The 56634-nt window shown below is 70.5% G+C and carries 56 protein-coding genes; 22 read left to right on the top strand and 34 right to left on the bottom strand.

What is annotated here, in order from left to right:
* Position 1: 1 nt before the first annotated feature.
* Positions 2-457 carry a hypothetical protein gene (locus OG883_RS44595; protein WP_266554340.1) on the bottom strand — a complete coding sequence of 152 codons (456 nt, stop codon included), beginning with the start codon at positions 455-457 and terminating at the stop codon, positions 2-4.
* 341 nt (positions 458-798) lie between these two features.
* On the opposite strand from OG883_RS44595, the gene OG883_RS44590 reads away from it, so the two are divergent.
* From OG883_RS44590 to OG883_RS44575, 4 genes are all read left to right on the top strand, one after another.
* Entirely contained in the window at positions 799-1602 is an 804-nt protein-coding gene (locus OG883_RS44590; protein ID WP_266554338.1) for a restriction endonuclease, read from the top strand.
* A gap of 77 nt (positions 1603-1679) precedes the next feature.
* Positions 1680-2015, top strand: coding sequence for a hypothetical protein (locus OG883_RS44585; RefSeq protein WP_266554336.1), 336 nt, complete (start codon positions 1680-1682; stop codon positions 2013-2015).
* A 273-nt stretch (positions 2016-2288) separates the two neighbouring features.
* Positions 2289-4082, top strand: a complete 1794-nt coding sequence (locus OG883_RS44580) for a hypothetical protein (RefSeq protein ID WP_266554334.1) — start codon at positions 2289-2291, stop codon at positions 4080-4082.
* A 159-nt stretch (positions 4083-4241) separates the two neighbouring features.
* A complete protein-coding gene (locus OG883_RS44575) occupies positions 4242-6047 on the top strand; it encodes a hypothetical protein (RefSeq protein WP_266554332.1) in 1806 nt (601 codons plus the stop codon).
* Positions 6048-6051: 4 nt separating this feature from the next.
* On the opposite strand, the gene OG883_RS44570 is transcribed toward OG883_RS44575, so the two are convergent.
* Positions 6052-7329, bottom strand: a complete 1278-nt coding sequence (locus OG883_RS44570) for a helix-turn-helix transcriptional regulator (protein ID WP_266554330.1) — start codon at positions 7327-7329, stop codon at positions 6052-6054.
* Positions 7330-7553: 224 nt separating this feature from the next.
* On the opposite strand from OG883_RS44570, the gene OG883_RS44565 reads away from it, so the two are divergent.
* Positions 7554-8969: a UDP-N-acetylmuramate--L-alanine ligase gene (locus tag OG883_RS44565; protein WP_266554328.1), complete on the top strand. Its 1416-nt coding sequence runs from the start codon at positions 7554-7556 to the stop codon at positions 8967-8969.
* On the opposite strand, the gene murF is transcribed toward OG883_RS44565, so the two are convergent.
* On the bottom strand, positions 8966-10366 hold the full coding sequence (gene murF, locus OG883_RS44560; protein WP_266554326.1) for a UDP-N-acetylmuramoyl-tripeptide--D-alanyl-D-alanine ligase: 1401 nt from the start codon (positions 10364-10366) through the stop codon (positions 8966-8968). The two genes, OG883_RS44565 and murF, sit on opposite strands and share 4 nt — an antisense overlap.
* Before the next feature lie 141 nt (positions 10367-10507).
* On the opposite strand from murF, the gene OG883_RS44555 reads away from it, so the two are divergent.
* The 6 genes from OG883_RS44555 to OG883_RS44530 all read left to right on the top strand — a co-directional run bounded on the left by OG883_RS44555 (position 10508) and on the right by OG883_RS44530 (position 15433).
* Complete coding sequence (locus OG883_RS44555) at positions 10508-11458, top strand: D-alanine--D-alanine ligase (RefSeq protein ID WP_266554324.1); 951 nt, start codon at positions 10508-10510, stop codon at positions 11456-11458.
* Positions 11455-12447, top strand: coding sequence for a threonine/serine dehydratase (locus OG883_RS44550; protein WP_266554322.1), 993 nt, complete (start codon positions 11455-11457; stop codon positions 12445-12447). The genes OG883_RS44555 and OG883_RS44550 overlap by 4 nt, the downstream gene beginning before the upstream one ends.
* Positions 12440-13048: a peptidase gene (locus OG883_RS44545; protein WP_266554320.1), complete on the top strand. Its 609-nt coding sequence runs from the start codon at positions 12440-12442 to the stop codon at positions 13046-13048. The genes OG883_RS44550 and OG883_RS44545 overlap by 8 nt, the downstream gene beginning before the upstream one ends.
* A gap of 279 nt (positions 13049-13327) precedes the next feature.
* Positions 13328-14059, top strand: coding sequence for a hypothetical protein (locus tag OG883_RS44540; protein ID WP_266554318.1), 732 nt, complete (start codon positions 13328-13330; stop codon positions 14057-14059).
* A 151-nt stretch (positions 14060-14210) separates the two neighbouring features.
* Positions 14211-14396, top strand: a complete 186-nt coding sequence (locus OG883_RS44535; RefSeq protein ID WP_266554316.1) for a hypothetical protein — start codon at positions 14211-14213, stop codon at positions 14394-14396.
* Positions 14393-15433: a sporulation protein gene (locus OG883_RS44530; RefSeq protein ID WP_266554314.1), complete on the top strand. Its 1041-nt coding sequence runs from the start codon at positions 14393-14395 to the stop codon at positions 15431-15433. Before OG883_RS44535 ends, OG883_RS44530 begins: the two co-directional genes overlap by 4 nt.
* A gap of 120 nt (positions 15434-15553) precedes the next feature.
* Here the strand turns inward: OG883_RS44530 and OG883_RS44525 are convergent, their stop codons facing one another.
* The 5 genes from OG883_RS44525 to OG883_RS44505 all read right to left on the bottom strand — a co-directional run bounded on the left by OG883_RS44525 (position 15554) and on the right by OG883_RS44505 (position 20219).
* Complete coding sequence (locus tag OG883_RS44525; protein ID WP_266554312.1) at positions 15554-16378, bottom strand: glycosyltransferase; 825 nt, start codon at positions 16376-16378, stop codon at positions 15554-15556.
* Positions 16379-16413: 35 nt separating this feature from the next.
* A complete protein-coding gene (locus tag OG883_RS44520; RefSeq protein ID WP_266554310.1) occupies positions 16414-16788 on the bottom strand; it encodes a hypothetical protein in 375 nt (124 codons plus the stop codon).
* A gap of 264 nt (positions 16789-17052) precedes the next feature.
* Positions 17053-18315: an acetyl-CoA carboxylase biotin carboxylase subunit family protein gene (locus OG883_RS44515; protein WP_266554308.1), complete on the bottom strand. Its 1263-nt coding sequence runs from the start codon at positions 18313-18315 to the stop codon at positions 17053-17055.
* 15 nt (positions 18316-18330) lie between these two features.
* Positions 18331-19587 (bottom strand): MFS transporter, encoded by a 1257-nt coding sequence (locus OG883_RS44510; RefSeq protein WP_266554306.1) that lies wholly within the window; start codon positions 19585-19587, stop codon positions 18331-18333.
* Positions 19588-19841: 254 nt separating this feature from the next.
* Complete coding sequence (locus OG883_RS44505) at positions 19842-20219, bottom strand: SH3 domain-containing protein (RefSeq protein WP_266554304.1); 378 nt, start codon at positions 20217-20219, stop codon at positions 19842-19844.
* 599 nt (positions 20220-20818) lie between these two features.
* Between OG883_RS44505 and OG883_RS44500 the strand changes: the two genes are divergently transcribed.
* Positions 20819-21160 carry a hypothetical protein gene (locus tag OG883_RS44500; protein WP_266554302.1) on the top strand — a complete coding sequence of 114 codons (342 nt, stop codon included), beginning with the start codon at positions 20819-20821 and terminating at the stop codon, positions 21158-21160.
* A gap of 380 nt (positions 21161-21540) precedes the next feature.
* On the opposite strand, the gene OG883_RS44495 is transcribed toward OG883_RS44500, so the two are convergent.
* The 3 genes from OG883_RS44495 to lexA form a co-directional block, all read right to left on the bottom strand.
* Positions 21541-22152 (bottom strand): hypothetical protein, encoded by a 612-nt coding sequence (locus tag OG883_RS44495; RefSeq protein WP_266554300.1) that lies wholly within the window; start codon positions 22150-22152, stop codon positions 21541-21543.
* A 67-nt stretch (positions 22153-22219) separates the two neighbouring features.
* On the bottom strand, positions 22220-23161 hold the full coding sequence (locus OG883_RS44490) for a hypothetical protein (protein ID WP_266554298.1): 942 nt from the start codon (positions 23159-23161) through the stop codon (positions 22220-22222).
* Positions 23162-23318: 157 nt separating this feature from the next.
* Positions 23319-24005: a transcriptional repressor LexA gene (gene lexA, locus OG883_RS44485; RefSeq protein ID WP_266554296.1), complete on the bottom strand. Its 687-nt coding sequence runs from the start codon at positions 24003-24005 to the stop codon at positions 23319-23321.
* Positions 24006-24318: 313 nt separating this feature from the next.
* Here lexA and OG883_RS44480 point away from each other — a divergent pair, with 313 nt between their 5' ends.
* Complete coding sequence (locus OG883_RS44480; RefSeq protein WP_266554294.1) at positions 24319-25098, top strand: hypothetical protein; 780 nt, start codon at positions 24319-24321, stop codon at positions 25096-25098.
* Between the two features lie 43 nt (positions 25099-25141).
* On the opposite strand, the gene OG883_RS44475 is transcribed toward OG883_RS44480, so the two are convergent.
* From OG883_RS44475 to OG883_RS44460, 4 genes are all read right to left on the bottom strand, one after another.
* Positions 25142-25348: a hypothetical protein gene (locus OG883_RS44475; protein WP_266554292.1), complete on the bottom strand. Its 207-nt coding sequence runs from the start codon at positions 25346-25348 to the stop codon at positions 25142-25144.
* An 84-nt stretch (positions 25349-25432) separates the two neighbouring features.
* On the bottom strand, positions 25433-25918 hold the full coding sequence (locus tag OG883_RS44470; protein WP_266554290.1) for a hypothetical protein: 486 nt from the start codon (positions 25916-25918) through the stop codon (positions 25433-25435).
* 17 nt (positions 25919-25935) lie between these two features.
* Positions 25936-26961, bottom strand: a complete 1026-nt coding sequence (locus OG883_RS44465; RefSeq protein WP_266554288.1) for a hypothetical protein — start codon at positions 26959-26961, stop codon at positions 25936-25938.
* 5 nt (positions 26962-26966) lie between these two features.
* The gene (locus OG883_RS44460; protein WP_266554505.1) at positions 26967-30392 is read right to left on the bottom strand and encodes a DNA polymerase III subunit alpha; all 3426 of its coding nucleotides are present in this window, start codon (positions 30390-30392) and stop codon (positions 26967-26969) included.
* A gap of 227 nt (positions 30393-30619) precedes the next feature.
* Between OG883_RS44460 and OG883_RS44455 the strand changes: the two genes are divergently transcribed.
* Positions 30620-31276, top strand: a complete 657-nt coding sequence (locus OG883_RS44455; protein WP_266554286.1) for a hypothetical protein — start codon at positions 30620-30622, stop codon at positions 31274-31276.
* A gap of 3 nt (positions 31277-31279) precedes the next feature.
* Here OG883_RS44455 and OG883_RS44450 read toward each other — a convergent pair whose 3' ends face one another.
* The gene (locus tag OG883_RS44450) at positions 31280-31930 is read right to left on the bottom strand and encodes a lysophospholipid acyltransferase family protein (RefSeq protein WP_266554284.1); all 651 of its coding nucleotides are present in this window, start codon (positions 31928-31930) and stop codon (positions 31280-31282) included.
* 235 nt (positions 31931-32165) lie between these two features.
* Between OG883_RS44450 and OG883_RS44445 the strand changes: the two genes are divergently transcribed.
* The 3 genes from OG883_RS44445 (at position 32166) to OG883_RS44435 (ending at position 35748) form a co-directional block, all read left to right on the top strand.
* The gene (locus tag OG883_RS44445) at positions 32166-32837 is read left to right on the top strand and encodes a PolC-type DNA polymerase III (protein ID WP_266554282.1); all 672 of its coding nucleotides are present in this window, start codon (positions 32166-32168) and stop codon (positions 32835-32837) included.
* Positions 32838-32951: 114 nt separating this feature from the next.
* Positions 32952-33815, top strand: a complete 864-nt coding sequence (locus OG883_RS44440; RefSeq protein ID WP_266554280.1) for a DNA ligase — start codon at positions 32952-32954, stop codon at positions 33813-33815.
* Positions 33816-33942: 127 nt separating this feature from the next.
* A complete protein-coding gene (locus OG883_RS44435) occupies positions 33943-35748 on the top strand; it encodes a hypothetical protein (RefSeq protein WP_266554278.1) in 1806 nt (601 codons plus the stop codon).
* 18 nt (positions 35749-35766) lie between these two features.
* On the opposite strand, the gene OG883_RS44430 is transcribed toward OG883_RS44435, so the two are convergent.
* The 11 genes from OG883_RS44430 to OG883_RS44380 form a co-directional block, all read right to left on the bottom strand.
* Positions 35767-36390 (bottom strand): hypothetical protein, encoded by a 624-nt coding sequence (locus OG883_RS44430; RefSeq protein ID WP_266554276.1) that lies wholly within the window; start codon positions 36388-36390, stop codon positions 35767-35769.
* Positions 36391-36451: 61 nt separating this feature from the next.
* The gene (locus OG883_RS44425) at positions 36452-37378 is read right to left on the bottom strand and encodes an alpha/beta fold hydrolase (protein ID WP_266554273.1); all 927 of its coding nucleotides are present in this window, start codon (positions 37376-37378) and stop codon (positions 36452-36454) included.
* A gap of 2 nt (positions 37379-37380) precedes the next feature.
* Complete coding sequence (locus tag OG883_RS44420; protein ID WP_266554268.1) at positions 37381-37914, bottom strand: GNAT family N-acetyltransferase; 534 nt, start codon at positions 37912-37914, stop codon at positions 37381-37383.
* A 115-nt stretch (positions 37915-38029) separates the two neighbouring features.
* The gene (locus tag OG883_RS44415; protein WP_266554266.1) at positions 38030-38224 is read right to left on the bottom strand and encodes a hypothetical protein; all 195 of its coding nucleotides are present in this window, start codon (positions 38222-38224) and stop codon (positions 38030-38032) included.
* A 3-nt stretch (positions 38225-38227) separates the two neighbouring features.
* A complete protein-coding gene (locus OG883_RS44410) occupies positions 38228-38638 on the bottom strand; it encodes a WhiB family transcriptional regulator (protein ID WP_266554264.1) in 411 nt (136 codons plus the stop codon).
* Positions 38635-38808 carry a hypothetical protein gene (locus OG883_RS44405; RefSeq protein WP_266554262.1) on the bottom strand — a complete coding sequence of 58 codons (174 nt, stop codon included), beginning with the start codon at positions 38806-38808 and terminating at the stop codon, positions 38635-38637. Before OG883_RS44405 ends, OG883_RS44410 begins: the two co-directional genes overlap by 4 nt.
* A 62-nt stretch (positions 38809-38870) precedes the next feature.
* Positions 38871-39731, bottom strand: a complete 861-nt coding sequence (locus OG883_RS44400) for a DUF721 domain-containing protein (RefSeq protein WP_266554260.1) — start codon at positions 39729-39731, stop codon at positions 38871-38873.
* Positions 39728-41119, bottom strand: a complete 1392-nt coding sequence (locus tag OG883_RS44395; protein ID WP_266554258.1) for a helix-turn-helix domain-containing protein — start codon at positions 41117-41119, stop codon at positions 39728-39730. The genes OG883_RS44400 and OG883_RS44395 overlap by 4 nt, the downstream gene beginning before the upstream one ends.
* Before the next feature lie 89 nt (positions 41120-41208).
* Positions 41209-41604, bottom strand: a complete 396-nt coding sequence (locus OG883_RS44390) for a hypothetical protein (protein WP_266554256.1) — start codon at positions 41602-41604, stop codon at positions 41209-41211.
* Positions 41604-42431: a sortase gene (locus tag OG883_RS44385; protein ID WP_266554254.1), complete on the bottom strand. Its 828-nt coding sequence runs from the start codon at positions 42429-42431 to the stop codon at positions 41604-41606. The genes OG883_RS44390 and OG883_RS44385 overlap by 1 nt, the downstream gene beginning before the upstream one ends.
* A 116-nt stretch (positions 42432-42547) precedes the next feature.
* Positions 42548-43735 (bottom strand): collagen binding domain-containing protein, encoded by a 1188-nt coding sequence (locus OG883_RS44380; protein WP_266554248.1) that lies wholly within the window; start codon positions 43733-43735, stop codon positions 42548-42550.
* Between the two features lie 304 nt (positions 43736-44039).
* Here OG883_RS44380 and OG883_RS44375 point away from each other — a divergent pair, with 304 nt between their 5' ends.
* Positions 44040-44921, top strand: a complete 882-nt coding sequence (locus OG883_RS44375; protein WP_266554246.1) for a helix-turn-helix transcriptional regulator — start codon at positions 44040-44042, stop codon at positions 44919-44921.
* An 11-nt stretch (positions 44922-44932) separates the two neighbouring features.
* Here OG883_RS44375 and OG883_RS44370 read toward each other — a convergent pair whose 3' ends face one another.
* The 3 genes from OG883_RS44370 to OG883_RS44360 are packed head-to-tail and all read right to left on the bottom strand — an operon-like array spanning position 44933 to position 47314.
* Positions 44933-45382, bottom strand: a complete 450-nt coding sequence (locus tag OG883_RS44370; protein ID WP_266554244.1) for an NUDIX hydrolase — start codon at positions 45380-45382, stop codon at positions 44933-44935.
* A gap of 31 nt (positions 45383-45413) precedes the next feature.
* Positions 45414-46694 (bottom strand): MAB_1171c family putative transporter, encoded by a 1281-nt coding sequence (locus OG883_RS44365; protein WP_266554242.1) that lies wholly within the window; start codon positions 46692-46694, stop codon positions 45414-45416.
* Between the two features lie 17 nt (positions 46695-46711).
* Complete coding sequence (locus OG883_RS44360) at positions 46712-47314, bottom strand: hypothetical protein (RefSeq protein ID WP_266554240.1); 603 nt, start codon at positions 47312-47314, stop codon at positions 46712-46714.
* Between the two features lie 867 nt (positions 47315-48181).
* Here OG883_RS44360 and OG883_RS44355 point away from each other — a divergent pair.
* From OG883_RS44355 to OG883_RS44340, 4 genes are read left to right on the top strand one after another with little or no spacing between them, the layout of a single operon-like run.
* Complete coding sequence (locus OG883_RS44355) at positions 48182-48670, top strand: hypothetical protein (protein WP_266554238.1); 489 nt, start codon at positions 48182-48184, stop codon at positions 48668-48670.
* A 45-nt stretch (positions 48671-48715) separates the two neighbouring features.
* A complete protein-coding gene (locus OG883_RS44350) occupies positions 48716-49267 on the top strand; it encodes a hypothetical protein (protein WP_266554236.1) in 552 nt (183 codons plus the stop codon).
* A gap of 45 nt (positions 49268-49312) precedes the next feature.
* Entirely contained in the window at positions 49313-50500 is a 1188-nt protein-coding gene (locus tag OG883_RS44345; RefSeq protein WP_266554234.1) for an MAB_1171c family putative transporter, read from the top strand.
* Positions 50497-52071: an amidase family protein gene (locus tag OG883_RS44340; RefSeq protein WP_266554232.1), complete on the top strand. Its 1575-nt coding sequence runs from the start codon at positions 50497-50499 to the stop codon at positions 52069-52071. The genes OG883_RS44345 and OG883_RS44340 overlap by 4 nt, the downstream gene beginning before the upstream one ends.
* Positions 52072-52659: 588 nt before the next feature.
* On the opposite strand, the gene OG883_RS44335 is transcribed toward OG883_RS44340, so the two are convergent.
* The 4 genes from OG883_RS44335 to OG883_RS44320 form a co-directional block, all read right to left on the bottom strand.
* On the bottom strand, positions 52660-52881 hold the full coding sequence (locus OG883_RS44335; protein ID WP_266554230.1) for a DUF397 domain-containing protein: 222 nt from the start codon (positions 52879-52881) through the stop codon (positions 52660-52662).
* A 167-nt stretch (positions 52882-53048) separates the two neighbouring features.
* Positions 53049-53912, bottom strand: a complete 864-nt coding sequence (locus tag OG883_RS44330; protein WP_266554228.1) for a helix-turn-helix transcriptional regulator — start codon at positions 53910-53912, stop codon at positions 53049-53051.
* Positions 53913-54484: 572 nt separating this feature from the next.
* Positions 54485-54973 (bottom strand): TrmO family methyltransferase, encoded by a 489-nt coding sequence (locus OG883_RS44325; RefSeq protein ID WP_266554226.1) that lies wholly within the window; start codon positions 54971-54973, stop codon positions 54485-54487.
* Between the two features lie 66 nt (positions 54974-55039).
* Positions 55040-56422 (bottom strand): Tat pathway signal protein, encoded by a 1383-nt coding sequence (locus tag OG883_RS44320; RefSeq protein WP_266554224.1) that lies wholly within the window; start codon positions 56420-56422, stop codon positions 55040-55042.
* Positions 56423-56634 lie beyond the last annotated feature (212 nt).

Genomic DNA, 56634 nt, shown 5'->3' with positions numbered 1-56634 from the left:
GTCATTCCTCTTGCGCCGCCCCGGGGTGTCCAGCGGGTGCGGCAGGCAGGAAGAATCGGCCGTCATCTCCGTAGAGGGCCGCCAGCAGTACCGCCGCGGCGGCGGTGTCGCTGGGCTTGGCCCGGTCCGCATCGTGCGGGGCCAGGATCCATTCGTGCAGCTCGGCGGTCGCCCTCCCCCACGGGCCGTTCTCTCGGTCGTGGAACGCCACGGTCCGCAGCCCGGCGACCACCTGCGTGTGCCCGACCGCGACGAGACTGTCCCGCAACGGGGCATGGAGCTGGACCGACCACTCCTCCGGCTTCCACGGCTTACCCGCGGAGGGGTTCTTCCGGCCCTCCTCCTTCCACTGCTCCAGAAGGGCGTAGGTGACGAACTCGTTGCCGTCGTCGAGGAACGGCAGCAGCGGAAGAGCCTGCTCGACCAGCAAGCAGGTGTCCTGCTCATCAATGAACATCCGTACGCTCCTTCACCGGGCGCCGGGCGCGCCCGGCCGGTGGTCGATGGTCGGGAGGCCGACGTTCTGCTGGCGCATGCAGGTCCCTTGCTGTCGCGGGCACGGAAAGGATCAGTGTCACCTGCCCCGGTGCCGCTCACCGCAGGTTCGGCGAAGTTGGCTGATGCACTCCGCCATGGCTGGCCGGAGACGCTGCTGCGCCGATGCCCACCGCCCAGCCGTACGGGACCCGCGAGGCCGGGCCGGCACTGCCCTTCCGGCCGCGGTCATGACGGGTGTCAGTGCCGCATGGTGGACTGGGGCGCTCGCATCGGCATCATCAACTGCCCCGGGGAGACCGCATGGTTGGAGAGCTCGCATCGCACGGTGAGGGGGAGTCCTCCGAGGACGTGCCTTCCGTCTTATGGGACTCACTCGAAGGCGTCTGGGAGGATCTGGGGCTGCCCGAACGGCCGCTGTGGAACGTGGCCGGGGCCGGGCCGCGACCAGCTGCTGAGAAGGTGCGACTCGCTGCGCTGCCGATCGGAGTGCTTGCCGCGGTCGGCGGGTTCGTCTGGCTCGTGGTGTGGCTCGGGGCTTGGATGAACGACCACTGGGGCGTCTACGCCGTCGTGCCGCAGGCCGTGCTGATGCTCGTGGCCGTATGCGGGGCGGCCGTGGAGCGACGCCGCAGATGGGAGGAGCGCCGCTCACGCGGCCTGCGGATGACGCCGTCGCAGCTGGACACCGTGAGCCATCAGGAGTTCGAGTCCGTCGTCCGCGATCTGATGCGGCGAGACGGGTTCACTGCCGAGCGCGTCGGCCGCGGCGGCGACGACGCGTGCGACGTACGCGCGGTGGACTCCGATGGGCGGATCTGGGCGGTGCAGTGCAAGCATCGGCGCGACGGCTGGGCGGGGAAGGCCACCGGCGTCGAGGTGCTGCAGCAGGTCAACGGAACCGCTGGGCCGGTCCACGGCGCCCGGTTCGCGGTGATCGTGACCAACGGCCGGTTCAGCAAGCCCGCCGCGCCCTGGGCCGCGCGGCACGGGATCCGGTTGGTGGACCGGCACGCACTCCAGCAGTGGGCTGACGAGCGGCGGCCGCTGTGGGAGGTGCTGGGCGATGTCCGGCGGCCCCGGCGTCTGCCCGGCCGGGCGCGATGAACAGCAAACGATGACCACCGGTGGAGACGGTCACGGCGGGCGGCCCGCTGTCCGTCCCGGGCCGTACGCTGCCGGGCATGGGAATCATGGAACGTAAAGACGAGCAGCCGCAGTTCGGGTACGGGCGGGGTGAGCGGCCGTTGCCGAGGCTGGTGGACCGGGACGCCGAAGTGATCCGCGAAGTGCTCCGTAAGGCCGGGTGCCTGGAGTTCAGCGACTCCGAGGACGGATTCGTCGTCGAGAGCGGCGACGAGGGGGCGCCGTTCCTGGTGGCGTGCACAGTCGACGAGTGGGCGGAAGCGGAGCAGGAGCTGCAGCGGTACCGGGCGGCGCTGGCCGGTGCGAGCATGCGTGTCGAGCCGGACCCCGAAGACCGCAAGACCCTGTTGGTGTGGATGCCGCACACGGCGTAGCGGACTCGTTAACACCCGAGGTCATCAGGTGGGGACGGCGCAGCGGACGGGCAGGGGCTCCGCGGTGGTGACGACAACCTCGCCCAGGACACGATGCACAGGGCCGACGGAGGGGCCGGGCGGTGCCACCGCCCGGCCCCTCCACGCGCATCCGGGTAAGCATCCGTCGGCTTCCGGACATGATCACGCGTCCGTCAGCCCCTCTACGCCCAGACTGCCGTAACGCCAGCACCCCGCATCTATCGTGGTTCAGAAGGTGAAGGGGGCGGCGCAGTGCGCGATTCCAGGCTGGTGCAGACGGCGGTCATCGGCGACGAGCACTCCGATGTTCCCGTCGTCCTGCCGCCTGAACCGATCGAACTGGATGCCTTCCGCCACACCCATGAAGGCGACACGTTCTGGTGCGGCGTGCTGCTGGGCGGCTGTGGCGCCCAGCTCGCCACGAAGCTCTACGTCGATCGGCAGTGCCATTTCCAGCACTTCCCTCAGCCGAACGGCATGCCGAACACCTGCCGTCGCCCGGCCGTGGGCGAATCCAGCGCGGACCATCTGTATGTGAAGGCGGCGATGTCCCGGTCGCTGCTGGATCACGGCCGCGGCGCTCGCTTCGCCTTCCCGCCACCGATCGGTTCCCTGGTCGATGTGGACCTGGAGGACGGCACCTCCTTGCGCATCCACATGGACGGCTCCGTGCGGCCTGACTGGGACGGCACCGAGCGGACCGTGCTTCTCGGGCCCGGCGTGGTGCCGGATCCGGGCAGGCTGGCGGGCTGCCCGTACGTCTACCGGGTGCGGTGCGACAGCGACGGCGCAAACCGACGGGTCTGGATCGGGACTCAGAGCCTGGCCCACCCCACCGACTGGATCCCGCTCAGCGAGTGCACCTGGAACGATGAGGGTCTGCTCACGCCGACGGCGGCCCGTCTCCTGCGCACCCGTCCCGCCGGCCCGAGCCGCGCCGTTGCCGAGTCCGTAAGGCCGGGCGCGCCTACCGGGGCCCTGCCGGAGAGCGTGGTGACGTTCGTCCGCGGCCTGGAGGCCGCGCAGCGGACCGGAACGGTCGAACACGTACGTCGGCTCTGTGCAGGCGGCGACTCCTTGCTGCAGCGCCTGACCCCGCCGGTTCGAGCCGAGGCGGAGAAGGCCCTGGCGGAGGCACGCGCGTGGCTGGCCACGCATGAGGAGTACCAGCGCCGCCTGTTCGCCGAACTCGAGGCGGCTGTCAGCGAGCGTCGCGCCTGGGACGTGCGCTCCCGCCTGCAGCAGGCCGCCGCCCTGACCCGGCGCGGCGCCAGCGTCTCGGAGGAGCGTGTACTCGCTGCCGCACGCTCTTACCTGCGCGGGCAGGACCGTGTCGAAGAGCCTCGTGCCACAGCCGCGTACCGGCGGGAGGTGAGCTACAGGCCAGCGCCGCCGGCCCCGAAGAAGCCGAAGAAGCCGCGTCCGGCCGCTCAGAAGGCGAAGTCGCAGCGGCGCCAGGAGGCCGCCTCGGATGCGCGCAAGCTGCTCAAGTACCTGCGCCGGGAGGAGCGTTCCCTGTCCTCCGCCGAGATGAAGAGGCTGGTGGGCAACCTCGCGCGTGCGGCGCAAACCGCAGGTGATGTGCTTGAGCCCAAGGACCGTCTGGCGGTCGTGTCGTGGGAACGCAAGAGCGAGCGGCGACAACGGGCAGCGAGTGACCGTGCTCCATCGCGCAAGGACAGGAGCCGGGAGCGCCCCGAGCACACGCAGCTCGACCCGCTGGCGCACGCGGTCCGGGCGATCCTCCAGAAGGCCGCGTCTGCGGGAACCACCCTCACGTGGGGTCAGGTTCGGCAGCAGTTGCCATCAGGACTGCCGGCCCTGGAGCGCAGCGAGCAGACGCCGCTGCTGATACGCGTCGACCGCAGCCGCGACAGCAGCGCCCCGCTGCTTTCCGCGCTGGTCACCGATGCCGATCACGACATGCACCCGGCCTACCCCCGCATCGCAGATGCCCTGGGGCGGCCCCCGGCGAGCGGGCACCTGGCTGCTCTGGCCCAGTGGGCAGTGGAGGTGTCCCGGTTCCAGCGCAAGCCTGCAAAGTAGGGAGCCTGCGAGCGACGCCTCGTTCGAGAGCCGGCAACGCGGCCGTCCCGGGCAGGGTTCGGCCCCGCCCTGGTTCCGGCCTCCGGCCTCCGCGATCGACGTGATGAATGCTGAGCACAAGCCGCTACCAACGCTAAGCATTTCGTTTAATCTTGCGGAATGGCCCTTCCCTGGACGCGCACCAACCACCGCCTCGCTGACGCCTACTCCGGTGCCGACATCGCCCGGCTGACCGGACTCACCCGCGGGCGGGTATCCCAACTACGCAGCGCTGACGAGTCCGACGCCCTTCCTGAGCCGGATGCTCCGGGCAGCACCCCGACACGGCCGCTGTGGCGTGGTGACACCGTGGCCCGCTGGTGTGCGCGTACCGGCCGGCGCCTCCCGCCATGTACCGCGTCCTGGCTGATGCCGGGGCCGGATGGCCCGCATCTGCGACGTGAGAGTCAGCGGACGCTGCGGCTGCAGCAGGATGACCTCCCCGACAACCCCGATCTGCGGCGCCCGCCGATCGACGTCCACGTGGCCCGCTACACCGCCGCCGGCGACAGCGGCCCGTCCGTGTGGCTGGTGACCGTGCTCGCCCCGGGCGAGATGCGCCGCCTGCTCGGCTGGCCGCACGGGTGGCCTCACGGAAGCCCGCTGGACCATCTGGTCCGCGAGATCCTCGCCGATTTCGAGCCCGACCATCGCGCGGACACCGACCTGCTGGGCACGCTGGTCCTGCTCCCGACCATCGCCGAACCCGAGTACGGCTCCATGTCCGGGGACGTGCGCATGCTCCAGCTGCACAAGGACGACGTCGGCGACCGCGACGCAGACCGCCTCCACGGCCGCCTCCGCCAACTTCGTCCTTCCGCCGACGAACTGCGGGACTTGGCGCAGGCCCTGGGACACCGGCTGCCGTGGTGGCCGCCCGGCTGCGCCACCCCGGCGCTCGTATCCAGCTGGGCACCGGACGCCCTGCGGCCACCGGAGCACGTCCCCCCGCCGTTGGCCGGGGCTCAGGCGTTCCTCCGCCGCTGCGAGAGCGCCGCAGCCGAACTGCATGGCTCCTTGCGCGACTCCGTGCTCGAGCTGGGAAGGCACCGGTGGAACAGGGCCACTTCGGGCTGGCGCGGAGATGTCTTCCCCGACCACGGAGCGCTGCCCAAGGACTGCGACCCCGAAATATGGCAGGTCGCCGTCGAGTTCAACCTGCCGCCCGTCTCGGCGACGAGCGGTGACTTCGACGAGGGTCTCGAGTGGGTCATGGACCACGCCCCGTCCCAGCGCCTGGCACGCGACGCAGAGCGCACCTTCGGAGACCCCGGCAGCTCCGGGACCGTGCTCATCAACACGAACTCGCTGCCTTCCCAGCTGCGCTCCCTGTTCACCAACCACGTCACGTCCGCCGTCGCCTCCGGCAGCTACCGTGCACAACGCGTCCTCGATGCTCTCGACGCCCACCCCGGCGCGGCTGCTGGAGCCTTGCTGGGGACCTGGCCGGCGATCACCGGCCCGGCCTGGTGCGCCACCTCCCCCGGCACCGGGCTCGTTGCCCTCCACGTACCGAGGGTCATGCCCGCACACGCTTCCTCAGCCGGGGCACCGCTGGAAGTCGTGCTGCTGCGCACCGAACCTGTCGGCAGCTACGGGCAGCCGGCTCCTGCCATCGGGTTCGTCATCACCGAGCAGGACCAGGTTCTCCTCCTGCCGGCCCAAGGGCGGCCCGTGGATCTCGCGGCCGCGATCGAGCACGCCGTGTGGCACCCCGACGTGCCAACGCCGCTCCACGGTCTGGCGCCGAGCTCCAACGAATCCCTCGTCACCGCGGTGGACGCGCTGGTAGAGACGGGCCCACGGGTCACGCCGTGGGAGCAGCTGACGGCGCTGGTGGCGCCGCCGCCGCGCAACGGGAGCTACTTCTCCTGTTGCGGCGTCGCCGCCGGCCCGGCCGAAGGGAAGATCGAGAGCAGGGCCTGAGCCCTCATGCTCGGGCGGTGATGCGCTCGCCGAGTTCGGCGGCGGCCGGGCTGTCGGGGATGCCGGGTAGACGGGCGGCGATGTTGGTCAGGCCATCGTTGATGCGGACGGACTGTACGCCGTCGGCGCAGTCGAGGAACTCGCCCCAGGTCGCCAGGGCCTGGGCGATGTTGCCGCGCTTGAGCTGGACGTGGCCGAGGTCAGCGAGCACGATCGCCCGGGTGCGTCTGCGGTCGAGGCCGTGGATGTCGAGGGCCAGATGCAGGTGCTCCTCGGCGGCGGCGAGGCTGCCCATCTGCGCGTGGATCATGCCGGCCTCGTGCGCCCACCGGCCGTGGCTGTAGTGGCTGGCCCACGACTGGCCGGGCCGGGTGGGGGCGTGCTCGATGGCGGTCTGGGCGAAGGTCAGCAGCTTCGCGGCGGTGGCGCGGTCGCCGTCGGCGGCTGCCGCGCGGGCGAACGTGTTGCGGTAGTACGCCAGTGCCTTGGGGTTGCTCAGCTTCCGGCCGCGCTGTTCGCACGCCTCGGCGAGCCGTACGGCCGTGGGGATGTGGCCGAGGTCGATGGCCTGGTCCGCCAGTCCGCGCAGGGCGGTGGCAGCGAGTTCGTTCTCACCGGCCTCGGCGGCGAGCCGGTAGCTGTAGAGGTTGTACTGCTGGCTCAGACCCTGGTTGCCCTCGTCTCGGGCCATCCAGCCGATCAGGTGCACGAGCTCGCTGGTGGCGGCGAACAGCTCACGGCCGACCTTGTCGGCGTAGCGGCCGTCCAGCCAGCGCTTGACGTCGATGGTGAGGTAACGGACGGCCAGGTGGCGGGCGTGCCCGCCGCCGAGCTCGGAGGCGACGTCGCCCAGGGTGGTGGTCATGGTGCGGACGGCCGTCACCTCGCCCATGCCCACCGCGACGGGGCCGGGCCGGTTCGCGCGGCGGGTGACCGCCTCGGCGTCGGGCAGGTCGAGCGCGGCAAGGCCGACGGCAGCTGACGCTGTGAGGAACTGCCGTCGGTCCAACACGTCGCTGCCTCCCAAACCCATGACTGAGGCCACGGTATCGGCGAACGGAGCCTCATTCCCCCCGGATAGATCAAGCTGGAGGACCTGTTCGATGAACGGGAGCCATTCCGTGGGGACCCGTCGTCCGGTCTCCCAGCGGTAGACCTGCTGCCGGTCGAGGAACCCGGCCTTCCCCCAGCGCGCCACCGACAGCTCGTCTGCGAGCTTCGCCTGGCTGCATCTGGGCTGTCTGGCTTGGCGTGCCGCGCGGATGCGCTCCCCGAGAGTCATGTCCGGCCGATCGTCGGTCCTGGTTCACAACGGGCCTACAGCTGGCAGACATTCTGGCAGCTGTCCACGCTGCGCGTCTGCCTGTTGACTCATCGTCATGGGGGCTCAAGGCCACCGGCGGGGACCAACCGGGCCTCTCCAGTGCCCCGCAACTCCTTCTTCTCCCGCGGTCCGGCGGGAGGAGCGTCACATCAGGCACCACCTCGACTCGAGGAGACACTGCTGTGGTTGAAACCAGGTACGTGGAGATTCCGCCGCCCGCCGGTCCGCTGGATCTGAGCCGTCCTCACTTCGTGGGGATCTGCGGGGCGGGCATGTCCGCGCTGGCCCACCTGCTCGCCGGCCGCGGCGCGCAGGTCTCCGGCTCGGATCTGCGCATGGGCGAGGCTGCGGCCGCGCTGGAGGAGGCGGGCTGCCGGGTGCGGTCCGGGCACGACGCCGCGAACACCGTGGGGGCGTCGGTGGTCGTGTGGTCCAGCGTCATCGACGCCGCCAACCCGGAGATCATCGCGGCGCGGGCGGCGGGTGTGCCGGTGGCGCACCGCTCCCACGTCCTGGCGCAGCTCGTGGCCGAGGCGGACCGGTCGGTGGTCGTGGCCGGGACGCACGGGAAGTCGACGGCCACGATGATGCTGGCCGCCGCCGTGGGTCACCTGCACCCGTCGTGGGTGGCCGGTGCCGCACCCGCCGTCTCCGTCAACGGGCGCACCGGCTCGGGCCTGCTGATCGCCGAGGGCGATGAGTCCGACCGCAGCGTGGCGCTGTACCGGCCGGACGTCGCGGTCGTGCTGAACGCCGACGACGACCACCCCGAGACCTTCTCCGGCACCGGTGACGTGGTGGGGACGCTGACGGACTTCGCGGCCAGGGCCAAGACGCTGGTGGTGAGCGCCGACGACGCCGGGGCCCGTGAGGTGGCCAGCCGGGTCCGCGGCCACGGCGACACCCGGGTGGTGACCTTCGGCGCGAGCGCCGGCGCCGACGTGCGGCTGCTGTCGGCGGCGCCCTCGCAGGCCGGCAGCACGGTCACCGTCCTCGGCTTGGACGGCGAGCGGATGTCGTGGACGGTGCGTACGCCCGGCCGTCCGGCGGTGCTCGCGTCGCTCGCCGCGTATGCGGCGGGTCGGGTCCTGGGTGAGCGGCCCGAGGTGCTGGCGGCTGGGCTGTCCGGGTTCGCGGGTGTGCGGCGCCGGATGGAGCTGGTCGGCGAGCGGCGGGGCGTGCGGGTGGTGGACTCCTTCGCCCACCACCCCACCGCGATCGCCGCGGACATCACCACCGCGCGGGAGCTGGGCGGCGGGCGGGTGATCGTCGCGTTCGAGCCGTGCGGGTCGACGCGGGTGCGGGTCCTCGGGGCGCGGATGGGCGCGGCGCTCGGGGCCGCGGACGAGGTGGTGCTCCTGCCCGTCCGCGACGCGGTGCCCTCGTCGGCCGGACCGGCGGTCCCGGACGAGATCGAGGAAGCGGCCGTCGGGGCCGGCGCGCACGTGTGCCGGGTCGACGGCCTGGCCTCGGCCGCGGATGCGGTCGCCGCGCTCGCTGCGCCGGGTGACGTGGTCCTGACGATGGGCGTGGGCGAGGTGGCCGATCTGGGGGCGCTGCTGCTGGTGCCCGCGGACCGGCCCCTGACCGTCGTCTAGCGGTCGCCGGCCATGGTGTCGGGCTGGGCCAGGCGCACCGCCGTGTGCTCCAGCTCGACGCTGTGGGAGCCCTTGACCAGGACGATGTCCCCCGGCTGGATCAGGTCACGGGCCAGGGTCAGGGCGTGGTCCCGGTCGTCGGCGCCGACGACCTTCAGCTGCGGGTTGTCCTGCTGGGCAGCCTCGGCCATGGCCCGCGCGTCGTCGCCACCGACCGCGATCAGCACGTCGATGCCGGCGGTGGCGACGAGACGGCCGACCTGCCGGTGCTCCTCGGCGCCGTCGGCACCGAGCTCCTTCATCTCGCCCAGGACGGCGATGGTCCGGCGGCCGTCCTTCATGGCCGCAAGAGCCGTGAAGGCTGCCTTCATCGAATCGGGGTTGGCGTTGAACGCGTCGTTGATGATCCGGATCCCGTCGGGCCGGTCGGTGACCTCCATGCGCCCCGACGCGACGAGGACCGCGCGGGACAGCGCGGCGGCCGTCTTCTCCACGTCGACGCCCAGCCCGATCGCGACGGCGGCCGCGGCCAGCGCGTTCGACACGTGGTGCTCGCCGTGAAGGGACAGAGCGACCTTCACCTTGGTGCCGGAGGCGGCGAGGGTGAAGGAGGCCCGGCCGGAGGTGTCGACGGCGACATCCAGGGCCCGTACGTCGGCGTCGTTGTCGACACCGAAGGTCAGCACCCGGGCAGAGGTACGCGGCGCCATGGCGGCGACCAGCGGATCGTCGGCGTTGAGGATCGCCAGGCCGTCCGCGGGGAGCGCCTCGACGAGCTCGCCTTTGGCCTGGGCGATCTGCTCGCGTCCGCCGAACTCGCCGACGTGGGCGGTTCCCACGTTGAGGACCAGGCCGACCGACGGCGGGGCGATGCGGGTCAGGTGGGTGATGTGGCCGATGCCGCGGGCGCCCATCTCGAGCACGATGTAGCGCACGCTCTGGTCCAGGTGGGTCACGGCCAGCGGCATGCCGATCTCGCCGTTGAACGACTTGACCGTGGCGATCGTCGGGCCGAGCTCGGGAAGGACCTGCGCGATCAGGTCCTTGGTGCTGGTCTTGCCGGCCGAGCCGGTCAGCCCGATCACCGTCGCCTCGGGCACGGCGGCCAGCACGGTGCGGGCCAGGGCGGCGAGGGCGTCCAGCACGTCCTCGACGACCACGGCCGGGACGCCGACGGGCCGGGCGGCGAGGACCGCCACCGCCCCGGCTTTCACCGCGTTCGCCGCGAAGACGTGACCGTCGGTGTGCTCACCGGGAAGCGCAGCGAAGAGACCACCGGGCTCGACCGTGCGGGAGTCGACGACGGCGGGCGCGGTCATCAGCACGGACGGGTCCGGCACGTCGCACAGGCGTCCGCCGACGGCGGCCGCGAGGGCTTCGAGCGAAAGGGGGATCACGAAACGCACTCCGAATCAGCAGGGCTTGCCCGGCACGGCCACGTGCCCACCGGTTCAGTCCGTCCGACCGTAGCGCCTTCGCGTACCGGGGCAGCTGAGACCGGCCACAGCACCGACGAACAGGGGTACAACCTGATGACGATGCAGTCTCTTCAGCCCGGCCGGATCGCCGTCGTCTCCGGCGGCAGGTCCACCGAGCGTGAGCGGTCCTTGATGTCCGGCCGCGCCGCCCTGGAGTCCCTGGACCGGCAGGGCCACAGCACGGTGTTCCTCGACGCCGCCGACAAGGACTTCGCCGACCAGCTTCGTGGCGCGGATGTGGCGTTCCTGGCCATCGCCGGGCAGTACGCCGAGGACGGCAAGCTCCAGGGGTTACTGGAGTGCCTGAACATCCCCTACACCGGCTCCGGTGTGGCGGCCTCCGCCGTCGGCATGCACAAGATGCTCGCCAAGACCCTCGCGGCCGCTGCCGGGGTGGCGGTTCTGCCCGGCGTCATCCTCCCGGCCCGCGACGGCGAGGTGAGCACGCAGACCATCACCGGCACGATCTCGTTCCCGCTGATCCTCAAGCCGCTGTCCGAAGGCGGCTCGATCGGGATGACGGTCTGCCGCGACACCGACCAGCTCGCCGCCGCCCTGCCCAGGACCGACCCGGCCGAGGGCTGGTTCGCCGAGCCGTTCACCACCGGAATCCCGGTGAGCTGCGGAGTCCTGGAGATCGACGGCTTGCCCGTGGCCCTGCCGCAGCTGGCGACGATCCCCACCGACGCCGAGTTCTACGACTACGCCACCAAGCGGGACAAGTCCAAGTACCGCTACGAGTGCCCAGCCGACTTCCCCGGCCCCGTCCTCGAAGCGATCACTACCGCTTCGCTCACCGCGCACGACGCCCTGGGCTGCTCCGGATACTCCCGCTCCGACTTCATCGTCTCCCCGGACGGGCGCCCGGTCTGGCTGGAGATCAACACCCTGCCCGGTCTCTCCCACACCGGGAACCTCGCCACCATGGCGGCCGCGGCGGACATCGGCTACGACCGGCTCATCCACCTGATCCTCGCCACCGCACCGACCAGCGGGGGGTACCGGCCGTGACCGAGCTGAGCGCCCGCGACGTCCAGGACGCCGCTGCCAACCTCGAGCCGGTCGCCGCCCGCACCCCGGCCCTGACCGCGCTCTCCCTCGACCAGGCCGCGGGGTGGCCGGTTGTGTGCAAGGCCGAGAGCCTCCAGCGCACCGGATCCTTCAAGTTCCGCGGCGCCTACCACCACGCCTCCTCCCTTCCCGCCACGGAACGCGCCCGTGGCCTGGTCGGCGCCTCCTCCGGGAACCACGCCCAGGCCCTCGCGCTCGCCGGCAGACTCCTTGAAGTACCGGCCACCGTCGTCATTCCCGCCGATGCCCCGACCCCGAAGGTCGAAGGCATCCGCGCGCTGGGCGGCAGGGTCGTCACCTACCACCGGGACTCTGAGAACCGGGACGACCTCGTGGCCGAGATCTCCGCGCGTGACGGCCTGGCCATCGTCCCCTCGGCGAACTCCCGGCACATCATGGCCGGCGCCGGGACCGCCGCCCTGGAACTGCTCACCGACCACCCCGAGATCGAGACCCTCGTCGTGCCCGTCGGCGGCGGCGGACTCGCCGCCGGGACCGCCACGATCGCCAAGCACCTGAACCCCGGCATCAAGGTCATCGGCGTGGAACCGGAGGAAGGCGCCGACACGCTGCTGTCGATGCGCTGCGGCCAGCGCATCGCCCTGCCCGAGATTCCCGCCACCATCGCCGACGGCCTCGGGCACACCAGCCCCTCCCCGCTGACGTGGGCTGTGAACTCCCGGCTCCTCGACGCCGTCGTGACCGTGACCGACCGGGACATCACCACCGCCATGGCCTTCGCGTTTCGGCACCTGAAGGTCGTAGCCGAACCGAGTGGCGCCTGCGCCCTGGCCGCCGTCCTCGCCGGCCACGTCCCCCACGAGTCGGGAATGATCGGGGTGGTGATCTCTGGCGGCGGCGTGGACCTGCTCACCTTCCACCGGCTGATCAGCCAGGCCACCCATCGGAAGGAACCCCTACGTGTTTGACCACCCGTTCGACACCGTCACGCAGTACGCCAGCCCGGATCTGATCGCCGCCTTCGCCTACGAGGGCCGCGCTCACGACGACGATCCCCGCTGGGCCGAGTCGGGCGCCCCCGACCTGGAGACCTACGGCCGGTGGTCGGGCCACATGTGCGGCATCGCCTGTCTGCGCATGGCGCTCCTCGCCCGGACCGGCAACGCGCCCACTATGTTCGAGCTCCTCGACGGCGCCCGGAAGTACGGGGCGTACACCGAGGACGCGGACACCGGCGCGATCCGCGGCCTCATCTACGCCCCGTTCGTCCAGTACGTGCTCGATGTGCACCCCTTGGACGCCGAGGTGCACCGGACCCTGACCGTGCCCGGCCTTCTCTCCCTGCTCGACGGCGGGCGGCTGGTCATGGCTTCCGTGCACAAGGAGATTCGCCGCCCCGAGAACCCCGCCCCTGGCAAGGGCGGCCACCTCGTGCTCCTCACCGGTCGCCAGGGCGACACGGTGCACTTCCGTAACCCGTCCGGCCACACCGATCAGGCCCGTACTGCGAGCCTGCCAGTCGCCACGTTCGCCGAGTTCTTCGGCGGCCGCGGGGTGTCCCTGAGCTGAAGGCGATGCCGCGCGCTCGCCCCGGCGGCTTTCCGACGCGAACGGGGAGCCGCCCAGGCGGCCGTCGCCGGGGTCGAGCATCGCGCCCGCTGGAGGAAGGCAGTCCTCGCCTCCCGGGGGTCATGGCGGACCGGTGAAGCGGTCACACCTGGCAGGGCAGAGATCTGGCCGGATGCCGCGTTCGGGCGCGGGTGTCCGCACCGCTGGCTAGCGTTGTCGTCGCCTGTATGTCGGACAACGAGAGGACTCCTGGTGCCCGGTTTGCCCATCCCAACACGGTTGTCGCCCATCCGCGACGATCACGCTTGGCACTTCCCGGACATCAACGGCAACCGCGTACACGTGCGGCTACGGGTATGGCCGACGAACGAGGGTGGCCATCTGGTCATCGCGACTGACCTGGGGCTGGGTACCGGGCTGATCAACGCTGCGGAAAGCCTGGTGCGGGCCTGCCGGCGGGAGTTCGGTGAGCCGGTGACGGTGGTGCGTCACTACCCGCCGTACGGGCTGCCGGCACCTGATCACGACTCCTTCGAGGTGCTGCCGCTGGACGAGAAGGGCACCGCACGGCCGAAGGAGTGCACCGAGGAGATCTTGAAGCTGCTCGGTGCCAGCGTGGTCGGCTTCCCGGGTGATGCCCCGCCGGGCCCGGCCGACGCCGTCGCCCCTTTGGTGCCGCCCCAGAGTGTCCAGCTGGCCCGGCTGGTGGCCGCCTCGCTGCGGCTGACACAGACCCGGACGACCGAGCGGCGCCCCGATGGGTGGCCCACGAAGTCGGGGCCGGTGGCGGAGCGGGACCTCGATCCGATGAGCCAACTGCGAATGACCGGCCCTGTGCTGACTCACCTCTCTCACTTCATCGGCGAGATCGTCGTCGACCGGGATGGTTCGGCGGCCGGTGCGAAGCGCGAGAAAAGGCTGGCCAAGGTCGTCGAGGCGATTCAGGGGCAGGTGTGGACGCTGGCACAGCTGTGCGATGAGCTGGTGAGTGAGGAACGCGACCAGGGCTGATCGTGGTTCCAGTTGCCGGCGCTACACCGGTAGCTACTGCTCCTGATCGCCCGGATCGGCTCGGACAGTGCTCATGATCCGCCGATACTGCTCAGAGCATGTCTAGGGACCGCATCCTCGTGAGCACTTGGCGAACTGGTGCAAACGGGGGATGACGCCGAAATGGCCGGTCCCGAAGCTGTTGGCGCAGGCCATCGGCGAACGGCTCGGCCGTCCCGTCAACCTCGGCGAGATCGGTATGGGCGAGGCGGAGACAATCGATGCCTCGGTGGGGTTGGATTTCGCGCGAGACCCGCCGACGCCGTCCGCGTCGCCACTTCGTTCTGGAGCTCCGTGAACCGCCGCGACTTCCTCAACCGCACCGGATCCGGCTTCGCCGCCTCCGCCTTCACCGTCCCCGTCACCCGATGGCTCGTCACCCCCGCCGACGAGACAGCCGACCACGAAGGCGGCGGGCAGGTCGGCCGGGCCGACCTCGACGAACTGCGCGAGGCCGCCGACGACGCCCGCCGGTTGGACTCGAAATACGGCGGTGGGAACTGGAAGGCCAACTCCGTCACCGCCTGCCTCGACCACCGAACCGGCCCCCTGCTGCAGGGGAGCTTCTCTGACGAGATCGGACGCGAACTCTTCAGCGTGACCGCAGAGTTGTCGCGCCTTGCCGGGTGGACGGCCTTCGACGTCGGTGAGCACGAGGTGGCTCAGCGGCACTTCATCCAGGCCCTCCGCCTCGCCCGCGCCGGCGGCGACGTGCAGCTGGGCTGCTATGTGCTGACCACGATGGCCATGCAGTCCCTGATGCGAGGCTTCGCGTCCGAGGCCGTGGACATGACCCAGGGCGCCTTCGAGCGGGCCAAGGGCCAGGGTGTCCCCCGGGTCCTGGCGTTCACCAAGCTGATCGAGGCCCGAGCCCATGCCCGCGAGAACGACCCCCGGGCGGCCTCCCGGGCCCTGAAAGCCTCCGAGGACCTGCTCGGACAGGCGAAGGACGACAGCGGCGACGAGCCCGCATGGATCGACTTCTATCACCACGCCCGCCTTTCCGCGGACGCCGCCGAGGTCTTCCGCGACCTGAAGAACCCCAAGGCCGCCCTCGGCTGGAACCAGCAGGCCACCGCCATGCCGACCGGGGTGTTCACCCGCTCCGTCGGCATGCGCCTCGCCATCGTCGGAACCGCCCACCTCCAGGCCCGCGACCTCGACCGAGGCCTCGAACTCGGCAACCGCAGCGTCGACATCCTCGCCCGCGTCCAGTCGAGCCGGGCCAAGGACTACGTCCGCGAGTTCAACGCGGCCCTGGCCCCCTGGCGGCGCGAGCCGGCCGTGCGCGAGTTCGTCCACCGGACCCGCAAGGAGCTCGGAGTCGCCGCCTGACCGACCGGCTCACCCCTCCGGGTGTGGCTCGCAGAACTCGTTCAGCAGCGCGCTCAGGCGCTTCGCCTCCTTGGCGAAAGACGGCAAGTGACAGCTACTGAACGCGACTGATGCCCATGATCACGCGGAAATGCTCGAACGGTGCTCATGATCACGCGGAAGTGCTCGCGAATCCGCGGAACCTACACTGCTCTCCCGCCGGCGCAGCTCCCGGTCGTCACGTCCTTGGAGCCAGGAGAAGACCCGCGCACCCCGCTCATCGTCGTCCAGGTACGTGGCGGCCTCGGTCATCTGGTGTTCGTGGTCGCGGTAGTGATAGGTCACCACGGGCAGGAGTTCGCCAGCGCTGCGGCCGGTGACCGACATGACGTAGACGTAGTCCTCGCCCTTCCAAAGTCCGCCGTGCCCGCCGCTGGCGCGCGCGATCTCTGTGCGGGTCAGGAGCATGGTGTGGCCGAGCGGGGGCTTCCTCTCGGGAGAGGGCCAGTACGTCCAGACGTCTCCTGCTTCGTGGCGGCCCACGGGCGTCGGGCAGACCCAGGTCTTCAGGGTCCCGTCGCTCAGCAGGTCAGCCGACCAGCCCGCCACCCAGCCCAGACCCGTCTCGACCGCATGGCGATACCGCACGCCCAGGGAGTCGGGCGGCAGGACATCGTCGTCGTCGACGAAGCAGGTGAAGGGGGCGGTGACCTGATTCATCGCGATGTTGCGGGCCGGCGCGGCGCCTGGCTTGGGCCGTGCGCACACGGTGACGCGGGGGTCCTGCGTTACCAGGTCGGGAATGGTGTCGGGGTCGGCGTCCGGCCCGTTCGGCGCGATGAGCCATTCGAAGTCGAGACCCTGCGCGTCGAGACTTCGGTAGAGGTCTAGGAAGTAGTTGCGGCGCTGGGGATCCAGGCGCGTCGGAGTGATGACGGCGACCTGGGCGTGGGGACGTCGGGACACGAAGGCCTTCCGAGGGTGGGTGGGGCGAGCGGGCGCTATGCGGCGCGGCGCGGCACGTGGGGCCGGGTGGCTCCGGGCCTTTGTGACCACGGTCCGATGACATGGCGGGCGGGCAGGTCAATCAGGTGGAGGCCGGGCGGCAGCGACGCATGGAACGCCTGGAGTTCGGCACGGTCGGGTGGCGCGGCGGGTGCTCGGGCGGCGGCGGCTTCGAGGAGCGTTGGCGCTTCGGCTTCTTCGCTCGGTGGGCCGGTCCAGCGCAGGACGAGCATTCCGTGACGGTCGTCGGGCTGCTGCTCGGGCAGTCCGGGGTGGACTGGCCGGTGCCACCGGTGGACTCGGTCGAGGACGACGATCGGGTAGATCGCTCCGATGCCGTAGGAGGCGGCCTGCACTCCGTGCTGGTTCAACTCGTCGCTCCTTCATTGGCGTTGGGTCTGCTTATTGGGGGTTGCACGCGGCTCGGCATCGCCGCGTCGGCGGGCCGCTGGGCCAGGTCGTGCGGTCAGCGGGAGGGGGCTTCGACGACGTTGGTGGGCTTGGTGGCGCCGACGGGCTTGCCGAAGTCGGAGTAGGTGATGTCACCCGCCGCGGCGTTGTCGGAGCTGTCCACGGACAGGAGGGGCCTGGGCGCGGGGGCATGTCGGCGGCTCCTGTGACTGTTCAGTGTCGGGTCAGCGCACGCAGGCGGTGGTGCGGACGGGTACGGCAATGTGGACCGTGAGGTTCTGCAGCACCTGGTCGAGTCGGGTCCGGCAGGCGTCGGGGGTGGGGCCGCAGACCACGGCGTGCACGACGCGGTCGTTGATCGTGCTGTGCGGGCCGGCGTTCACGAAGTCGCCTTGCTGATGCGTCCAGACCAGGCGTTCGAGCCAGTCGGCGCTGAGCGCGTCGGCGTGGGCCGTCTGGACGGGGCCGGTGGCGGGCGGGTAGTGGAACTCGACGGCAGCGCTCTGTCGTACGGAGGCGGTCAGCTCCGGGGTGTCTCCGGTGGCCAGTGCGGCCTGGGCCTGCGGGAGGGACACGCCGGTTGCGAGGTGGACGAGGCGGGGAATGAGGTCGCCGCCGAGGCGAGCGTTGATCTCGATGATGTGCGGGCCCTGGCGGGTGAGGCGCACCTCGACGTGCAGGACCCCGCTGGCGATCCCTACCGCCTTGATCGCTGCGGTGACGACGTGGTGGAGGCTCGGGTCCTCCAGGAGCGGATCGGTGGCGTCGACGAGGTGACCCGTCTCCAGGAAGGTCGGCTCAGAGCCGAGCCGCTTGCGGGTGATAGCCGCGATGTGCACGTCGCCGCGGCCGTGAACGACGCACTCGACGCTGATCTCAGGCCCGCGGAGGTACTCCTCGACCAGGACCCCGGCGACGGCGCTCTCCTCCAGGCCTATCAGGGTCGCTGTGGCGGCTTCCTGGTAGTAGGCGATGACGTGCTCGCGGTAGTCGGCGCGGCGTACGCCGGCGCTGCCGCCCAGGCCGCGGGGTTTGACGACGACGGGGTAGCCGATGGCATCGGCGGCGGCGGCCGCCTCTTCGGCGCTGTCGACGAGGACGGAGCGGGCGGAGGGGACGCCGTACTCGGCAAGGAGTTGGCGGGTGCGGGCCTTGTCGCGGCAGGCGGCGACGGCCTCCGGGGCGGCGCCGGGCAGACCGAGTTCCTTGGCCAGTTGTGCCACGAGCTCGACGTGGTGCTCGAGGTAGGTGGTGACGCCGGCGATCGGCTGGCGCAGGGCGATCTCGGTGACCGCGCGGGAGACCGCGTGGTGGTCGTGCAGATCGACGTTGACCGCGTCGGTGACGTAGGGCCGGGTCCATGCGGGCGACTGGTTGTCGAGGAGGACGAGGTCGTGTCGGGCGGCGAACTCCTGCAGGAGAAAGGCGCGGTAGGCGCGGTCGCCGGCGCCCAGGACGAGCAGGACGGGCTGGTTGTGATCGGACATGGCGGTTGCTCCCGTTCAGCGGAGGGCGGGCAGGGGGTGGGCACGGCGGACGAGGGCGGCGAGGGGCCAGCACAGGGCGGCACCGAGGAGGCCGACGGTGAAGGTGGTGGCCGCGGCGAGTTGGTCGCCGCCATGGGCGAGGGCCCATCCGGCGAGGGCGGGGGCGATGACGACGGCGCCGGCCAGCGTCGTGCCCCAGATCCCCGCGTACAGGCCGCGGGCGGAAGGGGGCGAGAGGCGGTTGAGGAGATCGGACGCGGCGACGAAGACGACGATCTCGCCGGGGACGGCGAGGGCGGCGGTGGCGGAGTAGCCGAGGGTGGTGGAGGCGAATCCCGCGGCCCCCATGCTCGCGCCCAAGATGATGGAGCTGGCCGCGAACAGGCCGGTCATCGGTCTGGGGCCATCAGCCTGGCGGCTGAGCCAGCGGTTGAGGAGCGGGGAGAGCAGCAGGACCGCTCCGGCGTTCGCGGTCTGGGTCAAGCCGTAGTCCGCGGCGGTGAGTCCGTCTTCGGCCATGAGCATCGGCATGGAGGAGAAGAGGCTCGCGGCGCAGGTGAGGGCGCAGAGGCTGGCCAGGAGCAGCAGCCACAGGCCCCGGTCGCCCAGCGCGGCACGGTAGTTGCCGGATCGGGGTTCGCCGGTGTGGGGGTGGTGCTGGGGGTCGGCGGCGGGCAGGAAGTGCCACACGAGGAAGGCGAAGAGCGCGCAGGCGGTGGCGTTGACCCAGATCAGAGCCGGGATGCCGAGCGGGCCGGCGAGCATGCCACCGGCGGTTCCGGCGACGGCCGCGCCGACGTTGACGGCGAAGTGGCGCCACGCGTTGACGGAGGCGCGGACACCGTCGTCGGGGAAGGTGTCGGCGATCGCAGCGGTGAACACAGGGCGGGAGGCGTCGTAGACGATGCCGGCGGTGAAGGTCGCGGCGAACAGCGCGGGGACGGCGTGCGCTTGGGCGAGCAGGGGCAGGGTGCCCGCGGCGAGCAGCATGGTCGTGATGAGGGTGGCTCGGTGGCCGATCCGGTCGGCGAGCCAGCCGCACAGGATGGAGCCCAGCAGCCAGCCGGCGCCGAAGACGGCGAGGACGGTGCTGACGGTGCGGGTGGACAGGTGCAGGTCGTTGAGGTGGTACGGCAGGAACGGGTACGTGAACCCGAGGCCTCGGACGAGGAAGGTTCCGGCCATCAGCGTCCAGATCGCCGCCGGCCATCGGCGTGTGGTTCCGTTCCCGGCCTGGTCGGGTCGGCCGACCGGCGCGGCAGTGGTGAACACACAGACTCCAGCTGGGGTTGCGGCGCTGATGGGCGGCGCCGTGCCAAGAGGAAGGGGGCGGGGGTGCCGCCGGCGCGGGTGGCGGCACCCCCTGTTGGCCGGGACAGTCCCGCTCTCGGAGGACGGGGAGCGGGACGGGCGCCTCTTCGGGGGTGAAGGGCGGTCCTCGGCCGGTCCCGGCCGGGCAGGGGGTAGTGCCCGGCCGGGAGTTCACGGGCGCGGCGGCTCGGGGCCGTGCGCCGGTGCGGTGAGGGTCAGTCGAGCTGCATGTAGACGCACTGCTCGAGGTACTTCTTGTTGACCCAGCCGGTCGTGCCCTTCTTGAGCCCGGTCTTGGACTTGTGGTCGAGCTTGATCTTGATCCAGGAGCCGCTGCTGGAGACCTTCGTGCCCGAGTCGTCCCAGCGGTAGAGCAGACCGATCGACCGGTACTGAGTTCCCGGTCCGCTGCGGAAGTTGACTGCCTTGCCCGTCACTGACCAGGTGGGGCACGTGTTCTTCGCGGCGAGGGTGGCCGGGGCCTGCGCGGGGGTGCTCGCCAGCGCGGCCGGTGCGGCCGCCAGGGAGGCTGCGGCCCCCATAGCGATCGTGGCGACCGCGACGCCGGCGCGGCCTATGAACTTGGTCTGCATTCGTCTCTCCTGAGCAGTGGGCTGCGTTTCTGAATGAGCCGTCCGAATACGCGAGCAGGACGAGTTACGACGTCCCACCAGCGCGGCGGAAAGCACACGCCCGAAAAGCTAGAAGAATTGACCTGTGGATAAGTTCCGGCGATTTCCGGTCCCATGGACGGTGTCCCCGAAGAGGAGGGAGCTGCACATACCTGCTGGACAATCTCTATGAACTAGAAGATTTCAGGCACACGGCGGGGTAGTTCCCGGCACACGGCCGGAAGCGCCCTGAGCGGCAGCGCGCGCGACCCTAATCAGCTCCGGATCCTCTCGGATTTCACGCGACCGGTTTCCCCGCTCACACCAGGAGAAGCGCATTCTCCGTTTACGCGCGGGCCGGATCGAATGCTGCGGGCGTGCCGTGCAGTGCGGGGCACCGATGAAACCTTCATCACCGCACCGGCGAACTCGATGACGGTGGCTCACCGGCGGCTGAGGTCGTGAGAGGCACTTCCCGGTTGGTGTGACACGCGTCACCTTTTCAAGATTTATTGTCGGTTCCGGTCCGTGCCGCGCCTGAAGAGTGAAGGGGTTTACTCGATTTGGTGTTGGAGGACTTGATGATCCCGCCGAAGACGTCTCTGCCGACCATCACGCCGGAGGGGAAGCACGGGCAGTTCGTGGAGCTGATTACGGCTGCCACAGAGTTGGATGAGGAGGCGGTGGAGAGGCTCGCGGACGGCCTGCTGGACCGGTTGGGGCTGTACGGCCCAACCCCTGAACCTGTGGCGGATGCGTGTTCGGCGATGTTCTTCGACGCCGACCCGGAGAGCTACGGCTGGGTGCAGTGCGGCGAGGAGCCGGGACACGTCCGGCGTGGCGAGGCACTGCACAGGGGCCGGTGGAACGGCCGCTGCTGGAGCGACGACCACCTGCAGGCCGTGCTGGAACAGGCTGAGTAGCCGGGCAACTGCATCCGGCCCTTGGTAGCTGGTCGCCGTCGGACGGGATTCGTCCCGCCCGACGGCGGGAGTCGATCTTCGTGGACGGCATGTTGCTGCAGGCAGCAGGGGTTCCGTCGGTGCTCCAGTGCTGCTCGGAGTTTGCGGGTGAAGTGCTGTCACTGTCCTGCTGCCGTGCTCGCCTGCCAGCCGTCCCGCTGCTCGATCCCCTCCAGCAGATCGAGCAGCGGGTGAGTGCCGGGGCCGTCGTCGAGGCCGGTCACGGCGCGACCATGCGGTCGAAGGGGCTGTTCACGTCGGTCGAGTGGTTCTTCAACGCACGAGCCACATCCGCCGAACCTCGCCTGCTCAAGGGCGGGTTCACCGAGTCTAGATGTGAGTCAGCGGGTGCGTGCGGTGGCGTAGTTGGCGTACCGGTTCGCGTGGGGTGCGCGTTGGAGCGGGGCGTCGGCCACCTTCTCGAATCCGCCTCCGTTCTGCATGACGACCTGGCCCAGGATGTTCGCGAGGGTCTCGGCGACCTCGACGACGACGTCTCCTGTGACCCACTCGGTGAGGACGCCGTCGAGGACTTCCAGGGCGGCGTCGTGCACGCGGGTGGGTGCGACGTCAGGGCCGATGTCCCAGGCGAGACTCCGGACAGCCTGGGATTCGGAGGATCCCGGCCGGCCCGCGATGAGGGCCCCGGGGTGCCCGGTGTGCCGCTCGCCTGTCTGGAAGCCGTGTAGGAGGGCGACGGCGAGCGTGGTCATGGCCTGCTGGCCGGCCATCATCAGCGCGCCACGGACGAGTCGTACGTCCTCGCTCTGTGGCGGGGCGACGCGGCGCACGGGGCCGCGGGTGGAGGCGAGTTGGCCGTAGGTGAGCCGCTCGGCCGGGAAGTCGTTGTACGCCGCGTAGCGTTCTTCGGCGTCACCTGCCATGCGGCGCCAGGAGAAGCCCTGCGCGTCGACGAGCCGGGTGGGCAGCTGTGTGGAGGTGGGTCGGTCCATGGTGCTGAGTGTGGCACCCTGCGGGGAAGCTCTCAGTGCTTCCGGCCGGGCTGCGCGGCGATGGTGGTCACGGTGCGGGCGGGTCGCTGGATTCGTGGCGCAAGGCCTCGCTCACCCGTGTGTGCAGGGTCTGCAGGAGCTCGCGCTCGGCCTCCTCGGCTCGGGAGAGGAGGTTCCACGCGGCGATGTCGTCGATCAGGGCCTCGATAGCGTTGCTGAGCCTGCTGCGCAGCAGGCCGGGCCTGAGCGCTTCGACTTCGACCGCACTCATGGGGTCCAGTGCTTCGGCGCGGCATTCCTGCTCGTAGCGCTTGAAATTGGCGTCCGCGGTGTTCACGTAGTGGGTAGTGAGCTGGCCGGAGCGAACGTCGTCGGCGGTGACGGCGATCTGCTGGAAGTCGAGGTCGAGCTGACCGTTTCCGTAGCGTTCCATCCGGGCGGCGACCGATCGGGGGATGGACCGGCCGCTCGGGTCCCAGTCGCCGACGAAGCATGCGGTCAGGGGCTTGGGCTGGCGCAGGTAGTCGACTACGGCTTCGTGGACGTACGTCTTGCTCGACTGCCCGCGACACGAGTAGAGGCCCACGCCCCAGGCCGAGGTGATCGGCAGCAGAACGCCGGCGACGGAGTCGCTCTCGCACCAGACCTCGACGCGTCGGCTCTGTGAGGCCCAGAGGTTGCGCCGGTAGGTTTCGGTGGCGTGCGCGAGGGCGTCCTCGACGCTGTCGTACTGCTCGTCCTGGCGGACCAGCCGAGTTCCATCAGTGATCCACTCCCAGGGTATTGAGCCGTGTTCTCGCATGTGGCCGAGCTCGCGGACGACCACGGAGTAGTTCCGGCGGGAACGGCCGGCGTCCTTGTCCCACAGGCGTCCGATGCCCAGGTAGTAGATGTGCCGCGCGCTGCAGGGCTGGGCGGTCTCCGCGATGGCGTACAGGTCGGCGCGGAGCGCCTCGATCTGGGCCTTCGTGCGTCGCGGGCGTTTTATGGGGCTAGCGCTGTAACCCATGACCTCAGTGAACGCCGGGCCCGCGCCACTGTCACCTCCCGTGGCGGCGCCCGGCCCGGCTCGGTGACGTCCGGGGCGGGCGCCGGACGGTGGGCCGGGGCGGGACCGTCACGGGTCTTGTCCTCCCGCCCCGGAGTCCGGGCGCTGTGCCGGGCCGCTACACGCGGCGCATGACAGCGGTGACCTTGCCGAGGATCGTGGCCTCGCGGCCACAGATCGGCTGGTAGTCCCTATTCTCGGGCATCAGCCAGACGTCCGTGCCGCTTCGCTTGAACCGCTTGACCGTGGCCTCCCCGTCGATCATCGCGGCGACGATGTCGCCGTTGTTGGCGTCGGGCTGCGAGCGGACGACGACCTGGTCGCCGTCGGTGATCTGGGCGTCGATCATGGAGTTGCCAGACACGGTGAGGATGAAGAGGTCACCGTCGCCGACGATCCGGCGGGGCAGGGGGTACACGTCGTCCACGTGCTGCTCTGCGGTGATCGGCGTGCCGGCGGCAATGCGGCCGACCAGCGGCGCGTGCACGACGTCAGGGAGGGGACCGATCGTCGAAGCGTCGGTCGAGGACGTTGCGGCCCTGACCACGACGTAGGCCCGGGGGCGCTGCGGGTCGCGCCGCAAGACGCCCTTGCGCTCCATGGCGGTCAGCTGGTGGGCGACGGACGAGGTACTCGACAACCCCACCGCCTGGCCTATCTCGCGCATCGACGGCGGGTAACCCCTGGCCTCAGTCGACTCTGCGATGAATTTCCGGACGCGCCGCTGGCGGTCGGTCAGTCCGTCGTCACCGGTCCGGATGCCCGGTGGACGCCCGCTGCGGCTCGGTGTGGTGACAGCCTCCATGGCGCCCTCCCCTTGATGATCTACACATGTCGACCGTATCTGCCGTCACGGACAGATGCGTACAGGTATTCGATGTCGCTCGTCTCACTTTGCATAGTGCACTGCTCCCCGGCCGCCGATCGACGTCCGCTGCGGTGACGCTGCACCAGCCGGGCCCGGGAAGCCTTGGCCGAGCAGTCGAGGAGCACGCCGTCCGGACCGTCCAGCGCTGGTGCTCAGCCGTCGGACGGCAGGCTGGTGCGGAAGCGTGTTCTCGACGGCCCTTCGGCGGAACGGCCGAGGCGGTCCCACGGCCGCCGTTACGCTGGCCCGCGTGACTTCGCCCCAGGCCCTCAAGCGCCCGCTCAGTGAGATGCCCTGCAACCCGAGCCGCATCCACTTGTCCTATGAGCTGGAAGCGGCCCTGGGCAACGACGACCATGAGGACACTCTGGAGAAGTGGCGGCTGGTCGTGCACCTCGGCGAGGGATTCGGGCTGGAGGACTTCCCGCCGTGTGACGAGTGCACCGTCCGGTGGAACCGGATCGAGGAGCGGGGCGGGTTCGTCGACGAGGACGACGAGTGCGTTCATCGTCTGCACGTTGGCACGCTCGAGTTGGTGAAGGTCCGCTGGGGCGGCTCGCAGAACCCGTTCTGGGCTATGGAGGAGGAATCCCAGAACCTCTATGAGATCGCCGAGACCATCTTCAACGACGAACGCACCGGCTTCACCGAGGAGTTCGAGGAGCTCGCCGAGTGGGGCGGCAGCGACGTGCTCGTGCTCGACAAGGCCGAGATCGTCGAATCGTGGCGTGGCTTCGGGCTGGGGCCGATGCTCGCTGCCGACGCGTTCCGCCGCCTCGCGGCCGGCTGCGGCGCAGTGGTGGTGCACCCGGCCCCCATCGACGCGCGCGGCATGACGGCCGAGGAGCGCGACCGCGCCTGCGATCGGCTGCGCGCGACATGGGCGACGCTCGGATTCATCCCCTACGCCGACACGCCGTACATGATCTTCGCGACCTGTTGGGCCGACCCGGAGAAGAAGCAGTACGCCCTGCGCAAGGCGAGCCGCGAGCTGTACGCGGCATGGCGGTCGGCACAGCAGGAAGGCTGAGCCCCGCCTACCGCCCCTGGCGCCCATCGCTACACCCGCGCTGTCACCGCGCGCTCTGGTCGACTTCCTCGTCCAGGTGGGCGGTGCGCCGGCTCTCGGCCGGCAGGACCGAGGCGCCTGCCGCAGCGGTGGTGTCACGCGCGTCGGGCCCGGGGCCCTCGCCGTACGACCCGAAAGGGCCCATCTCGCCGGGCGCGCTCACGCCGAGAAGCGGTGCGCCGCCCTTCTGCCGGTGGTAGTCAAGAATCACCGGATCACCGTACGACGGCCAACCGACACCGCGGCCGTCGTGAGGTGCACTTTGCAAAGTACGGCCCGTTCTCGTCGTGGCTGGTCAGAATGCGGCGTCGATGGTGAACGGGCGCGCGGCGGGCTTCTTCCCGTGGGCGGCGGTGTAGACGAACGGGAGGAACGCGCGAGCCCCGCCGGCCAGGTGCAGGCCGACGCCGGGGTGGCGCGCCGCCGAGGTCGAGGAGTAGCCGTAGGCGCTGGTGATCTCCGGGGCGTGTGCGGCCATGAGGACCGCGGCCAGATACTGCTCGGCGCGCGCCGCCGTGATCTTCCCGGCGCTGTCGAAGAGCGTGGGCAGTGGCGGCGCGGTGGCGTGTGCGGCCGGGGTGGAGTCGGCGCTGATGGCGCCCGCGGTGGTGATTCCGGTCCACAGCCGGGCACCGCTGCTGAAGGTGATCACGAGCCCGCTGGGGCGGCTGCTGTCTGTCCACCGGTCTGCGGAGGTGATGTCGGGGCCCTTGGCCAGGATCTCGGTGCACGGCTCCTGTACCTGTTCGGGGCCCACTGCTGCCGCCTCTCCGGTTGCCATATGCGCGTGCGGTCAGCCTAGGCGGGGGGTCTGACATCGCGGCTTCGCGTGACCGCCGGCCGGGCGAGGGCGGCGGAGCGCACGGCGGCGGCGCCGAACCGGTTGCGTGCCTTGTCGGCGGCGGCTTCGAGCAGTCGGGCCTTGTGGTCGGAGGGGTCGAACGTGAGCTGGTGATGTGCGCCGTCGGCCGGCCCAAGGCCTTCGGCGCGGAGCGCGAAGCCGCGCACCCGAGCCCGTTGGAGGGCGAGCATCGCGTAGAGGCCGTAGGCGGTGCGGGCGAGCTGCACGGTGTGGTTGGTGGCCTCGGCCAGGGTGCGGGTGCGGTGCGTGCTGGTGTGGTCGGCGTAGCGGACGGTCAGCGCGAGGCGTCGGGCGACCTGGTCCTCGCCGCGCATCCGGAAGCCGAGCTGCTCGGCGAGGTGCAGGACGGCTTGGCGGTGGCGGTCGGGGTCGAGTTCGTCGTGGGGGAAGTCGATGCCGGCGGAGCAGGACTGTTCGGGCTGCTGGCGCAGGACGGGGCGCGGGTCGAGGCCGTGGGCGCGCTCGTGCAGGAGGCGGCCGGTGGCGGTGCCGAGGATCTTCTGGGAGGTCAGGAGCGGGGTGTCGGCGAGCTGGCCGATGGTGGTGATCCCGTAGCGGACGAGGGTCGCCGCGGTGGCGGGGCCCGCGCCGTACAGGGCGGCGATCGGTCGGGGCCGCAGGAAGGCGCGGGTGGCGGTGTCGGTGGCGTCGATGCAGGTGAGGGCGCCGGGGGCCGTGGTGTCGGCTGCCATGGCGGCGATCATGCGGGAGCGGCCGCCACCGATGCTCACGTTCAGGCCGAGCAGGGCCAGGGCCCGCAGCCGTACGAGCTGGGCGAGTTCGTAGGGGGTGCGGTCGAAGAAGCGCAGGGCGCTGCCGATCTCGATGTCGGCGGCGTCGGGCTGCAGGGCCTGGACGGTGGGCGTGATGGTCTCCAGAAGGTCGAGGAGCTGCGGGTAGAGCTCCGCGCCGGGGTGATCGGGCAGGTGGGCGTGGACGCGCAGGACGTAGGGCTGGTGCATGGCCGTCACCCGGCCGATCCGGGGCTGGCGTAGGCCTTGAGATTCGCGGTGCGCTCGCCGGCGGGCACCAGGTCGGCCCACGCCTGGAGCTGTGCACCGTTGGGCAGGTGGAGGACTCGGCCTGGCGGGGAGGGAGCGGTGAGCGGAGCGGCCGGCTCGCCAAGGAGTTGGTGGACGGCGTCGGGCCCGTGATCGCGGCGGGCGGCGGCCAGGGCTTCGAGGTCCCAGGCTCGCTCGCCGACCACGGTCGCGCGGTGGCCTCGCCGCTGGACCTTGCCCGCCACCAGGAGGATCGCGCTGTGGAAAACGGTGTGTGCGACGGCGTCGTGGGCGGAGTCGAAGAAGGCGATGTCGACCAGGCCGCTTCCGTCGTCGAGGGACGCGAAGATCACGCGCTTCCCGCTGGCGATCGGGGGCGTCTGAGTGGCACCTCGGACTCCGGCGACGAGGACCGGCTGACCGGGGCGCAGGGTGGCGAGGCGGCGGGCGCTGGTGACGGCGAGTTCGCGAAGGAGCTGGTGGTGGTGCTCCATGAGGTGCGCCGACACGTCGATGCCCAGGACATCGAGCTCGGCGGTCAGGCGTTCGCGGGAGGTCATCTCGGGCAGGCCGGACGGCGCGGCGGTGAGCGAGGTGCCGTGGTCGAGGGGGAGCTGGCCGTCGTCGAGAGGGCGGTGTCGGGTCTGGCGGTGCAGTTCGGCGATCTGCAGCAGCAGGTCGCGGCGGCTGGCGGTGCCGCGCAGGGTGTCCAGGGCGCCGATGTTGACCAGGTGCTCGGCGACCGGGCGGGCGGGGCGGGCCCGCTGCCACAGGTCCTGCACGCTCGCGTACGGCTGGCCGTCGACGATCCGCCGGGTCTGCTCGTCGGTGATGCCGCGGACCTCGGCGAGGGAGAGGCGTACCGCGAAGGTGCCGTCGTCGGCGGGCTCGATGCGGTGGGCGGCCCCGGAGCGGTTGACGTCGACGCTGCGCACCTGGATGTTGTGCCGGCGGGCGTCGGCGACGACGATCCGCTTGGGCCACATCCCCGGGTCGTGCTCCAGGACGCCGGCGTACAGCGCGGCCGGGAAGTGCGCTTTCAAATAGGCTGATTGCAGGGCAGGCACGGCAAATGCGACAGCGTGCGCGCGGGCAAATCCATACGCCCCGAATGCCTTGAGCTTCTCCCAGACCTGCATCACCACGTGCTCGTCGTAGCCGCGGGCCAGCGCCTGGCCGCGGAACCACTCCCCCACCCGCGGCAGCCGGTTGGGGTCGCCGAGGGCCCGGCGGGCGAGCTCGGCGAGCGCGTCGTCGCAGCCGACCATGAGTGCCACGATTTTGATGATCTGCTCGTGCCAAATGAGGACGCCGTAGGTGTCGGCGAGGATCGGCTCGAGGTCGGGGTGGGGATAGGCCGGCGGCTTGCCGTGGCGGGCGGCGATGTATTCGGCGGGCATGCCGCCGGCGACCGGACCGGGGCGGAAAAGACTGATATCAGCAATGACGTCCTGAACGTCACGCGGCTGCAAACGGGACAATAGGTCCATTTGCCCGGGGCTCTCGAGCTGGAAGACCCCGATCGTCCGCGCGTCCTGGATGAGCTTGAAGGCGAAGTAGTCGTCCAGCGGGACCTCGTCGAGGTCGAGGTCCTGGCCGGTGGCGCGCTTGATCTCGGCGACGGCGTGGGCCATGGCGGACTGCATCCGCACGCCGAGGACATCAAGTTTGATCAAGCCGAGATCCTCGACGTCCTCTTTGTCCGCCATCAACATCTCGAAGTTGCCGCCCGGTGTGGGCTGTACGGGCAGGCGCGTGCGCAGGGTCGCGTCGGAGATCACAACGCCGCACGGGTGCATGGCGATGCCGCGCGGCAGAGCGTCGAGTCTCTCGGCGAGCTCGAACAGCGACCCGTAGCGGTGCGCGTGGGCGGTGAGGTTCTTGAGTTCGGGCAGTTCGGCGAGGGCGGCGCGGATGTCGCGCGCGCGGATGTGGGGGAAGGACTTGGCGATGCGGTCGATCTCGCCAGGGGCGATGCCGAGGGCGAGTCCGGTATCGCGCAGGGCGTGGCGGGCCCTGTAGGTCTCGGGCATGGCGGTGACGCCGACGCGGTCGGTGCCGTACCGGTCGAAGATCTTGTCGTAGACCTCGAGCCTGCGGTCGGCTTCGACGTCAAGGTCGATGTCGGGCAGATCGGTCCGGCGCATCGAGAGATAGCGGGCGAAGACGAGGTTGTGGTCGAGCGGGTTGGCCGCGGCGATGCCCAGCAGGTAGTTGGTCATCGAGCCGGCGCCCGAGCCGCGGGCCGCGACACGGATGCCCAGCTGCCGTACGTCGTCGACGACTTGGGCCACGGTGAGGTGGTAGGTGTCGTATTGGAGCCGGCCGATGATGTCCAGCTCATGATCCAGGCGGGCGCGGGCCTCCTTGGAGCGGTCGAGGCCGCGGCGGATCAGGCCGGCCTCGCAGCGCTCGCGCAGCAGCCGGGCGGCGTCTGCGGCGTCGGTGGCGCCGACGACGTGCGGTTCAGGCAGGTGCGGGCGGCCCAGGCCGAGGTCGGCGCGCGGGTCCAGGGCGCACTGCTGCGCGACGGCTGCCGTGTCGGCGAGCAGCTGGCGGGCACGGCGGGGTTCTGCGCCGGCGGCGAGCGCGATGCGGTCGGCGGCTTCGGCCATCTGCCGGGGCCCCTTGAGCCAGCGTTCCCCGGAGTCCAGGCGGCGCCGGTCGATGGGGCGGAGCAAGCGGGCGGCGTCGAGGACGTCGGCGAGCCGGTGCTGCTCGGGGTTCGCGTATCTGACGGCGTTGGTGAGGACGGCCGGGATGCCCAGGTCGTCGGCGAGTCCAATGGTGCGGACGGCCAGCCGCAGCGAGCCCGGTCCGGTGCCGTTCAGGCCGTGCCAGACGGCGGCCAGCCGCAGGTCGGTGCCGAAGATGTCGCGCCAGGGGCGAAGCAGCTGCTGGGCGAGGTCCGGGCGTCCGGCGGACAGGGCGCGGGCGGGTTCGGAGGCGGGGCCGAGCAGCGCGGTCAGGCCGTCGCCGGCGTGTTCGCGCAGCAGGTCCCAGGTCGCCATGGGGTAGCCGTCGGTCGGCGCGGCGTGCGCGGCGGACAGCAGACGGCACAGCCGTGTCCAGCCGGCGCGGCTGTGTGCGAGGAGCTGGACGCGTTGCCGCGGTTCGCGGATGTGGGCGCCGCCACGTGCCGGGGTGCGGCGGCGCTCGGCGCGTGCCGCGGTCAGCGGGGCGACGGCCGTGTCGACGCCGAGGACGGGCCGGACGCCGTGCTGCTCGCAGGCCTTGGCGAAGCGGACGAATCCGGTGACGGTGTCCCGGTCGGTCAGCGCCAGGACCGGCATGCCGCGCTCGGCTGCGGCTTCGACGAGGGCAGCCGGGGACGAGGCTCCGTACCGGGGTGAATAACCGGAGGCGACGTGCAGGTGGGCGAAGCCCTCCATGGCGTCCTCCGATCGTGCCTTGTCCCACTGGTGTGCTCGCACCCCTCCCGGTTATCGAACATTCGTACGATGACTGTAACGCGGGGGACCCGAGGACGGAAAAGGGAAGGACGCACATTCACCCGGCCGGAGGACCGGGCGCGCGCCGACCGCATGGCGCGTCCGGGGCCATTCGCCTTGTCCGGTCGGGGAGTTCGGCGCCCTGGTGCCGCACTAGGGTGTCCGCCGTGACTGGATTGCTGGAGGGGGCCGTGTACGAGTCGCTGCGTCCGTGCGGACCGGACCGGAGGCCGACGCGCCTGCTGGTCACCGAGCCCGGCACGCTGGAGACGCGCGTGGTCAACGCCTACACCGGCCGCGGCCCGCGCACGATCCCCTCGAGCCGCCTCCACGAACGGATCTACCTCACCGAGTCCCGCCGCTACGTACGGTCCGGATACCTGCGGATGCGGGAGCCCGCCGTCCATGTCGCCGCCGTCCTGCGTACGGCTCTGACCGCCGCCAAGCTGTCTGCGGATCTGCTGAGCGGCTGCAACTTCGGTGCCGATCCGGTGCGCGGCGGCACGGCCTCCCTGCGCTGCCTCAAGGAGCACCGGGCGGTGCAGGTCTGCACGAACGCCCTGGGCGCGCTCGGCTACTCCGCGGAACTGGTGCCCGCCGGCTCGCCCGACGCGGCTCTCCTGCGTGTCCGGTACGGGCCCGGCGGAATCTACTGCCCGGTGCGCTGGCTGACCCGCGAGGACTGGACCATGCACTACTGCGGCCAGCAGCTCCGCCACGGCGACGAGAGCCACTTCGACCCGTACACCGGCGGCGTGTGGTGGGACGGCGACGACGACGGGCTGTCCTGGCCGGGTACGGGCGGTCCGGCGCCGCGCCGGTAAGGGCTACGCGGCGAGCGCGGCGGGCTCGCCCAGGTGAGCGGCCGCCGTCCGCCACGCGGTGGTCACCGCGGTCCGGGCCCGCACCGTCCTCATGGCACGCTCGCCCGTCAGCTCCACGGGCGCGCCCACATGGACGTGCAGATGCGGGCGGCGTACGGGGGCGGTGACGAGTCCTGCGAGCTGCTTCATGGTGCTGCCCGAGGTGATCCGCCGGGCCCCGGCCCGGCCGACGGGCACCACAGGGGCACCGGTGCGCTCGGCGAGCCGGGCCAGGCCACTGCGGAAGGTCTCGGGGGCGGCTTCCGCGGCATCCCGGCGCCGGGGGAGCCCGCCCTCGGCGTAGATGAGGATCATCCGCCCCTGCTCCAGGGCGTCGGCTGCTGCATCCAGCGCGTCCGCGGCGCGCCGGTCCCCGCGGATGACGGGGACGTGCCCTTCCCGGGCGAGGGCGCGGCCAAGCAGAGGGACGCGCCACAGCCCGGCGGCCGCCATGACGACCGGCTCGGCGCCGAGGGCGATGACGATGGCGGGGTCGGCGAGGGAGGTGTGGTTCGCGGCGATGATGCTGCCCGGAGCGAGCTCGGCGCGCGGGTCGGCGGTCACTGACAGGCGACCGACGGCCGGGACCAGAATGTCGGCGATGCGGCTGAGCATGAGCGGTCTCCCGGCGTCGGCGATGTTGATCTTCATCGTCGGTGGTGGGCGCGGGCCGGGCGTGAGTCGGCGTACTCATCTTCTGGCCGCCGGGCTACCCAGGAGCCACGGGAGTCTCCCCGAGTCACCGTGGTCCGACCCTGCTGCTCGGCCGGGGAGTGAGATCGGGCAGCACGGCCGCCCGACGGAATGAACCGCCCGCGGCGGCGGCCGCGATCGGGCAGGATGCCGCTCGATGACAGTGCTGATGGACAACCTACGCGGCACGACCTTCGTCGTGATCGACTTCGAGGCGCTCACTCCGGCGGGCCGACCGGCCGAACCCACCGAGGTTGCGGCCCTCGCCCTGGTCGTCCGAGACGGCCGGCTGGTCGAGGACGGCCGCTTCGAGTCCTTGATCCAGCCGCCGCCGGAGGTACCGATCACCCCGCGGGACCTGGTCCACGGCATGAGTGAAGCCGCCCTGCGCCGCGCCCCCGGACCAGCCGCAGTGCTCGCCGGGCTCGACCAGTGCCTGACCGCGCCGCCCTACCGGCTCGTGGCCCAGCACGCCTCGACCGAGGCCGGACTGATCGCCCGCCAGCGCCAGCACTGCCCCGTCCTCAGTTCCACCCCGCTCCTGGACACTCTCAAGATGGCCAAGCAGGTCATCCGCGGCATGTCCTCGTACGGGCTGGACGCACTGCTGCGCTACTACGGCATTGCCCAACCGCCCGGCCGTCACCGGGCGATGCCGGATGTAGAGGTCACCGCCGACCTGTTCCGACGGCTCCTCTGCGACGGAGCTCTCTCCGGTCACTGGTCCACGCTGCTCGACCTCGATACCGCTGCCGGTCTTAGGCCAAGGCCGGAGACGTCCGTCGACGCCTCGGTGCAGGACGGCCTCTTCGACGTCCAGGACGCGTAGCCGCAGTTCCGTCGCCAGTCCCCCGCCCTCCGCTGCCCGCCGAGCTGCCCAGTGCGGCGGGCAGCGGGCAGTCGTCGGCGCGCGGCGCAGCGGCGGGCCCCGCAGGCTGGTGGCGTGGAGTTCCCCGTGGCGGTAGCGCTCGCCCAGGCCGTGCCGGAGCTGCCGGCGGGCCGGGGCTGGTGGTTCGAGCCGAAACTGGACGGGCACAGAACGATCTTGTGGTGCGAGGCGGGCCGGGTGCGGCTGCAGTCCCGTTCGGGACGGGACGTGAGCGCAGTCTGGGCGGACCTGGCACGCGCCGGCCAGCGGCTCCCGGCCGGGACGGTCCTGGACGGTGAAGCCGTCGTCTACGTCGCGGGTCGCGTCGACTTCGGTGCGGCCCAGGCGCGCGCCGCGTCCTCCCCCGCCCGCGCCGCGCAGCTGGCGGCCCGGCATCCGGCCTCGTTCGCCGCCTGGGACATCCTGCTCCACTCCGAGCTCGGGGACGTCCGATCCCGCCCCTACGTGGAACGTCGGGCGCTGCTCCTGGAGGTCCTGCAGGACGTGGGCCCGCCACTGCAGGCTGTGCCAGCCACGGACGACCGCGAGACCGCGCTGGTCTGGTACGAGGCGCTGCGCCCGCTGGGCGTGGAGGGCCTGGTCGCCAAGCACGCCGCCTCGCCGTACCGGGCGTCGAGGATCTGGCGGAAGGTGCGTCACGCAGAGACGGTGGACGTGGACGTCGTCGGCTTCACCGGTTCCCGCGCGCGGCCGCGAGCTCTGGCGGTGCGGCTGCCGGAGGGGCCGACGGTCCTGTCTCAACCGGTAAGCGCGCCGGTCGCGAGCGCGGTGGCGGTGCGGCTGGCCAGTGCGGGCCCCGGGCGGTCCGCGCGTACGGCGTCCGGGGCGGCGTACAGCGCGGTAGAGACCGGACTGGTCGCCGAGGTGCTCGCGGGGACGACCCGGCATGGAGTGGTCGCGGTGACCCGGCTGCGGTGAGTCCGCACCGGCCCGAGCCAGCCCCGAACCCCTGTGGGGTGAGGAGCCGCTTGGCGGGACACCGGGAGGGTGCGGCGGCGATAGCGTGGCGGCGGAACCGACGGCACGGAGCAGGGCGGGGCGGAGCATGAGGTACGGGCGGAACCGCCTGGCATCGCTGGATCGGGCCGAGTTGCAGCGCCTGGGCGTTGACCTTCCGGCGGTCGTGGAGGCCACGACCACGCTCGTGCGGTCCGGGACGGGCAAGTGGCACGCCCCGGTGCCGGACGGCAAGACGTGGGGGCACTGCCAGCACGCGGCCAGGCTTTCGGCTGGAACCGCCGAACACGTGGTGGTCCTGGAGGCCCTGGAAAACCTGTGCTCCAACTGCGTCAACGCCGTGGAACTGCCGGACGGCACCGAGGTGTTGTGGCGGGCCCTTCAGGAGATCCTGCGAGCCGACGCCCGTGCGGACGCGCTGGCCAGCGCCAGTGAGCCGCGGACCTGGCAGGCGTACGCCAAGGCGCTGGAGCAGGCGGCCCGGCACGACGACGCTGCGGTGCGCAGCCTCCTCAAGCCGGTCCTCGATCACCCCGAGCTCGGCGCCCAGGGATGGCGGGCGCTGCAGGCTTGGACTGCCGTGGTCGAGCGGTCGGACCAGGCGCTGGCTGCGTACCGGGCGACCGCGCCGTCAGCGATGGCCACCACATCGGTCACCGCCGCTTGTGACGCGGTCGCGGCTGATCGCAAGGTGCACAAGGAGTCCAGCGCCTTGGGCGCCGTGATCGGCACCGGCTACGGATACGGGTACGGGTACGGGCGGCCGTCGCTGGAACTGTGGGCGATGGTCCGCGCGGCCTGGACGAGGGCGCGTGAGCAGGGGAGGGACGCGGGCGGCGCGCTCGACTACGCCTCTGCCGTGGTGACCCGGGAGTGGGGCAAGGCCCGGGTGCGGGATGTGACCGCGCTGCCGCTGCCGGCGATGACCTGCGCGGCGGGGCACGCCTCGCCGGCCGCCTGGGCCGAGGCCGAGTTCCATTACCAGTGGCACTCCTTCGTGCAGCGCTGGTGCGCCCGCTTGGAGGCCGAGCTCGCCGGGGCGTCGCAAGGCTCGGACAAACAGCAGTTGCTGCTGGTGTGCGGCTGGCCGCTGACCGGACCGCACGATCGCGATCTTGCCTTTCTGGCACAGTACGAGCAGATCGGCCCGCGCGTGCCGTGGGGTGGTGCGGGACAGCGCTTCAACCCGTACGGCGAGAGCCTGCCCGCAGACGCGGTGGTCCTGGCCGTTCCCGAGTTCGCCGCCGAGCGTGCGCTCGCCCACACCGCCGGCCAACAGGGACGTCTGATCGCCGGTGAGCAGCTGGCCGAGGACGGACTCACGCCGCAAGGGCCTGCTCCCGCTGTGATCGGTGCGGCCCGTGCCCTGTTGCGAACCGCCTTTCCCCTGCTGGCCGAGGACGTCGCCGAGGACGGCCGTCGCCCCCGGCCTTCCGAGCGGGTGCGGGAGGCCCGTGCGCTGCTGCGCGGGCGGCGCGGGTCCGAACCGCCGGTGCACTGGGCGCCCCAGCGTCAGGAGGACTCCCGGTGGCGGTGGAAGGAGTCGTTCGAGCTGGGCCAGTGGATCTGGGTCCCGGACGACACCGCTGGTGGTCCGGCCGGCCAGGAGCTGCGGGAGCTGACCGAGCCTTACCCTCCGCGCGGCGTCATGCGGCTCATCGTCGAGACCGGCGTCCGCGGCGACTCGGCGAGCCACGTCTTGTACGGGGCCGTCGGCGGCTGGGATCCGCGCCGCCGCATGCTCACCTTCACCGCCCGCGACACCGGGCACGAGCTGAGCGTGCCCGTGCACAGGATCGTGGGCCTGACGGGCGACCGGGACCGCCGCTCGCACGACGGCCCACTGTGGGAGGAGTACACGCCGCCCTCTCCTCACCAGTTCCGCTACTGGTGATCTGACCCGCTGACGGCGTCAGCAGCCGTACTGATCCAGGATCTTCCGGGCGGAGGAGTCGGCCGGACTCAGGTGCTTGAGGCCGCCGTCGACCGCGTGGTCCAAGCGCACCACGGGAAGGCCCTCGGCGATGGGGTCGACGACCATCCGGCCGGGGTGGTCGTCCGCGAAGGTGGTCTGGGCACGGTCGAGGTTGTACGGCGTGGCGTACAAGCACTGTCCCGGGCCGCCGAGCTCGGCCTCGTACCGGTCGTAGGCGCGGGGGAAGAGCGTGCGTGCCCAGTCGGGCGCCGACCCCATGACGGCCAGCAGGACGACGCTGACGAGGACGCTCTGCCACAGGTAGAGGCCGATGCGGGAGAGCAGGCGGTGGGCGATCGTGTAGACCGCGAGCGCCGGCAGGGTGGCGCCGGCGAACACTGCGGCCATGGCCAGGTGCTGGTGGTGGTGCCAGAGCTTGGAGTACAGGGCCATGTAGAAGCCGGCGAACAGGAAGACGAACGCGGTGCAGGCTGCGAGGATCGCCGCGGGCGGCCGGTAGTCGGGCCTGCCGTCGAGAGTGCGTGGCGGGTCGAGCCGGCGCAGGAACGCAGGTATCTGGTTGCGCTCCGGACGCCCGGCGGTGCCCGCATCGTCGTTCACTCGTCGTCCTGTCGTTGATCGTGGGGGGCCGCGGACACGACGGCCCTGGTCGTGGCGGTGTTCAGCTGGGTCGTGAGTCTGCCGTACCGGCTCCGGTCGTGGTGAGGGTCGTGGTCGCGCGCTCTCGGCGGCTGAGCCGGCGGTGCCAGCGGGCGGCGGGCGGCAGCGCGTCGGCGCACGCTCTCTCCAGTGCGGCGAGGAAGGCCTCGGGGTGCTGGGTGGGCAGTCGGTGGCCGCCGCCGGCGATGACGTGGAGCTGGGAGGTGGGGATCTGCGCGGCGAGCCGCAGGGCGTGGATGGGCGGGATGGTCTGGTCGTTGTCGCCGACGAGGATGTGCACGGGGATGCGTGCGAGGGCGTCGATCTGGTCGGCGACGTCGTGCCGCATGAGGGCCTTGAACCAGTGCGCGGCGATGTCGATCGGCGGCTGGGGGTAGGGGCGCGGCCGGACGAGTTCGCGGATGCGGTGGGCCGGCAGCGGGGCGTGGATGCATGCGGCGGCCATGGCGTGGCGGGTGAGCCCGATCAGGCGTTTCAGCGGCGGATGCTGGGGGGCTGCGAGGTCGAGTCCGCCGCTGGTGGTCGCGGCGAGCAGGGCGGCGGTGACCTTGTCGCCGATGAGGTGCGGGTGCTGGGCGGCGAGCGCGAGGACGGCCATGCCGCCCATGGAGTGCCCGGCCAGCAGGACGGGCAGCCGGCCGGGGGCGGTGGCGGCGATGACGGCCTTGAGGTCGTCGGCGAGCAGCGGGATGGATGGCAGGGCTCTGCCGCCGGTGGAGTTGCCGTGCCCGCGCTGGTCGTAGCGGACGATGCGGGTGCGCGGACGCGGGAGTTGGCGGACGTGCTCGTTCCAGACGGAGGCCGCCGCCTGCCATCCGTGGGCCATGACGAGGACTAGGTCGGGGTCGCTGGGCCCGTCGACGTAGAGGGCGAGGCGGGCGCCGTCCGGTCGCTGGAGTTCGGCGTGGGGCGTGGGAAGCGGGGCCATGGTCAACTCCGTTCGGGCAGGGGCAGGGTGATGTCGATGACGCCGGCGCTGGCGGTGGGGATGGTGATGTCGCGGCGGCGCAGGATGCGGAGGGCTCGCCTGTTGCCGGCGCCGAACATCGCGGTGACGGTATGGCAGTTGGGATCGGCGGCGGCCGTGCGGAGGGCGCGGTCGGTGAGCCAGGACCCCAGACCCTGGCCCTGCCAGGGGTCGCCGACCAGGAGGGCGAGTTCGTAGGCACCGGTGGTGCGGGTCTTCAGCAGGTGCGTGAGGGCGACGGCGGTCTCGGGGTCGTCCCGCAGCGTGGTGAGCCAGCTGGAGCCTGCGGCGGGGTGGACGAGTCTGGCGAACTCGGACATCTTCAACTCCCGGCGTCCCGAGGCGTATCGGGCGTACCGGGTGTCGAGCGAGCAGCAGTGGTGCAGGGCGTTCACCCGGGCCAGGTCTCCCAGGTTCGCCGGGCGGGTGGTGAACGGCGACTCGGGCTCCGAGGTTTGCTCAGACGGGGCTGGCGTGATGGTGCTCGGAGTGGACAATCCGCTGCTCCTTCGTCTGGTCGGGGGCACGCCGGGGCGGAGGCGGGCCGAAGCAGGGAAAGGTTCCGGGTCTGGCCCTGTGGATAGAGTCCGCAGGCCGCTACTGGCGAGTTACCTACCTCTGGGCCGAGTTGCGCTTTCCGCGCTGTTTGCGCGCTATGGCACGGCGGGCGGCGCGGTTCGGCGCCGGGGGTTCCTCGTCCCAGGTGTCGTCGGGGACGACGACCTCCGTGGAGGTCAGGACGGTCTCCCAGCGAGTTCCACGGGTCCCGGGGCGCTCGCCCCGCGGGGTGCTGCTCGGTCCGGTCATGTCTCACTCCTTGTCCTGGGCGGGGTGGTCCGGGCGGCTGGAGCCGCGGCGGGCTCCGCGCTCGGCGCGGCGGCAGTATTCGGCGGACTTGCAGGGAGGGCAGGGTTCCTGGCCAGCCCGCAGGTGACGGCGGTAGGCGGCGGGGGTTCCGCAGGGCTTGAGGTGGATCTTGTGGCCGCGTCCCCGCCAGCCGGCCGGCGGGTGGCCCGCCGCGGCGCGTTCGGCGCTGGTCTCGCCGCCCCAGGTCCCCCACTCGCGGTTGTCGCGGGCCTGGGTGCGGCAGTGGGCGGCGAGCGGACATCCGGCGCACAGCCTTCTGGCTTCTGAGGCCTTGACGTCGTCGTGGAAGATCTCGGGGTCGGCGCCGGCGCAGGGTGTGGCGGCTTCAGGGTGGGCAGTGGCCGGGCTGCTCATGCGGCTGCTCCGGCAACGCGGGATACGGCCACCAGGCGCAGCAGTGCATCGCGCTGGTCGTAGAGCGCGTCGAGTTCGGGGTCGGTGATGGTCGATGCGGTCTTCCGGGCGAGGCGGTCCCTGTCGGGTGCGTCCGCGGGGAGTTGGTGGTCGAGGTTGTCGGTGTTCACGGGTGGGCTGCTTTCGTTCATGCGCGTCAGTCGGGGAGGACTCGCGGCTCGCGGCGGCGTGGTCATGCGGGGCGGGCCCGGCCGCGGCTCTTGCCGTCCAGGAGCGCGCGACGGGTGAGCTGGTATCCGGGGGAGGCCGTCTCCCGGGTGCGGACCTGGGCCTCGCTCTGGCCGCGGGTGGGGACGGGGGCGCCGACCTGGGCGATGGCCTCGCGGTAGCCGTCGCACCCGTCGTCCCGGGTGCGGACCGGCGCCTGGCCGGTGGTGGGCGGGGTGGGCGGGCTCTTCACCAGGGCGCGGGCCTGCTGGTAGCCGTCGCATCCGTCTTCGCGGGTGCGGACCGGCCGTTGGGACGGGACGGCGGGCTCGATCGCGATCGAAGCCCGTGCGTGGTGGTAGCCGGCCGAGGCGGTCTCGCGGGTGCGGATCTCTCCGCGCGGGGCGGGCGCCGGAGGTGCCGCGGCGGGCTCGGCGGGTGCGGCGGTACGCGAGCCGACGGGGAGGACCCGGATCTGGCGGACCGCTTCGGTGCCGACCGCGGCGTTGGCCTGCCGTATGAGCTGAGCGCTGATCAGGCGGGCCTGGGTGGCCCAGGCGTTGGTGGCCGGGAGCAGGTCGAGTCGTCCGGTGCTCTTGTCGAAGGCCACGGCCCGCAGCTGGTCGGCGATCTCGGGTGTGGCGATCGTCTGCCACTGGTCCATCACGGATCCGCCTGCCGCGGGGGTCTCCCAGCCGCGCTCGGTGACGAGCTGGGCCAGGGCGCCGCCGAGTCCCATGGGGTCGCGGCCGTTGCGGCGGGCGGACGGCCGGCGCTTCGTGGTCCGCTTGGCCGACGTAGTGACGCCGCGCTCCTTGGCGGCCTTCTTCGCGGCGGCCAGGGCGACGCGCGCGAGGTCCACGCCGGTGGGCTCCTCGGTGCTCACGCCTGCCTCCAGCTGTGCACGACGGTGCGGCCGAGGCGGGTGAGGCGCTGGACCTGGTCGACCAGGGCGGAGGTGAACAGCCGGCGGGCGTACGTCTCGCCGCAGGCGTGGACGGTGGCGCGGACGAGGGCGGGGTCCTTGAGCGCGGCGGCGCGCAGTTCGATGACCTCGTCGCGGGTGAGCTGCTCGAGGTCGACCAGGCCGTCGTCGCCGACGGCGAGTTCGCGGTCCTCCTGCGCCGGGGCGGACGGCCGCTGCAGCTGGGCGAAGGCCGCGTCGACCTCGCGCGCCACGGCGCGGCTGGCGGGCCTGCGGCAGTCGCCTTCCCACCACTCGGCGTGCCGGTCGTGTTCGGCGTGGCGGGAGTCCCGCCAGTGGTCGACGATCGCGGCGCGCTTGGCAGGGGTGTCGTACAGCAGGTGGGCGCCCTTGAGCCGGTTGGCGAGGAAGCCGGAGGGGCGGTGGACGCGGCGGGCCGGGGCTTCGAGTCCGACGACGGCGATGACCTCGGCGGTGCTCCAACCGGCGTCGGCGACGTGGCGCACGATCCAGGCGATCCGCGGGACTGCGGCGCGGCCGAGCCAGCTGACCTGCTGGATGAGCTCGGCGGCGAGCTGGTAGCGGCGTCCGGTCGCGTTGAGCGTGCGGCGGGTGGGCTTCTTCGGGGAGGGGGACTTGTGCTGCCCGCTGGCGAGCTTGCTCTCAGAGGGAGAGTTGAGATCACCCGCAGTAGAAGAACTAGAAGTACTAACCACCATTGGGGTGCAAGACGAGGTTCCCGAAGTGGCCTTCACAGCACGGCGGTTAGCACCCTTTGTCCGCTTCTTGCGCCGGGGCGGGCGGGCGGCGGCGTGGAGCTCCTTGAGCAGCGGGATCTTCTCCGGGGAGAAGCCGTGCACGGCGCGGATGAGCTTGTCCGAGGGGCCGGTGCGCAGTCCTGCGGCGTCGTCGAAGACCTGGGGGATGGTGCGTTCGAACTCGCTGGCCCGTCCGCCGGATCCGGCGACGCGGGTGCCCTTGGAGCGGTAGGTGAGCAGGCCGCTCTCCCGGAGCATGGCGAGGTGGTACTTGACCGTGCGCTCGGAGAGCTTCAGCCACTCGACCAGGTTGCCGATGCTGGGGCGGCACTCGGTGAGGTGGGCGATCGCCTTCGCCATGCGCAGGGTGGTGCCGCCGAACTTCTTGGGCCCGTGGGCGCGCCCGGCGGAGTAGGGGCCGTACTTGTAGAACCAGTACACGGCTTCGAGCCAGGCCTCGCCGCTCGGCGCGATGCGCCCGTCGGTCGTGGACATCCACTGACCGCTGGAGGGCACGCGGTGGCCGGCGACGTCGTGCTCCGCGGCAGACGGCACGGCGGCCTGCCGGGGTGGTGCAAGGGTCGTGGGCACAGGGGTTCCTGGGATTTGTGGTGCGCGAAATAGACCCGTGGCGGTTCGGGCCTGAAGGGCGGGCGGCGCGCGGCGGACGGCGCCGGGTGTCAGCAGTCGAGCGAGAGAGTCATCTGGACGGGCTCAGCCGACTCGTCCAGCTCACTGGGCCGGGCAGGTTCTGCGGGAGGCGTCCGGCCTGGCGGGCGGGGAAGGGCCTGGGTGCCAGGCCGGACAGCCTGCGCGCGGGCCGGGGTGCGGCACACGATGCGCGGGACGGCCGGGTTCTGGGCTTCCTCGGCGACCAGGGTCTGCAGGCGCCGGACGTTCTTGGGAGACAGACCGGTGGCATGGCGGACCCGGAGGTAGCTGGCGCCGCGGGTGAGCATCTCGATGGCGATGAGCTCGGCGCGGGCGCGGTCGACGTTGTAGACCGGCCAGGGCCGCGCCGGCAACACGGTGACCTTCTCGGTCGTCTCCTCCTGCGGGTCGCTTTCGTCGGCCACTAGGCACCGCCCTTGGCTGAGACGAGGTCCGCCTCGACGACGACCCGCTTGGAGTGGCCGGTGGCCGGCCAGCAGGTGACGAGGGTGAGCTTCGCCTTGGTGGGGGTGGCGTCAGGGCGGCCGGGGACCTGCGCGATCACGTCCACGTCGGTCGGCGCGACAGTGCGTACGCGGGTGACGGTGTACGTGTAGGTGATGCGGTGCGCGGTGGTCACCTGGATCTCGGCGCCCGTGGTGATGCGGTCGATGTCGCGGAAGGCAGGGTCGGCGACGCCGGAGCGGTGGCCGGCCAGCGCGAAGTTGCCGATCTGGCCCGGCTGTTCGGTGGTCGGGAAGTGCCCGATACCGGCGCGCAGCTGCTGGTCGCCGACTCCGTCGTAGACGGGCTGGGCCCATCCCTTGCCGAGGGCGGGAATGCGCAGGATCTCGCCGATGGGGCCGCCGGGGCCGCTGCCGTTCTTGCCGCCGACCACGTGGTCGCCCTGGGCGGCCGGGTTGTCGGCGCTCCAGTCGGACAGGGTGCGGGTGGCGGCGTCGCGGGACTTGCCGGTGTTGTCCGGCGCCTTCGCGTCGCCGCCGGTGGGCGCGGCCGTGGAGGTCAGCGGGTCGGGGGTCTGCGCGGCGATGGAGGCGTTGGACTTCGCGGCGGCCGCGGTGCGGCCGTCGGAGTCGTGGCCGGTCTGCGCCCACAGCAGGGCCGCGAAGGTGAGGCCCGTGGCGGCCGCGGCAGCGGCGATCGTGAGGCGGCGCCGGGTGGAACGGGCAGGGGCGGACTCGCGGGAGGAGGTGGCGTCGTCGGACTCGGAGGTGCTGGTCGTGCGGGGCATGAGTGATTCCTGCGAGTGTGAGCGGCTCGGGCCGGGCGGCGGGGTGGTGACCAGCTGGGGGCCGGTCACCACCCCGCGGCCGTCGGGTCCGCGGTGGACGCGTGGCGCAGCGGCGGTCAGGCGCCGGTCTGCGGCAGGACGGGGATGGTGACCGGCCTCGGCTTCGGCTTCGGCTGCTCAGGGATCTTGACGTCCTCGACCGTGACGTCGGCCGTCTTGCCGTCGGAGACGGTGGCCTTCTGGTCCGCGGCGAGCTGATACCCCTCGACGGCCTTCACCTCGTGCACCGTGTACGTGCCGGCGGCGAGGTCCTTGGCCTGCCAAGTCCCCTTGGTGTCGGTCTTGCCCGTGGCGACCGTCTTGCCCGCACTGTCCTTGACCGCGAACTCGACGCCGCTGAGCGGCTTCTTGGTGTCGGCCGCGGTCTTGGTGACGGTCAGCGCGCCCTTGGGGCTCTCGGTCTTGAGGTGCACCTCGGCCTGGGCGCTCGAGGCGCCGCCGGCCAGCAGCAGCCGCTGCGCCTTGGCGTCGTTCGGGCTGAGCGCGCTCAGCTGGGTGGCGGGCAGGGACTTCGCTGAGGCCTTGAAGTCGATGGTGCCGTCCTTGGCCGGAAGCACCGTCGCGGTGGCGACCCCGTCGGCGTTGGTGGTCACGCTCCCCGCGCCGGCGGCCGCGCCGGAGACGTCGAGGTCGAGCTTGACGCCGGACAGCTTGTGGCCAGAGGCAGAGGTGACGTCGAGGGTGACGGAGGTCTTCACGCCGGCCTTGAGGGGGCCGCCGATCGGCTTGATGTTGACCTTGTAGGGGCCGGCAAACATGGCGGCTTCGTTGAGGTAGCCGGTGGCCCACTTCTTCACCGACGGCGGGACGTTGGAGTAGCCGAGGCGCTCCAGGGCCCGCTTGCCGCCTGGCAGCGCGTACGTCGAGCCGGACTCGAGGTAGGTGTAGACGACGGCGTCAACTGCGGCGGCCTGCTCGTCGTTCTTCGTCTGCCCGTACTTGCCCAGGACGTAGGCGGCGCGGGCGAGGTCCTCGGCGGACGCGGCCTTGCCGGTGGCCTTCGAGGTCCAGGAGGTGACGGACTTGGCGGGCCCGTAGCCGCCGGCCGCGTCGGGGCCGGCGAGTTCGGGATCCCCGCAGTAGGCGAGGCCGTCAACGCCGGGGACGTTGTAGGCGCCGATGTGCGACGTGTCCGGCTTGCCGGTGCTGTCCGGGATCAGGTATCCCGGGCCCCACTTGTCCGCTGCGACCGCCTGCGGCGCGAGCAGAATGCCCGCGCCCAGCGCCACCGCCGTACCAAACACGACATGACGCTGAAATCGGTGGGGGGCCTGCACACGAGGGCGTGTTGATGCAACACTCATCCAGATCTCCGTCTCGGGGATAACCAACCGGACCCGGCCATTCAGGTTCCTAGGCCATTACGTGGCCGGGTCCGGTGGACCCGTCCCTCGCGGGACGGGTCGTTCAGGGGTGAACAAACAGGGCATAAGATCCTCTAGGGATCCAGCCCACCGATCACCAAATGGAAGGTATCTTCTTCCAGAGATCTGATCAAGTGGCTAGAGTGACCCCGCCCATCCTGAGCACCCCTACTGGAGTTCCCCCATGCCCGAACGTGTCTTCAACGCCCTGAAGTTCCGGGAGGCGATCAAGGCAAGCGGGCTGACCCAGGCCCAAGTGGGTGCCGATCCGGTGAACCTCGGCGAATCGGTCATCTCGCGATACTCCACTGGCGGCGTGACGCCTCCGCCGGAGAAGCTGGCGGCGCTCGCCGAGCGAGTCGGGCTTCCGCTGGACGTCCTGGCCCCGCGCAGAGGACTCCCGGACCTCAAAGACCTGCGCTGCGACGCCGGCCTGAAGCAGGCGGACACGGCGCAGTACACCAAGAGCAGGTCGGCCATGCCGGTCCGCGCGGCGGAGAACGGGATGCGCCGGCTCAAGGAGGAGTTCGAGGCGCCGCTGGCCGAGGCGTACGGCGTGAGCGTGCCGGAGCTCAAAGCGGCCCAGGAGCGCTCGTTCGGCAATGAAGTGCCGGCCGTACGCAGACCGGCGGTGCCCCGCGCGGTAGCACCGGGCACCCCCCAGACGGTCGCCGAGAAGATCACCTATCTGCTTGAGAAGACGTACGCGGAGCACGAGCGCCCCAGTGACGCCGAGCTGGCCGGCCGCGGCAACATGAAGACCGGCCGGCCCATCCTCGACGAGGCCCTGGTCCACGCGCTGCGGACGGGCGTCCAGAGCACCGACAACGAGGCGGTCCTTGCCGCGTTGGCCGCCGCCCTCGACGCCCCCTTGGTGTTCTTCACCAGCGACAGCCCGGAAGAGGCGGCGCGGATCGTCGCCGGCATCCGCACCGTGCAAAGCGGCGTCAAGGCCGCCCGGCACGGCAGCGGCCCGCTGCCGCCCGAGTGGCTCGACTTCATCGCGGACCAGATGCGCCAGATCACCGACGGCCAGGCGGACGGGTCCGCCGGCAACGGCGAGTAGCCGGCGCTTGTTCACGGCGTCGTGATCTCGATCGTCCGACCCTCGGCCCGCGCGGTCAGGGCCGCGTCCCACATGGGGCGGGCCGCCGGGGGGATCTCCTGCTCGGTGATGTCCTCTGGCGCGCTGAAGCGGTAGTCCCTCAGTTCGCTCTCCTGCAGCCGGATCGACTTCTGCTGCTCGGGGGACAGGACGCCGCAGTCGTAGACGAAGTACTCGTGCGCTTCGCGCCCCGGCACGGCGATCGTCGCGCGCACGAGAAGCCGGCCCGGCTCCAGGTCGAGGCCGATCTCCTCGCGCACCTCGCGCCGGCAAGCGTCCTGCGACTCCTCCCCCGGCTCCACATGCCCGCCGGGCAGATTCCAGTACGGCTTGTAGACCGGGTCGACGATCAGCACCCGGTCCTGGTCGTCGACGATGACTGCGCCGGCGGACACGTTCGAGCGGGCGGTGGTCGGTTCCATGGGGATTCGGCTCCAGTGCATTCGGGATTGATCAGACCGCCGGCAGAGCGCCGGATCGGGAAACGTCCTCGAGGATCTCCCAGCCCTCGTCGGCGCTGGTCCTGCCGTACGCAGCGGCGACTGCCCGGAAGTGGGGCACCTCGACCGCAAGGCTCGTTCCGATGCTGAAGGGAAGCGGCGCGGGCTCGCCCTCGGGATGGGTGAGGTAGGCGGCGCGCGCGGCACGGATCCACAGCGCCTCGGCGGTGATCTCCCCCTCGGTGCCGCCGGCGCTCTCCGCCCGCCGCAGGGACAGCTCGGCCAGCCCCTTTGGAGCATGGCGGCTGAGCTCGAGGATCACGTCGCGAATCTCGGTGATGTAGCGCTGCAGCCTGCTGCCAGGGGTCTCGTCGTACTTGCTGTGCAGGTCACGCACCTTGTTGACGTAGGCCATGACGGTGAAGCGGCCCAGGAAGCGCCGCGGGCGCTGGCGGATGCGGTGGGGGGCGGTCTGCGCGAGGTCGCTCCACAGCGGGTGAATGGCCGCCAGGTGCGTCATCGTCCGGTAGCGGTCGCCCGCCGCGCGGCAAGCCGGCGCAATCGCGCCAAAGCCCCAGAGCAGGAAGGTCACGTACAGCAGCGTGTCGGTCACCGCCTCCTGAGCGAGGGAGAAGTCCTCGGAGACCGGGGTGACGGTGATCAGCACCACGTAGGCGATGCGCAGCACGGCGTACACCACGGCCAGCACCATGGCGACGGCCATCATGACCATGCCGGTCTTCACCAGGCGCTGGGGTATCTGCTTGACGGCGCCGCCCCACTGCACCGCGCACACGGCGGCCGCGGCTGCGGTGTAGAGGTAGAAGAGGGTCATGTAGACCGCGAGGCCCGGATCGCCGGCATGCCGGCCCATGAAGTAGGGCACGTCCTCGACGACGTCGTCGAGCATGAAGAAGAAGACGCCGGCCATCACGACGATCGTGCCTACCGAGGCCCGGGTGGCGATGCGGTGCACAAGGCTGGAGACCCGCACGGTGCGCGGGACATCCGCGGAAGGCTCGGTGGTGGCGTACACCGCGGTGATGTACCGCAGCAGCACGCAGATCCCGGTGATGGCCAGGATGTGCTTGATCAGATAGGCCAGGTCGGGGATCCCGAGGTGGTTGAGGAAGGTCCGGCCGAGGGTGGTCCGCGTCAGCCAGGACATGGCGAGGGCGGCGAACGCACCCCACAAGGATCTCTTGCGAACCCGTCCCTTCACCGCCGAGGGGGCTCTCATCAGGGCCTGCACCAGCAACAGGGCAGCAATCGCGTAAGCGAGCACATCAGACATGGTGGTTCCAGGTGGTGCTAGGGGCGGCCGAGCGGGTAGCTGAAGTCCTCGGCGAGCCGGCGGGCAGTGGTGTCCTCGATGAACTCGGTGGTCCGGTCAAGTTCGTGGAGCCGGGAGGCAGCTGCCTCCGTGCGGATCTCCTTGTGGTTGGCGTAGTCGCGGCGGGCGGCCACCTGGCCGTTCGCGATGAGCCGTTCGACCATCTCGACCAGCAATCCGCCGTGCAACTGGTCCAGTTCTCCGTCGGTGACGCCGTCAGCGTCGTCGACCCAGAGATGGACGAGCTCGTGGAGGATGATCTGCTGCCCGTGGAAGGTGAGTTTGCTCCCGGCGTGGAAGATGAAGTCGAAGGGCTTCGTGCGGTGCTTGATCCACAGCCCGCACACTCCGATCAGACCGATCAGCTGATCGGGGATCTCGATCAGGTGGATGCTGCGTCCTCGAGCTCGTTCGATGTTCTCGATGAACTCGTCCAGGTCGAATGGTGACGGCACCGGCATCGACTCGACGATGGAGTCGGTCTCCTTACGCAGTGCACGTCGTTGCCGTCTGGCACTCCCGCGCAGGCCTGCGGCCCTCTTGCTGATCAGGATTCTCTGCCGTGAGACCCACCTCTTCATCCGTCCTCCTCGCCCCTGCCCCGTGTCACTCTCGGGGGCGCCTTACAGCCGTACCCAAACATGCGTTCTATTTGCATGTCGAGTCGGTTGGCGCCGCACACGCCATCCGACCCGGGATGTAACCCTCCACATCTGTCGCTCTACGTGACGACAGATCGGCAACCCTGTGCAATGGCTCAATTGCACAGCGCGCAGGGGGAGATCACTATGTCCACCCGATTCACATAATTGCAAGCAGGAATTCCACTTACATGTGCGAGGCCACCTTCAACCACCGATTTCCGGCATCCCGGGATGCTGGCACGGTGGCCAAACCCGAACAGATACCCCTCGCCCTGACAGGAAGTCATAAAGACCATCGCCGCAGCTCACGCATGGTGTGAGGGATGCTTTAGCCTGTTCACGCAAGGCATTCCATCCATCCGCGAAAGAGGCACCTGTGCGCACCGACATCCCGGCCGCTCGCGGCGAACCCTGAATGTCGCAAGGTGCCGATTTTCGCCATTCCCAGGCGCGTCTGACGCAAATTCGACATATGGCGCGACGCGTGGGCGGCGCGTGGCAGAATTAGGCCCCTAGGGCATCCTCCGCACTGGACATGCACCGGCGGATCATGCACGCTGCGTCACGATTGCGACGAAGGTCAGCCGCGCGAAACTAATCGGGCGAACGGATGCCCTTCGTTCGGGACTCGGAGCGGCTGATCCCGCTCGCCCCACGGCGCGCTCACCACAGGCCTACCCCTGATGGTCATCTTCCGGGCTCCCCAGTGATCCAGGTGCGTCCACGTGCTTGCGAAGGCGAACGTAACTTCCGGCCCCCGCATCGTCAACTATAGTTTAGACACGTCGAGAGAGAGCAGTCACCGTGCCCCATGCAGGCGAGAGAGCGGACAGTGAGACGCCGCCGACCACGCCCCCGGTTCCCGTACCCGGCCCTGGGGCGTCCTTCGCCGACCGACTGAACTACCTGTTCGACCGGGTCAGGCCGCCGGGCGCGGACGAGTACAGCAACGCCCACGTAGCCCGGGAGATCTCCTCCTACGGCGACGAGAACATCACCGGCGCGTACATCGGGCTGCTCCGCAAGGGACAGCGGAACCCGACCGTCAAACTGGTGCCGCTGTTCGCCAGGTTCTTCGGCGTCGAGGCCGGCTTCTTCGTCGAGGACACCGTCACGCTCAGGGTCACCGGACAGTTCGAGCTGCTGCGCAGGATGAACCAGGCAGGTGTGAAACAGATCGCACTTCGCGCCATGGGCCTGTCGGAGCAGAGCCTCAACGAGGTGCTGAAGAAGATCGAGGCCGTACGGGAACAGGAAGGACTGCCCCTCGACCCGGACCAAGATCTTCCCTGACCGGCGGCTACGCTCGCCTCTCAGCGGCTCTTGAGAGGAACACGCATGTGGCACAGCCGTCGTGCGCGCCGGCCCGTCGACCAAGCTGAGGAAGTCGAGCGGCGCAGCCGAGCGTTCATTGAAGAACTGGATCTTCCTGCCGTCGACAACGTCCTCGGGCTGCTTCCGTTCATGGAGCAGACGACAGGGCGGGAGATCCAGCTGGTGCCCTTCACGCCGGATCTCTCGGACCCGGATTCACTGGACCCATCGGCCCCGTGCGGCATGTGGATCGTCACCGACACCACGGACTACCTCTTCTACGACGAGGGCGTCAGCCCCGCGTACACCGAGATCGTCGCCGGCCACGAGTTCGCCCACATGCTCAAGCACCGCAAGACGAAGAAGTCGCTGGACCTCTCCGGCCTCGGCAACGTGTTCACGGACATTGATCCCGCCACCGTCCGGCTGGTCCTCGGTCGGACCGAGTACACCCAGCCGGACGAGTTCGAGGCGGAGCTGATCGGCTCTCTCCTGCAGGAGCATGTACAACGATCGCGTGCCGCTGCCGCCCGCGGCTCCGACGACGACCCCATAGCCCGTACGCTCCTGCGCTGACCAGAACAGAGCACCGTGAAAGACATACTTCATCCCCTGTGCCTCGTGATCGCTGGCACAGGATTCCTCTTCCTGCTCCGCGACCTGGGCAAGCGCCCGCGCAACCCCGCAGTGATCGCCCTCGCGTTCACGTACGGGTTCTCCGCCCTCAGCTACGCCATCTCGATCACCTGGGTCTGGGTGCGCATCGACAGCACCTTCGGCGTCACGAACATCGCCGTGCCGCTGGCCCAGAGCTGCGTAGTCATCGTCTTCGCGCTCCAGGCCACCGTCCTCGCCTACTGGTCCCGGCCCGCCGACGCGGCACGGCGCCGCAGCCGCCACCTACTCCTCGCCGCCGCCGGCGTGATCGCCGGGATGGCAGTGCTCTTCGCCCTGCTGACCCCCACCGCGCAGAGGCCCACCGACTTCTCGAACTATTACGCGCACGACCCCTTCTTCCAGGTGTACCTGACGCTCTACATCGGCGCGTACACCGTGGCCGAGGTCTACCTGGTGCGTTCCTGCTGGAAGTACGCGCGCTCCGCGTCCAACAGCTCGATCGCCACCGGCCTGCGCCTCGTGGCGGTCGGCGCGACCATCACACTCGGCTACAGCGCGATCCGCATCTCAGCCGTCGTCGGCGGGATCTTCGGGTTCAGCGTCAAGAGCCTCGACCCCTACGCCTGGCTCTGCGGCGATGTCGGCGCCACCCTCACGCAGATCGGCTACTTCCTTCCGACGCTGTCCCGGCGCATCGACAACACGCGGACCTGGGCGAACACGCACCTGTCGTACTGGCGCCTGCGGAAGCTGTGGACCGCCCTGTCCCAGGCCCATCCCAAGATCACTCTGCTCCGGCCGGACCCCCAGCGCGGCAGCCTCCTGCACGGCCGCAGCGCGCACTTCCCGCTCCTGCGGCGCCGCGTCGAGATCCGCCACGGCCAGAAACTGCTGCGTCGCTACCTCGACCCCGCCGTGCGCACCGAGTCCGAAACCCGCCGCGCGGATGAAGGACTCACCGGCGCCGAGCTGGCAGCGGCCGTCACCGCCGACCAAATCCATGCCGCGCTCATCCGCTTCTACTCAGACGCTCCGATCGACGCTCCCACCGAGTACGCCGACGTGAACCTGCCCCTTCCGACGGCCGCGGACGAAGTGCTCCACCTCGAGCGGGTCGCCGACTCCTTCACCCCGCCTCACCGCGCGGCCACCCACGACATCCCCAGCACCACATCAGGAGCCCGCACGTGATCCTCCGCCGCACCGTGCTCGCCACCGCGGCTGCACTGGCCGCCGCCACCGCTATGACCACCTCGGCCAGTGCACGCCCCCGGGCCGATAAAAAATCACGCAGCACGACACCGCTGCACCTGGCGTCAGCCGGCGACCAGCTGGCCGCTCTCCGCGAGCGCCGGATCACCAGCCGCAGTTTGTTGGACCAGCACCTCGCCCACATCGCCAAGGCGAACCCGAAGCTGAACGCCGTCGTCACCCTCGACGCCGACGGTGCCCGCGCGGCCGCCGACAGGGCAGATCAGCACCTCGCCACGACCGGCAAGCCACTCGGGCCGCTCCACGGTCTGCCGATGACGGTGAAAGACGCCCTTGAGGTCAAGGGGATGCGCACCACCTGCGGGTCGCCCAGCCTGACCGACCACGTTCCCGACCGTGACGCCGACGTCGTCGAGCTGCTGCGCAAGGCCGGCGCGATCATCATCGGCCACACGAACGTGCCGACCATGTGCCAGGACATCCAGACGTCGAACCCGATCTTCGGCAAGACCGTGAACCCCTTCGACGCCGAAATGACCGCCGGCGGCTCCTCCGGCGGCCCTGCCGCCGCGGTCGCCGCGGGCTTCACCAGTCTGGAAGTCGGCTCCGACCTCGCCGGCTCCCTGCGTCTTCCCGCCGCATACTGCGGTGTCTACGCACTGCGCACCTCCCGCGGCACCAGCCCGATCGTGCCCACCCGCGGCCACATCCCCCGCCTGCCCGGCTGGGCCACCAGCAGCGACATGATCACGCTCGGCCCGATCGCCCGGACCGTCGAGGACCTCGGCCTCCTCCTGGACGTCATCGCCGCGCCCTCCCCCGCCGACTGCGCCGGCTGGAAGATCGAGCTGCCGGCGCCGGCCAAGACCAAGCTCGGCGAGTACCGCGTCGGCATCTGGGCCGACGACGCGTACTGCCATGTCGACGCCGACACCCGCGCCCTGCTCGACCAGGTCGCCAAGCTCGTACGCGGGCTCGGCGCAACCGTCGACGACACCACCAGGCCTGTCGACTTCGCCGAGAGCGACAAGCTGTTCCAGCGCCTCATGTACGCCACGGCCTCGGCCACCGCCACCGACGCCGCCTTCGCCGCCGACATCGAAGCAGCAGAGAAGATCCCGGCCGACGACCCGAGCGCCCTGTTCCTCCACTCCCGGACCATGCGGCACCGCGACTGGTGCGTCGCCGACGAAGCACGCCAAAAGCTCCGCGCGACCTGGGATGCGTACTTCTCCGAGCACGACATCCTCATCACGCCGGCCACACCCACCGCGGCCGTCCCCGACCAGACGAATACGCCGCCCCCGCAGCGCTGCATCACCGTCGACGGCCAGAAGCGCTCGTTCTACGACCAGACCAGCTGGCTCAACCTCACCAGCCCTGTCGGCCTGCCTTCCCTGGTTATCCCCGCTGGCAAGACCGAGGCGGGGCTGCCGCTGAGCATTCAGGTCATCGGCCCCTACCTCGCCGACCGCACCGTCCTCGCGGTGGCCAAGCAACTTGCTCGTCGGCTCCCTGCCCCCGTCCAGCCGCCCGCGTTCGCTGGTTAGCCCGATCACCTCACCGCGCCGCCTGTCAGGGCGAGAACCCGTGTCGGCCGGGCTTGGGGGCAAAGCGTTGATCAAGGTGGTTGCAGTGGGAGTTCAGGTATCCCGCGTCATAGACGGCTACATGGATGGCTACGGCGGCGTGATTTGGGACCACCGAGGCGTCGCGAATCGGCCCGATCTGTGAAGATCGCCGCCCGCGAAGGCGGCTTGAGATGGCTCCAGTTGGCCCTCCGGGCCGGTCACGGGCGGGGCCGATTCAGGTCGCCTCGGAGCGAGCCTCACAATTCGGGGCCCGCTGGCGTCGCCTCGGAGGGGCCGGAAGAAGCCGCAGCCACTACATGGAGCCCCTCCACTCCCCCGCATTGTGTGGCGCCACCGAAGAATCACACCGTGGGCGGTCTCGTTGACCAAGAAGCACGTCAGCGCCGTGACGCACTTCGACCGGCCATGGACTCAACGAGACACGAAAGCCGCCCTGTTGCCACAAAGGTCGACAGGGGTAGAAGGTAGAACGACGAAGCGTCCCTCCTCATCTGCCTTGAGGAGGGACGCTGTCGCAACTCCGGTTAGCTGTCCTATCCGGCGGAGTTACACGGCCGGGCTGAACGAGTCAGTAGCGGCAGCCTGCACGAACTCCGTCCATGCCTGCGTTGTGAAGCCGAGGCGTGGCCCCTGTGCGTTCTTTGAGTCGCGGACGAGCACCTCGGTCTGGGAGGCCGGGACGGCGCACTCGATGCAGTCCCCTCCGTTCTGACCGCTGTAGCTGCTCTTCCACCACTTGAGCTTCTCTTGCAAGGGGGACTCTCCCATCTCTTTTTCCATATCTGCCAACACGGCAGCTTCCAGGCATTCGACCTGGAGGTCTTACTGTCAGAGTCTCCCCTAGGCCTTCGGAGGGCCATAGCCGAGGCGGTCCCGTTCGGCGGATTTCAAGCACGTTACCGATGCGTTAGACCCACCTCGTTGTCCACATCGGTTTATAGGGTCGATATGGCTGACTGGATCATCTGCTCGGACTCCTCAGTGGAGGCAGCGAGCTCCTGAATCTTTCCGAACGCGTCGCTGAACGGAGTGACGGCTGACTCCTCCGACAGCACGCCGCCGTCCACAAGGTTCTCCAGATAGGCAAGATCCCCCACCGTCTCGTCTTCGAAGTCGAGAAGCGTGAAGGGGCCGTGCATCGCGGGATGAGCCCCTGCGGCAAACGGCAAGACATGCACGTTGACGTGAGGAGTGGCACCGAGCTTGAGCAGCCTCTTGAGCTGTCCCTGCATGACCTCAGCGCTACCGACCGGCCGCCGGATGATCGCCTCATTCAGGACGACCGTCACGGTTGGGGGCTGCGGTCGGTCGAGGATGCTCTGACGCTTGAGTCTGACCTCGGCTTGAACCTCCTGAGTCCTTTCGTCGGCGTCCGAAAGACTCAGGATGACTCGTGCGTACTCAGGATCCTGAGCGAGGCCCGGGATGAACTCCGACTGGTAGATGCCGATGGTCTTGGCCGCGGCCTCGAGCCCCAGGTACGCCTGGAACCAGGCTGGGATGGTGCCCTTGAACGGCTTGAGATCCCACCAGTCCTTGCGGGTCTTCGTGATCTTGGCATAGTTCTCCAGCTCCTCACGAAGCTCACGTGGAGCTTCATACAGGTCGCAGAGGAGGCGAACGTCGCCGATTTCGACCGCAGTGTCCTTGGTCTCCAGGCGGGTCATGCGGGCCGTGGACCATCCGAACTGCTTGGCTACCGACGAGGCGGTCAGGCCCCGGGCATCCCTCAGCCTGCGGAGCTGCAGCCTGAGCAGGATGCGGCATAGGGCGACCGATCTGTCATCCGTCGCAGCCATCTGTACTCTCCCTCGTCCGTGACTTGTCGTCAGTCTGACGGCTCGTGAGGCGTCCATCAACGCCTAGCGGTTCGAAGTGACGATAGTCGCCACCGCGTGCTCAACATGTCGAGAAGATGCGCTCTGCGAAATTTTCTCAGAGTAGCTTTACGGAGCGAAGAGACCGCTGCAATACTCCAGGGGTCGCAACAGTTGGCAGTTGATCGCTCACGGTTGGTAGGCGTTGACGTGCGCCGCCGTGTCACCTCGACGCGAGGACCCCGTTCATGCCTCTCAGCTCGCGTGATCCCGCCCGCCGCGGAGATCGGATGTTGTCCGCCGAGTTAGCCCGCTTCACACCCCACGCACTCGCTGGAGCCACACGGGGCTGGCCGATGTCGGCACTGAGCCGGCGTTCGCTGGGCGTGCGAGCCCAGGGCGATGTGCGCGGCATCGGCGAAAGCGCTGCCCTTGCGGCCGTGATCGTGCCGGTGTTGCGCGAAGAGGGAAGGCTCCCCTGCTTGGGCGGACTTGTTCGGGGAATGCACGTGTCCTGCGACAGGCCGCGACCGGTGGCTTCGGCGCCCTCGTGCTTAGGGACGCTCCGCCGCGTTCTGCCAGTAGTTCCGCAACATGTCTGTCGGCCAGTCGGGCTGGCGTACCGGACCGCGGGGCAGCATCTCCTGAAACGCCGGCGCCAGGTCGATGACGGGGGTGCCGTCGTCGGCGTCCAGGTCGACGACGTGCAGGTCTCGGCCCTCAACTCGCAGCAGTCTCGGGTACGAGACACCGATGCGGGCGGGACGCCGATGGTTACGGTGGACGAGCCCTCCGGTGGCCGGCCATGCCGGATTGTCTCGGGGGCTTCGGGGCTCCAGCTCGATGTCGTTGTCCGAGCCAAGGCTGAAGTGCCAAAGCACCTCAAGGTGGCTAAATTCTTCGATCCCCTGCAAGGCGCTCTCGGGGATCGCCGGGACGATGCGGATGATCGATTCGACGCCACCCTTGTAGTCGTCGATGCGTCCGGCGTGGCCTCCAACGACCCGACCGATCACCGGCACTTCGATGGACTCGTCGAACAAGATGGCCCCTTCATTCTGCTCTGGATGGCAACCGAGCCGGCTACCGCGATCATCGTCCTGGCCGCGTCAGCCTACGCCGAGCGCTGCCCGCGCCTTGGCGTCGAGCTCGGCGGCTGGACTGCCTCCTCGGCCACGAAACGGGCTGAGCGCGCGACGCATCTGAACGACCGTCTCCCGAGCCCGCCCCGACTGCACTCCGGTCATTGCGTCGAGCGCCTGGCCCCAGGTGTCACACGCGGCCTCGATCTGGCCCTGCTGCACCTGCACCGCGCCCAAGTAGCCCAGGGTCACCGAGTGGGTCCGGGCGAACTGGGCCCGTCGGGTTCGGACGCTGTGGCGGAAGTGTCTTTCCGCTCCCTTCAGGTCTCCGAGGTCGCGCAGGGTGGCCGCGGTTTCGTGAGCGAGGCTGGCTTCGCCGAAGAACCAGACGCGGCCGGGCTCGTCCCCCTCCCCCGCCTTGCTGAGATCCCTCTCGGCCTGGGCGAGGGCCGCCACGGCCTCCTTCCGGCGGTTGTCGGCGGCCAGGCTGCGGGCGTGGACCACGCCGATCAGCGCCCTCTCGCGCCAGCTTGCGTTGGAGTATCGCTTCCCGGCGATGGAGTCGGTAGCCAGGCGTACTGCCTGCCCCGGCTGCTTGAGGTCCACAGCCTGGTGCGCCATCGCGCGCAGGACGTGGCCTGCCAGGGGTGCGTCCCTGGCTTCCTCAGCCAGCTGCGTGGCAACGGTGAACCAGTGAAGCGCTACGGGGTGCTCCCCGGCGTCGAATGCGGTCCACCCGGCGAGGTAAGCGAGTTCGCCGGCAGCGGAGGTCATGGCGCGCCGAACCTCCTCGGAGGGGAATCGGCTGTTGAGGTAGTCGGCGATCTCCGTACGCAGGTAGGCCACGAGTGCCGTGCGCCCGACGCCGCGGCCGCCGCGTTGCTGGTCGCGGCGAGAGAAGAAGACGGCCATTTCGCGGACGCTCTCGACGTCTTGAACTGTGACGGTATGCGTCGACACAGCTTTGCGGGCGCGGGCGCGCTCGGCTGCTTCCTCCCACCACGACTCGGATGGCAGGGCCAGGCCCGCGACGGAGTAGGCCGAGCTCACCAGCACTCGTCGACGATCCATGTCCATGTCAGTGCCCCCGAGGTTCACCAGCGTAGTCAGCGTGTCGACGCTCCACTCCGGTGGCTTCGGTTCGGCACCCTCGTCTGCGGCGAGCCCGATGTCGGCGAGAGTGACGGTGCGGCCGAGGCCTCGCGAGAGCGTCTCGGCCAAGATAGACGGCGCTCGGCCGCTTGGGCGCGTGCCGGCGATCCAGCGGGCGATGGACGACTGGTTCGTAGCGGCCAGCTCGTGGGCACCGTTCTCCGCCGCGACAGCTCGAAATCGAGCCACCAGGCGTGCTTGAGGCAGGCCCAACTCCTGGATCACGGCTTCCAGTCGACGGTTGCGTGTGCGCCCCACGGCGGGCCCCTGTCCCCGAAAAGATCTTGCATCACGTGCATTGGGTCCGCGGTCCGATCGGGATACCGCCCAGGCCTCGGACGCGGTTCTCTCGTGAAGACGATATTCCTGCAACCCCCCGCCCGTGCAGGGCTTCTGGCCACCTCACGCGTTCGAGCTCGGCCTATGTCCGAAAACAGCTCATCGGTCAGTCGAGAGAAGGAGCCCATCGT

It is taken from the genome of Streptomyces sp. NBC_01142, from assembly GCF_026341125.1.
Taxonomy (GTDB): Bacteria; Actinomycetota; Actinomycetes; order Streptomycetales; family Streptomycetaceae; genus Streptomyces.
Note: the sequence above shows the minus strand (reverse complement) of the source record. Positions and strands in the feature narration are given on the sequence as shown.

Excerpts from the sequence above, each read along its gene's own strand:
- OG883_RS44595 (WP_266554340.1), bottom strand. The coding sequence starts at position 457 with ATGTTCATTGATGAGCAGGACACCTGCTTGCTGGTCGAGCAGGCTCTT.
- OG883_RS44590 (WP_266554338.1), top strand. The coding sequence starts at position 799 with ATGGTTGGAGAGCTCGCATCGCACGGTGAGGGGGAGTCCTCCGAGGAC.
- OG883_RS44585 (WP_266554336.1), top strand. The coding sequence starts at position 1,680 with ATGGGAATCATGGAACGTAAAGACGAGCAGCCGCAGTTCGGGTACGGG.
- OG883_RS44575 (WP_266554332.1), top strand. The coding sequence starts at position 4,242 with ATGGCCCTTCCCTGGACGCGCACCAACCACCGCCTCGCTGACGCCTAC.
- OG883_RS44570 (WP_266554330.1), bottom strand. The coding sequence starts at position 7,329 with ATGACTCTCGGGGAGCGCATCCGCGCGGCACGCCAAGCCAGACAGCCC.
- OG883_RS44555 (WP_266554324.1), top strand. The coding sequence starts at position 10,508 with ATGCAGTCTCTTCAGCCCGGCCGGATCGCCGTCGTCTCCGGCGGCAGG.
- OG883_RS44535 (WP_266554316.1), top strand. The coding sequence starts at position 14,211 with ATGACGCCGAAATGGCCGGTCCCGAAGCTGTTGGCGCAGGCCATCGGC.
- OG883_RS44515 (WP_266554308.1), bottom strand. The coding sequence starts at position 18,315 with ATGTCCGATCACAACCAGCCCGTCCTGCTCGTCCTGGGCGCCGGCGAC.
- OG883_RS44505 (WP_266554304.1), bottom strand. The coding sequence starts at position 20,219 with ATGCAGACCAAGTTCATAGGCCGCGCCGGCGTCGCGGTCGCCACGATC.
- OG883_RS44500 (WP_266554302.1), top strand. The coding sequence starts at position 20,819 with ATGATCCCGCCGAAGACGTCTCTGCCGACCATCACGCCGGAGGGGAAG.
- OG883_RS44495 (WP_266554300.1), bottom strand. The coding sequence starts at position 22,152 with ATGGACCGACCCACCTCCACACAGCTGCCCACCCGGCTCGTCGACGCG.
- OG883_RS44490 (WP_266554298.1), bottom strand. The coding sequence starts at position 23,161 with ATGGGTTACAGCGCTAGCCCCATAAAACGCCCGCGACGCACGAAGGCC.
- lexA (WP_266554296.1), bottom strand. The coding sequence starts at position 24,005 with ATGGAGGCTGTCACCACACCGAGCCGCAGCGGGCGTCCACCGGGCATC.
- OG883_RS44470 (WP_266554290.1), bottom strand. The coding sequence starts at position 25,918 with ATGGCAACCGGAGAGGCGGCAGCAGTGGGCCCCGAACAGGTACAGGAG.
- OG883_RS44465 (WP_266554288.1), bottom strand. The coding sequence starts at position 26,961 with ATGCACCAGCCCTACGTCCTGCGCGTCCACGCCCACCTGCCCGATCAC.
- OG883_RS44460 (WP_266554505.1), bottom strand. The coding sequence starts at position 30,392 with ATGGAGGGCTTCGCCCACCTGCACGTCGCCTCCGGTTATTCACCCCGG.
- OG883_RS44450 (WP_266554284.1), bottom strand. The coding sequence starts at position 31,930 with ATGCTCAGCCGCATCGCCGACATTCTGGTCCCGGCCGTCGGTCGCCTG.
- OG883_RS44445 (WP_266554282.1), top strand. The coding sequence starts at position 32,166 with ATGACAGTGCTGATGGACAACCTACGCGGCACGACCTTCGTCGTGATC.
- OG883_RS44435 (WP_266554278.1), top strand. The coding sequence starts at position 33,943 with ATGAGGTACGGGCGGAACCGCCTGGCATCGCTGGATCGGGCCGAGTTG.
- OG883_RS44425 (WP_266554273.1), bottom strand. The coding sequence starts at position 37,378 with ATGGCCCCGCTTCCCACGCCCCACGCCGAACTCCAGCGACCGGACGGC.
- OG883_RS44415 (WP_266554266.1), bottom strand. The coding sequence starts at position 38,224 with ATGACCGGACCGAGCAGCACCCCGCGGGGCGAGCGCCCCGGGACCCGT.
- OG883_RS44410 (WP_266554264.1), bottom strand. The coding sequence starts at position 38,638 with ATGAGCAGCCCGGCCACTGCCCACCCTGAAGCCGCCACACCCTGCGCC.
- OG883_RS44385 (WP_266554254.1), bottom strand. The coding sequence starts at position 42,431 with ATGCCCCGCACGACCAGCACCTCCGAGTCCGACGACGCCACCTCCTCC.
- OG883_RS44375 (WP_266554246.1), top strand. The coding sequence starts at position 44,040 with ATGCCCGAACGTGTCTTCAACGCCCTGAAGTTCCGGGAGGCGATCAAG.
- OG883_RS44370 (WP_266554244.1), bottom strand. The coding sequence starts at position 45,382 with ATGGAACCGACCACCGCCCGCTCGAACGTGTCCGCCGGCGCAGTCATC.
- OG883_RS44365 (WP_266554242.1), bottom strand. The coding sequence starts at position 46,694 with ATGTCTGATGTGCTCGCTTACGCGATTGCTGCCCTGTTGCTGGTGCAG.
- OG883_RS44360 (WP_266554240.1), bottom strand. The coding sequence starts at position 47,314 with ATGAAGAGGTGGGTCTCACGGCAGAGAATCCTGATCAGCAAGAGGGCC.
- OG883_RS44350 (WP_266554236.1), top strand. The coding sequence starts at position 48,716 with ATGTGGCACAGCCGTCGTGCGCGCCGGCCCGTCGACCAAGCTGAGGAA.
- OG883_RS44335 (WP_266554230.1), bottom strand. The coding sequence starts at position 52,881 with ATGGGAGAGTCCCCCTTGCAAGAGAAGCTCAAGTGGTGGAAGAGCAGC.
- OG883_RS44330 (WP_266554228.1), bottom strand. The coding sequence starts at position 53,912 with ATGGCTGCGACGGATGACAGATCGGTCGCCCTATGCCGCATCCTGCTC.